The 43,316-nt window shown below is 69.8% G+C and carries 5 protein-coding genes; 4 read left to right on the plus strand and 1 reads right to left on the minus strand.

All coding sequences use genetic code 11. The features are described 5' to 3' along the window. Positions 1-510 (plus strand): hypothetical protein (locus tag D7Y11_RS16430; protein ID WP_233604948.1); only part of this gene is annotated, 510 nt, incomplete at its 5' end. A gap of 12 nt (positions 511-522) precedes the next feature. Here the strand turns inward: D7Y11_RS16430 and D7Y11_RS16435 are convergent. Further along, on the minus strand, positions 523-1,686 hold the full coding sequence (locus D7Y11_RS16435; RefSeq protein WP_120581166.1) for a hypothetical protein: 1,164 nt from the start codon (positions 1,684-1,686) through the stop codon (positions 523-525). Positions 1,687-1,864: 178 nt separating this feature from the next. Between D7Y11_RS16435 and D7Y11_RS16440 the strand changes: the two genes are divergently transcribed. The 3 genes from D7Y11_RS16440 to D7Y11_RS16450 form a co-directional block, all read left to right on the plus strand. After that, the gene (locus D7Y11_RS16440) at positions 1,865-2,698 is read left to right on the plus strand and encodes a mechanosensitive ion channel family protein (RefSeq protein WP_121752881.1); all 834 of its coding nucleotides are present in this window, start codon (positions 1,865-1,867) and stop codon (positions 2,696-2,698) included. Positions 2,699-3,062: 364 nt separating this feature from the next. Then, positions 3,063-29,273, plus strand: coding sequence for a non-ribosomal peptide synthetase (locus tag D7Y11_RS16445; protein ID WP_126934165.1), 26,211 nt, complete (start codon positions 3,063-3,065; stop codon positions 29,271-29,273). Positions 29,274-29,608: 335 nt separating this feature from the next. Beyond that, a partial coding sequence (locus D7Y11_RS16450) for a non-ribosomal peptide synthase/polyketide synthase (protein ID WP_126934166.1) occupies positions 29,609-43,316 on the plus strand: 13,708 nt, incomplete at its 3' end.

Raw genomic sequence — 43,316 nt, forward strand, 5'->3', positions numbered from 1 at the left:
CCCCCTGCACCGCCTGCCTCCAAGCCGAGCGCCCCGGCCGCGGCGTCGTGCTCGGCGAGCCGGCTGAGCCCCATCCCCAAGCCCACCGCGAAGCCCCTGCCTCCGGCCGTGGCGTCCATGCGCGAGCGCATCATCAAGGCCGCCGTCGCGTGCGACTACGCGGGCCTCCAGAAGCTGGGGGACGAGAAGGGCCCGAGCGTGCGCTTCTCCTACGACCCCGACCAGGACATGGCCACCACCTGGCGCATCCAGGAGGAGTGGAAGGACAGCCCGCAGCCGGTGCTGGCGCGGCTGGTCCACGTCCTCAACCTCCCCTTCTACCAGGAGGGCAATCTGTACTGGTGGCCCACCGCCTTCCGTGAAGGCGCCACCGACGCGGACTTCGCCCTGCTCAAGGGCATCTATCCGGACGAGATGATCACCGACATGCGCAAGGAGAAGAGCTACATCGGCATGCGCGTGGGCATCTCCTCGGACGGCGACTGGCAGGCCGCCATCCAGGGCGACTGATCCGCCCCCAGGTCAGTCGCCGGTGACGAAGCGCGCGACGGCCTCCTGGACCTCCTCGTCACCCATCATCCCCACGTGGTCCGCCTGCGTCTCCAGCCGGTCCACGTGGAGCGGCCCGGGCGGCATGGCCCGCGCCGTCAGGACCGAACCATCTCCGTCCGCGAGCACCGGATCCTCGAACGTGGGCTTCCCGTCGATGAGCCGGAACGACTTGATCAACGGATGCCCCACGCCCACCACCGCCAGCGTGCGGAAGGGCGGCGGCGGTTCATCGTGCTCGGAGAGTGAGCGCGCCAGCTGCGAGCGCGCCTCCAGCATGCGCTCCAGCCACTGGCGATACGCGGGCAGCTCCCGCACCGCCGCGTCCTGGAACACGCCCCACCCGCCGTCGACCCACGCGCCCGGACGGTAGGCATCGAACGTCACCGGCTGGCCGCTCGCGTCCACGAAGAAGTCGCTCTCCATGGGCAGGAGCTGGAACGCGGACGCGAAGGTGAAGAGCGCCTCCGGTGACAGCAGCGACCGGTTGCGTCCCACCGGCGTGCCCAGGGTGAAGTCGTCGAACATGCCCGGCGCGCCCCGGAACGGCGTGCCCAGGAACACCACGCGCTTCACGTGCCGCGCGCCCGCCCACGTGGGCTCGCCCGTGTCGTCACCGGTGCCGTAGCGCAGGCAGTGCAACGTGATCAGCCCGCCCATGCTGTGCGCCACCAGGTTCACCTTCACCCGGCCACCCCGCGCCTCCGCGAGCGAATCCAGCAGCGCGCACAGCCGGTTCGCCGTCACGCGGTTGTCCTGCCGCCAGTCGTAGTCGAAGACGACGAAGCCCGGCAGCCGCTCGCGCCCGAACTCCAGGAAGCGCTTGTAGACGTCGTAGCGAGCCACCCACGGCAGCACCGTGAAGCGCGTCACCGGCCCGTCCGCCTCGAGCGGCCCGAAGCCCGGCGTCGCCCGCTGGCCAGGAAACGGCAGCGCCAGCGACCGCTCACCGCGCGTCAGCACGTCGCCCACGGACACCCAGGCCCGCTCATGCTCGCCGTCCGCCGTCGCGAGGAACGACCCGCGGTACCCAGGGACGAAGACCGTCACCTCCTCGCCCGCGGGCGGAGGAACCGCGACGCGGGAGGCCGTGCAGGCGCTCAGGAACAGCGAGACCGCGACCGGGAGGAGGCGCATGCGCCGCAACCTCAGCCTCGCGCTCCCTCCACGCAAGGCCCAGCCATCACGACCCCGGGCGGGTCATGACTGCCCTCGTGGAAAAATATGGATTCAAGGCAACCCGGCTTGCATGCCCCGACCCGTCCCGTGCAAAAGGCACGTCGCACACCCGGTCCGGGTCAAGGGAGTTCGAACCATGGATGAAATCGTCGTTCAATTGAAGTCACTTGCCCTGACCGAAGCGCTCCCGCTGCTGCTCAAGGTCATTGGGGCGCTGTTCGTCTGGTTCATCGGGCGGACGGTCATCGCCGGCTTCCGCAAGGTGCTGGACATGGGCCTGCAGCGGCGGCAGCTGGACGCCACGCTGATCCGCTACGTCGGTTCGCTGTTCACCGGCACGCTCACGATAATGCTGATCGTCGGCATCCTGGGGCTGATGGGCGTGGAGACCACGTCCTTCGCCGCGTTGATCGCCGCCGCGGGTATCGCCATCGGCGCGGCCTGGTCCGGGCTGCTGGCCAACTTCGCCGCGGGCATCTTCCTGCTGGTGCTGCGCCCCTTCCGCGTGGGCGAAGAGATTGAAGCGGGCGGCGTCGTGGGCATCGTCCAGGAGATCGGCCTGTTCGTCACCACGCTCGACACGTCGGACAACGTGCGGATCGCCGTGGGCAACAACCAGATGTTCAGCGACAACATCATCAACTACAGCCACCACCCGTACCGCAAGATGACGGTGAAGGTGCCGCTGATGCACGGCGTGGACGTGCGGGTGCTTCAGCAGGCCCTGGTGGATCGCATGGCCACGGTGAAGGGCGTCCAGGAGAAGCCCGTGCCGCAGGTAGAGGTCGCGGAGTTCACGTTCCAGGGCCCCATCCTGGCGGTGTGCATCTTCTGCAAGCCCACCGAGTACAACGACACGCAGGCCAACGTGGGCGATGCCATCGCGGAGATCCTCCTGGCCGCGAACTACATCGTGCCCACGGCGGCCCTGCTGACCGCGCCGCCGCCGCAGCTGGCGAAGGCGGGCTGAAAACGCAGTCGGTGACGGGTGGCGAGCAGGCCGGCGTCCGGCCTGCTCCCCCTCCTGGCGGGAGGACGACCCCGCGAGCAGGTTCCCCTCTGAGCGACACCGTGAGTCCTTCCGGTGATGAGTTCGGGGATCCCGCCTCTTCCAATAAATACGCGAATTCATTCGCACTTCCGGCTGGGCGCCCCCATGACAGCTCGGTTGCCTACGGAATAGTGTGGCCAGTGCGGATTTGACCCACCCTCCGCTTCTCGCGAGAGAACGGCGCAGGGCGTCATCCCGGAATCAGCGGCAGGCCTTACTTCTCGCGAACGCCACCGCCCCGGGTGGCGCCCGCGATGGCGTCCCCGAGCGCGGAGTACATGAGATGAGCCAGGATCTGTCGAAGCGGATCGCGAACCTCTCACCGGAGAAGCGCGCAGAGCTGCTCAGGAAGATGGCCGCGCAGAAGGCCGTCGCCGGCAACTCCGTCCAAGGCCTCATCCCAGCACAGGACCGCACGCGCCCGCTGCCCCTGTCCTTCGCCCAGCAGCGCCTGTGGTTCATTGATCAGCTGCAGCCCGGCACGTCCCTCTACAACGTGCCCATGGCGGTGCGCCTGGAGGGCGCGCTCGACGTGGCCGCGCTGGAGCGCGCGCTGCGCGAAGTGGTGCGCCGACACGAAGTGCTTCGCACGACCTTCCGCGAGGACGAGTCCGGCCCCGTGCAGGTGGTGTCTCCGGAGCCGGCGCTCGCGCTGGAGCATCACGACTTCACCGGCTCGCCACCGGAAGCAGCGTGGCGCCTGGCACGTGAAGCCGCGGCCCGGCCCTTCGACCTCGCGAAGGGCCCGCTGCTGCGCGCGCTGCTGCTGACGTCCGCGCCCAAGGAGCACCTGCTCGTGGTGGTGGTGCACCACATCGTCTCCGACGGTTGGTCCATGACGCTGCTGGTGCGCGAGGTGGCGCTCCACTACGGAGCCTTCGCGCGAGGACAGGCCGTGCCCCTGCCTCCGCTGGGTGTGCAGTACGCGGACTTCGGCGTCTGGCAGCGCGAGTGGATGCAGGGCCCCCGGCTGGAGAAGCAACTCGATTACTGGAAGCGGCAGCTGGCGGGAGTGCCCTCCGCGCTGGAGCTCCCCACGGACCTGCCCCGCCCCGCGGCCCGCAGTGGCCGTGGAGCACGGCATGAGCTCCTGCTGTCGCGCGAGCTGACGGAGGCGCTCAAGGCGCTGGCGCAACAGGAGGGCGCCTCGCTCTTCATGGTGCTGCTGACGGGCTGGCAGGTGCTGCTGTCGCGCTACGCGGGGCAGGAGGACGTGACGGTGGGCTCGCCGGTGGCGGGCCGCACGCGCGGCGAGGTGGAGGGCCTCATCGGCCTGTTCGTCAACACGGTGGTGATGCGCACGCAGGTGGAGCCCTCCGCGTCCTTCCGCGCGCTGCTGCACCAGGTGCGGGAGACGGTCCTCGCGGCCCATGAGCACCAGGAGTTCCCCTTCGAGCGGCTGGTGGAGGAGCTGCGTCCGGAGCGCACCCAGGGGCGCACGCCGTTCTTCCAGGTGATGCTCACGCTCCAGGCCTCCTTCCGCGGCGCGGCGTCCGTGGAGGGCGTGAAGCTGGAGGCGATGGAGCTGGACACGCTCACGTCGAAGTTCGACCTGATGCTCCAGGTGCTGGAGACGGAAGCGGGCCTCAAGGGCTTCCTCGAATACGACACCGACCTCTTCACCGCGCCCACCCTGACGCGCATGGCGGAGCACCTGCGCGTGCTGCTGGAGGGCGCCGTCCGCCGTCCGCACGAGGCCGTCTCCCGCCTGCCGCTGCTCACCGACGCCGAGCGCCACGAGGTGCTCCTCGCCTGGCAGCCGCCCCGCCCTGCCCCGCTGCCGTGGAGCACGCAGCACGGCGCCTTCGAAGCCCAGGCGGACCTCACGCCGGACGCGGTCGCCGCCACGTTCGGGGAACAGTCGCTCACGTACGCGCAGCTGGAGGCACGGGCCTCGCGGCTGGCGCGCCACCTGCGCCGGCTGGGCGTGGGCACGGAAGTGCGGGTGGGCCTGTGCGTGGAGCGCTCGCTCGACATGCTGGTGGCGGTGCTCGCCGTGCTGAAGGCCGGGGGCACCTACGTGCCGCTGGATCCGGCGTTCCCCCCGGACCGCCTGGCGTACATGGTGGAGACGAGCGGGATGCCGGTGCTGGTGTCGCAGCGCTCGCTGGCGTCCATCCTGCCGCCGCATTCGGCGCGCGTGGTGTCGTTGGACGGGGACGCGGAGGCCATCGCGGCGGAGGACGGCACACCGCTGCGCGACGCGGTGCCACCGGAGGCCGTGGCGTACGTGCTCTTCACCTCCGGAAGCACCGGGCGTCCCAAGGGCGTGCAGGTGCCTCACGGCACGGTGGCGCGCTTCCTGGCGGCGTTGCGGGAGGCGACGGGCATGTCCTCGAAGGACGTACTGGTGGCCGTCACCACGCTGTCGTTCGACATCGCGGTGCTGGAGCTGTTCCTGCCGTTGTCGGTGGGCGGGCAGGTCGTCATCGCGTCGCGGGACATCGCCGTGGACGGTTCTCGGCTGGCGGGGCTGCTGCGGCAGTGCGGGGCGACGGTGCTCCAGGCCACTCCCAGCACCTGGCGGCTGCTCCTGGAGACGGACTGGCGGGGCCCGGAGCTGACGGCCCTCACCGGCGGCGAGGCCCTGCCGCGCGAGCTGGCCGAGTCGCTGCTCCAGCGCTGCCGCGTGCTGTGGAACGTGTACGGCCCCACGGAGACGACGGTGTGGTCCACCGCGCACGCGGTGGCGTCGGGCACGGGCAGCGTGCCGATTGGCCGGCCCATCTCCGGCACGCAGGTGTACGTGCTGGACAGCGGGTTGAACCCGGTGCCGCGCGGCGTGCCGGGCGAGTTGTTCATCGGCGGCGAGGGCGTCACCCGGGGCTACCTCCACCGGCCGGACCAGACGGCGGAGCGCTTCATCCCGGACGCGTACGGCGGCGTACCGGGCCTGCGCGTGTACCGCACGGGCGACCGCGTGCGGTGGGCCGCCCACGGCGTGCTGGAGTACCTCAACCGCGTCGACAACCAGGTGAAGCTGCGCGGCTACCGCATCGAGCTGGGAGAGATTGAAGCGGTGCTGAGCCAGGCCCCGGGCGTGCGCGACGCCGCCGTGGTGGTGCGCGGCAACGGCGCCGACGCGCGCCTCGTGGGCTACGTGGTGGCGCGGCCCGGACAGGCGCTGGAGTCCCAGGCGCTGCGCGCGCTCATGAAGGAGCGGCTGCCCGAGTACATGGTGCCGTCCGCGCTGGTCGTGCTGGACGCGATGCCCCTGACGCCCAACGGCAAGGTGGACCGCAAGGCGCTGCCCGCGCCGGACGTGTCCACGGAAGCAGCGCGCGAGTTCGTCGCGCCGCGCACGCCGATGGAGGCCCAGGTCGCGGAGCTCTACGCGTCGCTCCTCCAGGTGCCGCGGGTGGGCGCCACCGACAGCTTCTTCGAGCTGGGAGGGCACTCCCTGCTGGCCACGCGGCTGACGTCGCGGTTGCGCACGGCGTACCTGGTGGACCTGCCCCTGCAGGCGCTGTTCGAGTCCCCCACCGTGGCGGAGCTGGCGGTGCGCATCGCGGCCTCGGCGAAGGATGCGCGCTTCGCCGGTCCGCCTCCGGTGGTGCCGGTGCCGCGCACTCGGAACCTGCCCACGTCCTTCGCGCAGCAGCGCATCTGGGTGATGGAGCAGTTCGATCCAGGCTCGGCCGCGTACAACATGCCGTTCTCGCTGCGGCTGACCGGGGCGCTGAACCTGGAGGCCCTGCGCCTGGCGCTGGAGCTGGTGGTGCACCGGCACGAAGCACTGCGCACCACCTTCCAGCCGACCGAGGACGTGCCCGTGCAGGTCATCGCGCCGCCCGAGCCGCTGGTGCTGCCGGTGGTGGACCTGCGAGCCCTGTCTCCGGAGCAGCGCGAGGCGGAGGTGCTGCGCCGCACGGAGGCCGAGGTGCGGCACCCCTTCAATCTGGAATCGGGGCCGCTGCTGCGCGCGTCGGTGCTGGTGCTGGATGTGCATGAGCACCTGGTGCTGCTGACCATCCACCACGCCGTGTTCGACGGCTGGTCCATGAGCGTCCTGATGCGGGAGCTGTCGGAGGCCTATCGTGCCTTCGTCGCGGGGGCGAAGCCGGTGCTGCCGGTGCTGCCCTTCCAGTACGCGGACTTCGCGGTGTGGCAGCGCCAGTGGCTGTCGGGCGCGGAGCTGGAAAGGCAGATCGCCTGGTGGCGCCGCGAGATTGACGGCATGCCGTCCGTGCTGGAGCTGCCCACGGACCGTCCCCGGGGTCCCCGAGGGGCGCACCCTGGCGCCCTGTTGCCGGTCGCCTTCCCCCTGGAGTTGTCGCGCGCAGTGGAGGCGCTCTGCACGCGCGAGGGCCTCACGCCCTTCATGTTCCTGCTCGCCGCGCTCCAGGTGTTGATTGGCCGCTACTCCGGCCAGGACGACGTGAGCGTGGGGTCCTCCGTGGCGGGCCGCAACGACGCGGAGCTGGAGGGGCTGCTCGGGTATTTCATCAACACGCTCGTGCTCCGCACCCGGATGGGCGGCGAACCCACGGTGCGGGAGCTGCTGAGCCGGGTGCGCACCACCACGTTGGGGGTGCTCGCGAACCAGAACCTGCCGTTCGAACAGCTCCAGCCGATGCGCGACCTGCGCGGGTCGCCGTTGTTCAACGTGCTGTTCCTCATGCAGAACATCCCGGAGGTGGACCTCTCGCTCGCGGGCGTGAAGGTGCAGGTCGAGGAGCGCATGGGCGCCTCCGCGAAGTTCGACCTCACGCTCTCCCTGTCGAGGACCGAGAAGGGCTTCACGGGAGAGCTGGAATACGACACCGACCTCTTCGACAGGTCGACCGTCGTGCGGATGATGCGGCACCTGCGGCTGCTCATGGAGGGCTTCGTCGCGCATCCGGACCGCCGCCTGTCGTCGGTGCAGTTGCTCGCGGGAGAGGAGCGCCAGCAGGTGCTGGTGGAGTGGAATGCGACGCGAGCGCCGTTCCCTGAAGCGTGCATGCACTCGCTCTTTGAAGAGCAGGTGCGCCGTGCTCCGGAGGCGCTGGCTGCTGTGTTCGAGGGGACGCAGCTGACCTACGCGCAATTGGATGCGCGCGCCAATCAGCTCGCCCATGCCCTTCGCCGTCGTGGCGTGGGGCCCGAGGTCCGCGTCGCGCTCAGTGTCGAGCGCTCCCTCGATATCGCCATCGGTCTGCTTGGCATCCTGAAGGCCGGTGGTGCCTGGGTGCCCGTGGATCCGCTCCTGCCCCGTGAGCGTCTTGCCTTCATGCTGGAAGACAGCGCGGCCCAGGTGCTCGTTACCCAGCAGCCACTGGTGGACCGCTTCCCCGAAGCACTGCATGCACGCGCGCTTTGCCTGGACACCGAGCGCGAATCGCTGGCCGAGGAGCCGACGAATGCGCCCGTGACGGGCGTGACGCCCGCGAACATGGCGTACCTGCTCTACACCTCGGGCAGCACCGGTACGCCCAAGGGCACGGCGGTGGAGCACCGCAGCGTCGCCAATCTCGTCACCCACGAGGCGGTGGCCTACGGCATTGGCCCCGGCAGCCGCGTGTTGCAGTTCGCCAGCCTCAGCTTCGACCTCTCCGTGGAGGAGATTTTCACCACGCTCTGCAACGGCGCCACGCTGGTGCTCGCACCGCTGGAGAAGCTGATGCCGGGCGCACCGCTGCCCGTGCTGCTGCGTGAGCAGGAGTTGAGTGTCGTCAGCCTCACCCCAGCGGCACTGGCAGCCACGTCGTCCGAGGGGCTGCCCAAGGTGCGCACCGTCATCTCCGGCGGCGAAGCCCTGCCCGCGGACGTCGTCGCGCGTTGGGCACCAGGACGGCGCCTGCTCAATACCTACGGCCCCACCGAAGCCACCGTCATCGCCACCTTCGGTGAGGTGGTGGCGGATGGTGAAGTGCCGTCCATCGGCAAGCCGCTGGCGAACGTGCACGTCTATGTCCTGGACCCGCACGGCCAGCCGGTGCCCGTGGGCGTGCGCGGTGAGTTGCACATCGGTGGCGTCGGCGTGGCGCGAGGCTATGCGGGACGCCCGGGACTCACCGCAGAGCGCTTCGTGCCGGACGCCTTCTCCGGTGAGGAAGGGGCTCGCCTCTACCGCACGGGCGACGTGGTGCGCTGGCGGGCTGACGGACAGCTGGACTTCGTCGGCCGCATCGACGCGCAGGTGAAGGTGCGCGGCTTCCGCATCGAGCTGGGCGAAGTCGAGAACGCCCTGCGCGCAGCCCCTGCCGTGAAGGACGCCGTCGTTCTCGCCCGCGAGGATGCTCCGGGCGACAAGCGGTTGGTGGCCTATGTCGTGGGTGAGTCCCTCGACGTCACGGCCCTCCGCGCATACCTCAAGCAGCACCTGCCCGAGTACATGGTGCCCGCGGCCTTCGTCCCCCTGGAAGCGCTGCCCCTGACGTCCAACGGCAAGGTGGACCGCAAGGCTCTCCCTGCTCCGGACGTAAGCGCGCTCCGGGCTTCGCACGCCTACGAGGCCCCGGCGACACCGCTGGAGGAGAAGCTCGCGGCCCTCTGGAGCGAAGTGCTTCGCGTGCCCACTGTCGGCCGCACGGACAACTTCTTCGAGCTGGGTGGCCACTCCCTGCTCGCCACGCAGTTGGTGGCCCGAGTGCGTGCCGCGTTCGACGTGGAACTGCCCCTCCGCGCCCTCTTCGAAGCTCCCACCATCGCGACACTCGCGGAGAAGTTGCAGCGCGTCTCTACCGGTACGCGCCTGCCTCCACTCACGCGTGCTCGCACCGAAGGTCCCCAGCCTCTCTCCTTCGCGCAGCAGCGTCTCTGGTTCCTCGACCAACTGGCGCCGGACGACGCCTCCTACAACCTCCCCGTCGCGCTGCGCCTCCTGGGCCGCCTGGACATCGAGGCCCTGCGCCGCGCCTTCGAGGCGCTGGTGGCGCGGCACGAAGCGCTGCGCACCACCTTCTTTGAAGAAGAGGGCCAGCCCCTCCAGCGCATCCATGCCCCAGCCGCCTGGGCGCTCCCCGTGCAGGACCTCTCGTCCCTCGAGGAGCCCGCTCGCGAAGCGGAGACGCTGCGGCTTGCCACTCTGGAAGCCCGGCAGCCCTTCCATCTCGTCCATGGACCGCTGCTGCGCACCGCCCTCCTGCGATTGGCTGAAGAGACGCACGTCCTCCTCGTGACGATGCACCACATCGTCTCCGACGGCTGGTCCATGGGCGTCCTCGTGAAGGAGTTGGCCACGAGCTACGCCGCATTCTCCGCGGGCCGTGAGCCGTCGCTCGCACCGATGCCCGTGCAATACGCGGACTTCGCCCTCTGGCAGCGCCAGTGGCTCCAGGGCGAGACGCTGGAGTCACAGCTCAGCTACTGGAAGCGCCAGCTGACGGGTGCCCCCGCCGCACTGGAACTGCCCACGGACCGTCCTCGTCCGGCCGTGCAGTCACGTCGCGGCGCCACGGTGCCCGTGCACTTCCCTTCGCAGCTGACGGACTCGCTGCGCAGCCTCGCCCAGCGTGAAGGCGCCACCCCCTTCATGCTGCTGCTCTCCGCCTTCCAGCTGCTACTGTCGCGCTACTCCGGCCAGGACGACATCAGCGTCGGCTCCCCCATCGCTGGCCGTACTCACGCAGAGGCCGAAAGCCTCATCGGCTTCTTCGTCAACACCCTCGTCCTTCGCACGCAGGTCCAGCCTCAATCGACCTTCCGCCAGCTGCTGGCCCAGGTGAAGGCCACCACGCTCGGGGCCTACGAGCACCAGCACGTTCCCTTCGAGAAGCTGGTGGAGGTCCTCCAGCCCTCTCGTGACTTGAGCCGCAGCCCGCTCTTCCAAGTCATGCTCGTCCTGCAGAACGCACCCGCAGAAGCCCTGCGCGTGCCGGGCATGGCCTTCCAGCCCATTCCCCTGGAGGGCAACTCCTCCCGCTTCGATTTGGCCCTCACCCTCTTCGAGGTGCCTCAGGGCCTCACCGGCTTCCTCGAGTACAGCTCCGACCTCTTCGACGCATCCACCGCCCAGCGCCTCATGGGCCACTTCGGCGTCCTTCTCTCCTCTCTCGCCGCCCAGCCCGACGCTCGCGTGTCCACGCTGGAGGTGATGACGGCGGCGGAGCGGCAGCATCTCCTCGTTGAATGGAACGAGACGGACGTCGCCTTCCCGCGCGACACCTGCATCCACCACGTCGTCGCGGAGAATGCCCGCCGCGCTCCGGACGCGGTCGCCGTGCGCATGAGTGAGAGAAGCGTCAGCTACGCGGGCCTCGACGCCTGGGCCCATGGCCTTGCCGTCCAACTCCACGCGGCCGGTGTCTCCCGTGGCAGCCGCGTCGCCGTCCTCGCTGAGCGCTCTCCAGAGTTGGTGGCGGGCCTCCTCGCCGCACTCAAGGTGGGCGCCGCCTACGTCCCCGTCTCTCCGGGCGTCCCTCCGGAGCGTCTGGCTTTCATGCTGGAGGACTGCGGTGCTTCTGTCCTCCTCACCCAGCAGCACCTGCGCGACTCGCTGCCGCCCCTCTCCGCTCGCATCCTCGCGCTTGAAGTGGAGACTGCGGCAGTCCAGCAGCCGCTGCTGGAGATGCCCGTGGGCCCGGAGGACCTAGCCTACGTCATCTACACCTCCGGCAGCACCGGACGGCCCAAGGGCGTCGCTGTCCACCACCGCGCATTGATGAACCTCGTCTCCTGGCACCAGCGCACCTATTCGCTGTCTCCCCAGGACTCCACCGCTCTCACCGCCGGCGTCGCCTTCGACGCTTCCACCTGGGAGGTGTGGCCTTCCCTCGCCTCTGGCGCCAGCCTCGTCGTCCCTCCCGAAGCCGTGCGTGCGGAGCCCTCCCAGTTGCTTCAGTGGCTGGCCCGCGAAGCCATCACCACCTGCTTCATGCCCACGCCTCTGGCCGAGGCCGTGCTGCGCGAGGAGTGGCCTCGCCCCATCGCCCTGCGTGCCCTGCTGACGGGCGGAGACGCCCTGCACCACGGCCCGCCTCCTTCGGTGCCCGCTGCCCTCTTCAACCACTACGGGCCCACCGAGAGCACCGTCGTCGCCACCTTCACCCCCGTCGCTGCCTCCTCGCGCGACGACGGCACGCGGCCTCCCATCGGACGGCCCATCGCCAACACCCGCACCTACGTCCTCGACGCTCACCTCCAGCCGGTGCCCGTGGGTGTCCCTGGTGAGCTCTTCCTCGCCAGTGAAGGCCTTGCCTGGGGCTACCTGGGTCAGCCTGCGCTGAGCGCGGAGCGTTTCATCCCGCACCCCTTCTCCTCCACGCCGGGTGCCCGCCTCTACCGCACGGGTGACGTCGTGCGCTGGCGCGCCGACGGCCAGCTGGACTACCTCCAGCGGCTCGACTTCCAGGTGAAGGTGCGTGGCTTCCGCATCGAACTGGGCGAAATCGAGGCCTCTCTCCTCGCCCATCCTTCCGTGCACGAAGCCGCCGTCCTCGCTCGTGAGGACGTCCCCGGGGACAAGCGCCTCGTCGCCTATGTCGTAGGTGAGGCGCTCGATGTCTCCGTCCTCCGCGCCCACCTCAAGCAGCACCTGCCCGAGTACATGGTGCCCGCCGCCTTCGTCCCCCTGGAGGCGTTGCCTCTCAACGCCAACGGCAAGGTGGATCGCAAGGCCCTCCCCGTCCCGGACGCTTCGCCGCTCGCGGACTTCGTCGCTCCTCGCGACGCCACCGAAGAGAAGCTCGCGGGCGTCTTCGCCCAGGTGCTGCGCGTGGAGCGCGTGGGCATCCACGACGACTTCTTCGCGCTCGGAGGCCACTCCCTGCTGGCCACCCAGCTCGTCTCTCGCATCCGCGCCACCTTCGATGCGGAGCTGCCTCTGCGCTCCCTCTTCGAAGCCCCTACCGTCGCCGCCCTTGCTGAGCGCCTGCGTACCGCCACGTCCGGCTCACGCCTGCCACCGCTCACCCGCGCCACCCACGACGGCCCGCCGCCACTGTCCTTCGCCCAGCAGCGCCTGTGGCTGCTGGACCAACTCCAGCCAGGCAGCGCCGCGTACAACATCCCCGCGGCCCTTCGGCTGAAGGGCCAGGTGGACATCGAATCCCTGCGCCGTGCGTTCGAAGCGCTGGTCGCCCGGCACGAGACGCTGCGCACCACGCTCGTCCAGCATCAGGGCCAGCCCGCGCAGCACATCCACGCGCCCACTGCGTGGACGATGCCTCTGCTCGACGTGTCCTCACTGCCCGAGCCCCAGCGGGAAGAAGAGGCGCGGCGCCTCGCGAACGTGGAGGCCCTGCGGCCCTTCGACCTGGAAGCCGGTCCGCTGCTGCGCACGTCCCTGGTGCACCTGGGCGATGCGGAGCACCTGCTCCTCGTGACGATGCACCACATCGTCTCTGACGGCTGGTCCATGGGCGTCCTCGTTCGTGAGCTCACGGCGCTCTATGCGGCGTTCGACGCGGATCAGGTGCCTGCCCTCGCGCCGTTGCCCGTGCAGTACGCGGACTTCGCCGTCTGGCAGCAGGCATGGCTCCAGGGCGAAACACTGGAGGCCCAGCTCGCCTACTGGAAGGAGAAACTCGCGGGTGCTCCCGCCGCGCTGGAGCTGCCCACGGACCGTCCGCGTCCGCCCGTGCAGTCGCATCGGGGTTCGACGGTCCCCTTGCGGCTCGCACGGCCCGTGTCCGATGCGCTCAAGGTCCTGGCCCAGCGTGAAGGCGCTACCCCCTTCATGCTGCTGCTGGCCGCCTTCCAGGTGCTCCTGTCGCGCTACTCCGGACAGGACGACATCAGCGTGGGCACGCCCATCGCCGGCCGCACGCAGGCGGAGACCGAAGGCCTCATCGGCTTCTTCATCAACACGCTGGTGTTGCGCGCCCGCGTCCAGCCGGAATCCACCTTCCGCGAGCTGCTGGCCCAGGTGCGAGGCACCACACTCGCCGCCTACGAGCACCAGCATCTGCCCTTCGAGAAGCTCGTCGAAGCGGTGCAGCCCGTGCGCGACCTGAGCCGCAGCGCGCTCTTCCAGGCGATGTTCGTCTTGCAGAACGCGCCCACCGAAGCCCTGAGCGTGCCGGGACTGTCGTTCGAACAGCTCCCGCTCGAATCGGCTTCGGCGAAGTTCGACCTGACGCTGACGCTGCAGGAGTCGCCCCAGGGCTTCATGGGCGTCCTGGAGTACAGCAGCGATCTCTTCGACGCATCGACCGCCCAGCGCATGGTGGGCCACTTCGGCGTCCTGCTGGAGGCCATCGCCACCCAGCCGGGCTCGACACTCTCTCGCCTGCCGCTGCTCACCGCTCCGGAGCGACAGCAACTGCTCGTCGATTGGAACAGGACGGACGCGGAGTTCCCGCGCGACACCTGCTTCCACGAGGCCTTCACGGCCCAGGCCCTTCGCACGCCTGCGGCCCTGGCCGTCGTCTGCCTCGACCAGCAGCTCACCTTCCAGGAGCTGGACGCGCGCTCCAACCAACTGGCGCACCGGCTGGTGAAGCTGGGCGTCGGCCCCGACGTGCGCGTGGTGCTGTGCGTGGAGCGCTCCGTGGAGGCCCTCATCGGCATCCTTGGCATCCTCAAGGCCGGCGGCGCGTACGTGCCGCTCGACTCCCGCTATCCGCGCGAGTGGCTCGCCCACGTCCTCACGGATACCGGCGCGCCGGTCGTGCTCACCCAGCAGCGCTTGCGCGACGTCCTGCCGCCGCACACGGCGCACGTCGTCTGTCTTGATCCGGACGTGGCGGACTTCGACGGGGAATCCCGCGAAGCGCCCGGCGTGGCCGTGTCTTCCGAGCAACTCGCCTACGTCATCTACACGTCCGGCAGCACCGGCCGCCCCAAGGGCGTGATGATCCAGCACCGCTCCGTGATGAACCTGCGGCAGGGGCTGTCCACCACCGTGCACCAGGGCCGAAGCACGGCGGAGCGGGTCAGCGTCAACGCCCCGCTGTCCTTCGACGCCTCCGTCCAACAGCTCGTGCAGGTGCTCGACGGCCACACCCTCTGCATCGTCCCCGACGAGGCCCGCTCCGACGCCGGTGAGCTGGTGAAGCGCATCGTTCACGACGCGCTGGACGTCCTCGACTGCTCTCCCGCGCACCTGCGCCTGCTGGTGGATGAAGGCCTGTTGGAGAAGGACACCCTCCCCCGGCGCGCGCTGGTGGGCGGCGAGGCGGTGGATCCCGGCACCTGGAGCCGCCTGGCCCAGCACCCGCGTCTGCGCGCCTTCAACGTCTACGGCCCCACCGAGTGCACCGTCGACGCCACCGCCTGCGCCTTCGACGCCTCTCCCATTCCCACCATCGGCCGGCCCCTGCCCAACGTCCGTGCGTACGTGTTGGACAAGTCCCTGCGCCCGGTGCCCGTGGGCGTCGCGGGTGAGCTCTTCCTCGGCGGTGAAGGCGTGGCGCGCGGCTACCTCAACCGCCCCGACCTGACCGCGGACCGCTTCATTCCGGATGCCTTCACCTCCACGCCCGGTGCACGCCTCTACCGCACGGGCGACGTGGTGCGCTGGCGCGTGGACGGGATGCTCGACTACCTGGGCCGCGCCGACTTCCAGGTGAAGGTCCGCGGCTTCCGCATCGAGCTGGGTGAAATCGAGTCCACGCTCCTCAAGCATCCCCAGGTGCATGCCGCCGTGGTTCTGGCCCGCGAGGACATCCCCGGCGACAAGCGGCTCGTGGCCTACGTGGTGCCTGCGGAAGGCACGGACTCCGCACTGACGGCGGACGTCCTCAAGGACTGGCTCAAGCAGTTCCTGCCGGAGCACATGCGGCCCTCCACCTTCCTGGTGCTGGAGGCCCTGCCGCTCAACCCCAACGGCAAGGTGGACCGCAAGGCCCTGCCCGCGCCCCAGGGCACCGCGCTCGCCTCCACCTACGTCGCGCCGCGCACCGCCGCCGAGGAGCAGCTCGCCGCCCTCTTCACGCAGGTGCTGCGCGTGGAGCGCGTGGGCATCCACGACGACTTCTTCGCGCTCGGAGGCCACTCCCTGCTGGCCACCCAGCTCGTCTCTCGCATCCGCGCCGCCTTTCGCACGGAGCTGCCGTTGAGGGCCCTCTTCGAGGCCCCCACGGTCGCCGCGCTCGCCCAGCGCCTCCAGGTCCAGACGCCGAGTCTCCGCCTGCCCCCACTCACCCGGACGGCCGAAGAGGGTCCACGGCCGCTGTCCTTCGCCCAGCAGCGCCTCTGGTTCCTGGATCAGCTCACTCCAGGAGATGCGTCGTACAACCTCCCGACGGCGCTCCGGCTGACGGGCCAGGTGGACGTGGAGTCCTTGCGCCGCGCCTTCGAAGCGCTCGTCACCCGTCACGACTCCCTGCGCACCACCTTCCGCGAGCACCAGGGCCAGACCGTCCAGCACGTCCATGCACCCGCTACGTGGGGCTTGCCGCTCGTGGACCTGTCCGCGCTGCCCGAGGCCCAGCGGGAAGCCGAAGCCCGGCGGAAGGTCGACGAGGATGCGCACCAACCCTTCCACCTGGAAGCGGGGCCGCTGCTGCGCACCGCCCTCGTGCGGCTGGCGGCCGAGGAACACCTGCTCCTGGTGACGATGCATCACATCGTCTCCGACGGCTGGTCCATGGGCGTGCTCGTCCGGGAGCTGGTGACGTTCTACGAGGCCTTCACCCAGGGCATCGCGCCGGACCTGTCACCGCTGCCCGTGCAGTACGCGGACTTCGCGGCGTGGCAGCGCCAGTGGCTCCAGGGCGAAACGCTGGAGACCCAGCTCGCCTACTGGAAGCAGCAACTCTCGGGGGCGCCCTCCGCGCTGGAATTGCTGACGGATCATCCGCGTCCGTCCATCCAGTCGCATGAAGGCTCGGCCCTCTCCATCCAGATTCCGAGGGAGACGTCCGAAGCCCTCAAGGCGCTGGCCGGACGCGAAGGCGCCACGCCCTTCATGGTGCTGCTCGCGGCGTACCAGGTCTTCCTGTCGCGCTACGCCGGCCAGGATGACATCAGCGTGGGTTCCCCCATCGCAGGCCGCACCCAGGCGGAGACCGAGGGCCTCATCGGCTTCTTCGTCAACACGCTCGTCCTGCGCGCACGCGTGGAGCCGAAGGCGACCTTCCGCGAGCTGCTGGCCCAGGTGCGAGGCACCACGCTCGCCGCCTACGAGCACCAGCACCTGCCCTTCGAGAAGCTCGTCGAAGCCGTGCAGCCCGCGCGCGACGCGAGCCGCAGCCCGCTGTTCCAGGTGATGTTCGCGCTGCAGAACGCGCCCACGGAGGAGCTGCGCGTCCCGGGCCTCGCCTTCCGGCAGGTGGCCGCAGAGGCGCGCTCCGCCAAGTTCGACCTCACCCTGACGTTGCAGGACTCGGCGCAGGGGTTCGTCGGGTGGCTGGAGTACAGTACCGCGTTGTTCAAGCAGGGCACGGTGGAGCGGATGGCCCGCCACCTGCGCACCCTGCTGGAGGCCGTGGCCTCAAGGCCCGAGCAGTCCGTGGCCGAGCTGACGCTGCTCTCTCGCGAGGAACGCCAGCGCATCCTCGTGGACTGGAACGACACGACCGCCGCCAGTCCCACGGACGTGCCCGTCCACGTCCACTTCGCCCGGCAGGTCCAGCGCACTCCTGACGCAGTGGCCCTCGAACAGGGTGACGCCACGCTGACGTACGCGCAGCTCGAAGCCCGTGCCAACCAGCTCGCCCATCACCTGCGCGCGCTGGGCATCGTCCCGGGTGCGCGCGTCGGCGTCGCCATCGAGCGCTCGTTCGAGCTGGTGACGGCGATCCTCGCCATCCTCAAGGCGGGCGCCGCCTTCGTGCCCGTGGATCGCAATGCGCCCGTGGAGCGCATCGCCACCTTGCTGGAGGACGCGGACGTCGGCGTCGTCCTCACCCACCAGCCCTTCGCCTCCAAGCTGCCCGCTTCCGGCACTCGCGTCTGGCTGGACGCGCAGCAGGACGTCATCGCCGCACGGCCCACGCATGCGCTCGACGTCTCCGTGGAGGGAGAGTCTCTCGCCTACGTCATGTTCACCTCGGGCTCCACGGGGCGTCCCAAGGGTGTCTGCGTGCCGCACCGGGGCATCACCCGACTGGTGCTCGGCAGCACCTTCATGCGCTTCGGGCCGGATGAGGTCTGGCTCCAGTTCGCGCCCGTCGCCTTCGACGCCTCCACGCTGGAGATGTGGGGCGCGCTGTTGCATGGCGCGAAGCTCGTCCTCGCTCTGCCCCATGCGCTCTCCCTGGAGGAACTGGCCACGCAGCTTCGCCGCCACCGGGTGTCGGCGTTGTTCCTCACGACCGCGTTGTTCGAACAGATGGCCCTGCACCAGGGTGAAGCGCTCGCGGGCGTGAGTCAGCTGCTCACCGGCGGTGAGCTGATGCCCTGGGCTCGCTTGCGCGACCACCTGGCGCGGCTCCCCGATGACGCGACGCTGATGCACGCGTACGGCCCGACGGAGAACACGACCTTCTCCACCACGCTGCCGTTGCATCGGGGAGCGGTGGTGGAAGGTCCGGTGTCCATCGGCCGGCCCATCCCCAACTCCACCGCCTACGTCCTGGGTGCCCACCTGCACCCGGTGCCCGTGGGCGTCGCGGGCGAGGTGTACGTCGGTGGCCCGGGCCTCGCCTGGGGCTACCTGCACCGCCCCGACCTGACCGCGGAGCGTTTCGTCCCCCACCCCTTCTCCTCCATTCCGGGCGAGCGGCTCTACCGCACGGGCGACAAGGCCCGCTGGTTGGAAGACGGCACGCTCGACTTCCTGGGCCGCGTCGACTTCCAGGTGAAGGTGCGCGGCTTCCGCATCGAGCCAGGCGAAATCGAGACCGCCCTGCACGCGGCGCCAGGCGTCAACGAGGCGGTGGTCGTCGTCCGAGGTGTCGACACGGACAAGCGCCTCGTCGGCTACGTCACCGCGCACGACGGGCACGCCCTGGAGGTGGAAGACCTCAAGGCCCACCTGCGCCGGCACCTGCCCGAGTACATGGTGCCGTCGGCCCTCGTGGTCCTGGAGGCCCTGCCCCTCAACGTCAACGGCAAGGTGGACCGCAAGGCCCTGCCCGAGCCGGAAGACACGTCGCGCTCTGTCGGATTCGTCGCGCCGCGCACCGCCACCGAGGAGCAGCTCGCGGCCCTCTTCGCCGAAGTCCTCCGCGTGGAGCGCGTCGGCATTCACGACGACTTCTTCGCGCTCGGAGGCCACTCCCTGCTGGCCACGCAGCTCGTCTCACGCGTGCGGGCCACCTTCGCGGTGGAGTTGCCCCTGCGAGCCCTCTTCGAGGCACCGACCGTCGAGGGCCTCGCGCCGAAGCTGGACGGAGCCGGGTCCGCGACGCTCCGCGCACCGCCGCTGCGGCCCGTCGCGCGAGAAGGAGCCATTCCGCTGTCCTTCGCCCAGCAGCGCCTCTGGCTGTTGGATCAGCTCCAGCCGGGGGATGCGTCGTACAACATTCCCACGGCGCTCCGGCTGACGGGCCAGGTGGACGTGGAGTCGTTGCGCCGCGCCTTCGAGGCACTCGTTGCCCGCCACGAGTCCCTGCGCACCACGCTCTCCGCTGCGCACGAAGAGCCGTCGCAATGCATCCAGCCGCCCTCTGGCTGGGAGTTGCCCGTCATCGACCTGACGGCCCTCCCCGAATCGCAGCGTGAGGAGGAGGCCCGGCGCGCGGCGGCGACGGAGGCCCATCGTTCCTTCCGGCTCGCCACGGGCCCGCTGCTGCGCAGCACGTTGGTGCGGCTGGATGAAGCGGAGCACCTGCTGCTGGTGACGATGCATCACATCGTCTCCGACGGCTGGTCCATGGGTGTCCTCGTCCGCGAGCTGGCGGCCTTCTACGAAGCCTTCAGCGAGGGGAAGGCGCCCTCGCTCGCGCCGCTGCCGGTGCAGTACGCGGACTTCGCGATGTGGCAGCGTCAGTGGCTCCAGGGTGAAGCGCTGGACGCACAGCTGGGTTACTGGAGGCAGCAGCTCTCCGGGGCCCCCGCCGCGCTGGACCTGCCCACGGATCGCTCGCGGCCGCCCGTGCAGTCACACCGCGGTGCCACGCTGGACGTGCGCATCCCCACCCAGCTCTCCGAGTCCCTCAAGGCCCTGGCCCACCGCGAAGGCGCCACGCCCTTCATGCTGCTGCTGGCGGCCTTCCAGGTGCTCCTGTCGCGCTACTCGGCGCAGGACGACATCAGCGTGGGTTCGCCCATCGCGGGCCGCACCCAGGCGGAGACCGAAGGCCTCATCGGCTTCTTCGTCAACACCCTGGTCCTGCGCGCCCAGATGGATCCGCGCGCGACGTTCCGTGAGCTGCTGGCCCAGGTGCGAGGTACGACGCTCGCGGCCTACGACCATCAGCACCTGCCGTTCGAGAAGCTGGTGGAAGCCGTGCAGCCCACGCGCGACCTGAGCCGCAGCCCTCTGCTCCAGGCCATGTTCGTCCTGCAGAACACGCCCACCGAAACACTGCGTCTGCCGGGATTGTCCTTCCAGACCCTGCCGCTGGAGTCCCACTTCGCGAAGTTCGATCTCTCCCTCGGTCTGCGTGAAAACCGGGACGGATTCGCCGGCACGCTGGATTACGCAACGGACCTGTTCGACGCCGCGACCGTCCAGCGGATGGCCGGACACTTCGGTGTGTTGCTGGAAACCATCGCGAAGCAGCCGGACACGCGACTGGGCGACTTGCCGCTGCTCACGGACGCTGAGCGCCAGCAACTCCTCATCGAATGGAACCCGCCTGCCTCGCAGGTGCCTCGGGAGTCCAGCATCCCCGCGATGGTGGAAGCGCAGGTGCATCGCAGTCCGGATGGACTGGCCGTCATCACGCCGGAGCGGCAGCTGACGTACCGGGAGCTGGACGCGAAGGCGAACCAACTCGCGCACCGGCTGCGCGGACTGGGCGTCGGGCCCGAAGTCCGCGTCGGCCTGTGCGTCGAGCGCACCGAGGACCTCGTCATCGGCGCTCTCGGCATCCTCAAGGCCGGTGGTGCCTACGTGCCACTGGACCCCAGCTACCCGCGTGAGCGCTTGGGCTGGCTGCTGGAAGACGCCCAGGGCCCTGCACTCGTCGCGCACTCCCATCTGCTTTCCGCTCTGCCCGAGACCACCGCCACGCCGGTGTGCCTCGACTCGGACGTGGAGCTGGCGAAGCAGCCGACGACGGCTCCGGTGGTGGACATCCACGCCGGACACCTCGCCTACCTCATCTACACCTCCGGCAGCACCGGCCGCCCCAAGGGTGTCGCCATCTCCCACGGCAACGCCGTCTCCTTCCTCCACTGGGCCTTGGAGACCTTCTCGCCGGAGGAACTGAAGGGGACCCTCGCCGCGACGAGCCTCAACTTCGACCTCTCCGTCTTCGAACTCTTCGCGCCGTTGAGCAGTGGTGGTGCGGTGGTCGTGGCACGCAACGCCCTGCACCTGGCGGAACTGAGCACCGCTTCCCACGTCACCCTCGTCAACACCGTGCCCTCCGCCATGGCGCAACTGCTGCGCCTGGGTGCAATGCCGCCTTCCGTGCGCGTCATCAACCTCGCCGGTGAAGCCCTCCCGGAGACGTTGGCGAAGCAGGTCTACGCCGTGCCCACGGTTGAGAAGCTCTTCAACCTCTACGGCCCGTCCGAAGACACCACCTACTCCACCGCCTCTCTCGTCGGCCGTGACGAAGTGCCTCTCATCGGCAAGCCGCTGCCCGCGACGCGTGCCTACGTGTTGGACGCGTCTCTCCAGCCGGTGCCCGTGGGTGTCGCAGGCGAGCTGTACCTCGCCGGTGAAGGCCAGGCTCGTGGCTACCTGCTGCGCCCGGAACTCACGGCGGAGCGCTTCGTACCGGAGCCCTACGGACCTCCCGGCGGCCGCATGTACCGCACGGGCGACCGTGTCCGTTACCGCCTCGACGGGCGCCTGGAGTACCTGGGCCGCATCGACTTCCAGGTGAAGGTGCGCGGCTTCCGCATCGAGCTGGGCGAAATCGAAGCCGCGCTCCGCCGCGCCCCGGGACTCAAGGACGTTGTCGTCGTCGCCAAGGGTGAGGCCGCCGACAAGCGCCTCGTCGCCTACGTCACGCCCAAGGCCGAGGCCTCCCTGGAGGTCGAGTCCCTCAGGGCCCACCTGCGCCAGTGCCTCCCCGAGTACATGGTGCCCGCCGCCTTCGTCGTCCTTCTCTCCCTGCCCCTCAACTCCAATGGCAAGGTGGACCGCAAGGCCCTGCCGGAGCCGGAGGCGCAGCAGGCAGGCAGCACCTACGAAGCACCGCGCACGCTCACCGAGGAGCAGCTCGCGAACCTCTTCGCCGAAGTCCTCCGCATGGAGCGAGTCGGTGTGCGGGACGACTTCTTCGCCATGGGAGGCCACTCCCTGCTGGCCACCCAGCTCGTCTCGCGCGTGCGGGCCACGTTCGAGGTAGAGCTGCCGCTGCGGACCCTCTTTGAAGCCCCCACCGTTGAAGCGCTCGCACCGAAGCTCGCGGGCGCCCGGTCCGCCGCGCTCCGTGCACCGCCGCTGCAGCCTTCGCCGCGCGAAGGCGTCATTCCGCTGTCCTTCGCCCAGCAGCGACTCTGGCTGTTGGATCAACTCCAGCCGGGAGACATCTCCTACAACATCCCCACCGCCCTGCGGCTGACGGGACAGGTGGACCTGGAGTCCTTGCGCCGCGCATTCGAGGCGTTGGTGGACCGCCACGAATCGCTGCGCACCACGCTCTCCGCGGAGCACGAAGAGCCGTCGCAATGCATCCAGCCTCCCTCCGGTTGGGAGCTGCCCGTCATCGACCTGACGTCCCTCCCCGAGTCGCAGCGTGAGGAGGAGGCCCAGCGCGCTGCGGCCACGGAAGCCCTGCGTGCCTTCAACCTCACCACGGGCCCGTTGCTGCGCAGCACGCTGGTGCGGCTGGGACAGGACTCGCACCTGTTGCTGGTGACGATGCACCACATCGTTTCCGACGGCTGGTCCTTGGGCGTCCTCGTCCGGGAAGTGGCGGCTTTCTACGAAGCCTTCAGCACCGGCCGCGCTCCCGTCCTCCCGCCACTGCCCGTGCAGTACGCGGACTTCGCCATGTGGCAGCGAGGCTGGCTCCAGGGTGAGTCCCTGGACGCGCAGCTGGGCTATTGGAAGCAGCAGCTCGCGGAGGCTCCGTCCGCGCTGGACCTGCCCACGGACCACCCGCGTCCGCCCGTGCAGTCCCGCCGCGGTGCCACGCTGGACGTGCGCATCCCGTTGGAGGTCTCCCAGGCCCTGAAGGCCCTGGCCCGGGATGAAGGCGCCACGCCCTTCATGCTGCTGCTCGCGGCATGGCAACTGCTCCTGTCGCGCTACTCCACGCAGGACGACATCAGCGTCGGTACGCCCATCGCAGGCCGCACCCAGGCGGAGACCGAGGGCCTCATCGGCTTCTTCGTCAACACGCTCGTCCTGCGCGCCTACGTGCAGCCGCAGGACTCGTTCCGACAGCTGCTCTCCCAGGTGCGCGGTACGACGCTCGCGGCCTACGAGCACCAGCACCTGCCCTTCGAGAAACTGGTGGAGGTCCTCCAGCCCGCGCGAGACCTGAGCCGCAGCGCGCTCTTCCAGGCGATGTTCTCCCTGCAGAACACGCCCATGGAGACGCTCCGACTGCCTGGACTCTCCTTCCAGACCGTCCCGGTGGACACGCGGTCCTCCAAGTTCGACCTCACGCTGACGTTGCAGGAGTCGCCCCAGGGCTTCGGCGGAACATTGACGTACGCCACGGACCTCTTCGATGCGTCCACCATTCAGCGCATGGCGGGCCACCTGGGCGTGTTGCTGGAGGCCATCGCCGCCCAGCCGGACGCGACGCTCGCGAGCCTGCCGCTACTCACCGCTCCGGAGCGGCAGCGGCTCCTCGTGGATTGGAATGGCCCCAGCGCTGAGTTCCCTCGCGACCTCTGCCTCCATGACGCCTTCAGCGCCCAGGCACTCCGCACGCCTGACGCGCTGGCCGTCATCTGCCGCGAGGAACAGCTCACCTTCCGTGAGTTGGACACGCGCGCCAATCAGCTTGCGCACCGGCTGGTGAAGTTGGGCGTCGGCCCCGACGTGCGCGTCGTGCTGTGCGTGGAGCGCTCCGTGGAGGCCCTCGTCGGCATCCTCGGCACTCTCAAAGCTGGCGGCGCCTACGTCCCCATCGACCCCAGCTACCCGCGTGACTGGCTCGCCCACGTCCTCCAGGACACCGGCGCTCCCGTCGTCCTCACCCAGCAGCGCCTGCGCGACTCGCTTCCTCCGCACTCCGCGCACACCCTCTGCCTGGACTCCGACTCCGCGGACCTCTCACGTGAGCCCGCGCACGCGCCTGTGACGCATGTCACGCCGGAGCACCTCGCCTACATCATCTACACCTCCGGCAGCACCGGCCGCCCCAAGGGCGTGATGATTCAGCACCGCTCCGTGCTCAATCTTCGCGTCGCCCTTGCCGCCACCGTGCACGCGGATGCTCAGCGTGGGGAGCGCGTCAGTGTCAACGCGCCGCTCTCCTTCGACGCCTCCGTCAAGCAGCTCATCCAGGTGCTCGACGGCCACACCCTCTGCATCGTCCCAGACGAGGCCCGCGCCGACGTCGGTGAGCTGGTGAAGCGCATCGGTCACGACGCGCTGGACGTCCTCGACTGCTCTCCCGCGCACCTGCGCCTGCTGGTGGATGAAGGCCTGCTGGAGCGCAAGGCCATCCCCCACCGCGTCCTCGTGGGCGGTGAAGCCGTGGACCCCGCCACCTGGCGTCACCTGGCCCAGGCTCCGCGCCCGCGCGTCTTCAACGTCTACGGCCCCACCGAGTGCACCGTCGACGCCACCGCCTGCGCCTTCGATGCGTCTCCGACTCCCACCATCGGCAGGCCCCTGCCCAACGTCCGCGTCTATGTGCTCGACCGCACGTTGCGCCCCGTGCCCGTGGGCGTCGCCGGGGAGCTCTTCATCGGCGGTGAGGGCGTCGCGCGCGGCTACCTCAATCGCCCCGACCTGACGGCGGACCGCTTCATCCCGGATGCCTTCTCCTCCACGCCCGGTGCACGCCTCTACCGCACGGGCGACATGGTGCGCTGGCGCGCGGACGGGATGCTCGACTACCTGGGCCGTGCTGACTTCCAGGTGAAGATCCGCGGCTTCCGCATCGAGCTGGGTGAGGTCGAAGCCGCGCTCCTCAAGCATCCCCAGGTGCACGCCGCCGTGGTGCTGGCGCGCGAGGACATCCCCGGCGACAAGCGGCTCGTCGCCTACGTGGTGCCTCCGGAAGGCACGGAGTCCGCGCCCACGCCCGAGGCCCTCAAGGACTGGCTCAAGCAGCTCCTGCCCGAGCACATGCGCCCCTCCGCGCTCCTCGTGCTGGAAGCGCTGCCGCTCAACACCAACGGCAAGGTGGACCGCAAGGCCCTGCCCGCCCCCCAGAGCGGCGCACTCGCCTCCAGCTACGTCGCCCCGCGCACTCCCACCGAGGAGAAGCTCGCGTCCATCTGGGCAGGAGTCCTACGCCTGCCTCAGGTGGGCGTGACGGATTCCTTCTTCGAACTGGGCGGGCACTCACTGCTGGCTACCCAGGTCGTGTCGCGCGTGCGCGCCGGGTTCAACGTGGAGCTCCCGCTGCGTGCCCTCTTCGAGTCCCCCACCGTGGAAGCGCTCGCGGTTCGCCTCTCGGGACTCACCCGCACGAGCACTTCGCCGCTCACCCGCGTCTCGCATGACGGTCCGCTGCCGCTGTCCTTCGCCCAGCAGCGGATGTGGCTCATTGATCAGCTCGAACCGGGCAGCCCCCTCTACAACATGCCCGTCGCCGTCCGGCTGGAGGGCCACCTGCGCGCGGACATGCTCGAGCGCGCGCTGCAGGAAGTCGTGCGCCGACACGAAGCCCTGCGCACCACCTTCACCCAGGTGGCCGGAGAGCCGGTCCAGCGCATCCACTCCGACAGTCCGGTGCCCTTGGGGCTCGTGGACTTCACGGACGTGCCGGAGGCGCAGCGCGAGCCCGAGACGCGGGACCGAGTGGACGCGGAGATGCGCCGGCCCTTCGACCTGCGCACCGGTCCGCTCATCCGCACGCTGCTCTTCAAGCTTTCCGAGCGTGAGCACGTCCTCGTCGTCACGATGCATCACATCGTCTCCGACGGCTGGTCGCTGGGTGTGCTCGTGCGGGAAGTCACCGCCCTCTACGCGGCCTTCTCCGCTGGGCTGCCGTCGCCCCTGCCTGCGCTCTCCGTGCAGTACGCGGACTACGCGGACTGGCAGCGCCGCACGCTTTCGGGTGAGACGCTGCGTCAGGAGATGGCCTACTGGGAGGGGAAGCTCTCCGGTGCGCCAGCCGTGCTGGAGTTGCCCACCGATTTCCCCCGCCCGGCCGTCCGGAGCACCGCGGGTGCGACCCTCGGCTTCACCCTGTCGCGTGAGTTGACGGAAGCCCTCCGCAGCCTGGGCCACCGTGAAGGCGGTTCGCTCTTCATGGTGCTGCTCGCGGCATGGCAGGGCCTGCTGTCGCGCTACACGGGCCAGAAGGACCTCAGCGTGGGCTCGCCCATCGCGGGCCGCACGCGCGCGGAGACGGAAGGCCTCATCGGCTTCTTCGTCAACACCCTCGTCCTGCGCGCGAAGGTGGACGAAGGCCAGTCCTTCCAGGCGCTGCTCCAGCAGGTGCGCGCCACGGTGCTGGAGGCCTACGAGCACCAGGAGGTGCCCTTCGAGAAGCTGGTGGAGGTCCTGCAGCCGACGCGCAGCCTCAGCCACACGCCGCTGTTCCAGACGCTGCTCGCGCTCCAGAACGTGCCCACGGAGGACGTGCATCTGCCGGACCTCCGGCTGCGAAGGCTGGAGGCCACCCACTCGACGTCGAAGTTCGACGTGAGCGTCTTCTTCACGGAGACGTCCGAAGGGCTGCTAGGCACGCTGGAGTACAGCACCGCCCTCTTCAAGCAGAGCACCGTGGAGCGGATGGCCCGCCACCTGCGCACGCTGCTGGAGGCCGTGGCCGCGAAGCCCGAGCAGCCCATGGCCCACCTGCCGCTCCTCTCCAACGACGAGCGCCAGCGCCTCCTCGTGGAGTGGAACGACACGGGCGTCACCAGCCCGACGGAGGTTCCCGTCCACGTCCACTTCGCCCGGCATGCCCAGCGCACGCCCGACGCAGTGGCCCTGGTGCTGGGCGACGTGACACTGACGTATGGGCAACTGGACGCACGCGCGAACCAACTGGCGTGGCACCTGCGCGCCCTGGGCATCGCCCCGGGTGCGCGCGTGGGCCTCGCCGTCGAGCGTTCCTTCGACCTGGTAACGGCGCTCCTCGCCATCCTCAAGGTGGGCGCGGCCTTCGTCCCCGTGGACCGCAATGCGCCCGTGGAACGCATCGCCATGCTGATGGAGGACGCGGACGTGGGCGTGGTGGTCACGCACCAGCCCTTCGCTTCGCTCCTGCCCGCTTCCGGCACCCGCGTCTGGCTGGATGCCCAGTCCGCGGAGATCGCTTCGCGGCCCACGCATGCGCCCGACGTTGGCGTGGACGGTGAAGCCCTGGCCTACGTGATGTTCACCTCGGGCTCCACGGGCCGTCCCAAGGGCGTCTGCGTGCCCCACCGGGGCATCACCCGCCTGGTGCTCGGCAGCACCTTCATGCGCTTCGGGCCCAACGAAGTCTGGCTCCAGTTCGCACCCGTGGCCTTCGACGCTTCCACGCTCGAAATCTGGGGCGCGCTGCTGCACGGCGCGAAGCTCGTCCTCGCTCCGCCGCACTCCCTCTCCCTGGAGGAACTGGCCGCCCAGCTCCGCCACCACCGCGTGACGTCCCTGTGGCTCACCGCCGCCCTCTTCGAGCAGATGGCCCTGCACCAGGGTGAAGCGCTCGCGGGCGTGCGTCAGGTCCTCGCCGGTGGCGATGTGCTGCCTGCCGCCCGAGTGCGCGAACACCTCGCGCGTCTTTCGGACGGTGCGACGTTCATCAACGGCTACGGCCCCACGGAGAACGCCACCTTCTCCACCACCTTCTCCATGCAGCACGGCACGCGCATGGAAGGCGCCATCCCCATTGGCCGGCCGCTCTCCAACTCCACCGTCTACGTGCTCGACTCGCACCTGCACCCGGTGCCCGTAGGCGTCGCGGGTGAGGTGTACGTCGGAGGCCAGGGCCTGGCCTGGGGCTACCTGAATCGTCCCGAGCTGACCGCGGAACGCTTCGTCCCCCACCCCTTCGCCTCCACGCCGGGTGAGCGCCTCTACCGCACGGGCGACCAGGCCCGTTGGAGGGAGGACGGCACCATCGACTTCCTGGGCCGCGTCGACTTCCAGGTGAAGGTGCGTGGCTTCCGCATCGAGCTGGGCGAAGTCGAAGCAGCTCTGCGCTCCGCCGTCGGCGTCAAGGAGGCCATCGTCGTGGCTCGGGGCGCCGACGCGGACAAGCGCCTTGTCGCCTACGTCACCGCGAGCGAAGGCCACTCGCTGGAAGCGGACACCCTCAAGGTAAGCCTCAAGCAGCGGCTGCCCGAGTACATGGTGCCGTCGGCCGTCGTGGTGCTGGACGCCCTGCCCCTCAACGCCAACGGCAAGGTGGACCGCAAGGCACTGCCGGAGCCCGACGCCCACGCCGTCGAGGCCCGGGACTTCGTCGCTCCCCGCGACGCGCTTGAAATGCAGCTCGCTCGCATCTGGGAGGACGTCCTCGGCGTCCGCTCCGTCGGCGTCCGCTCCAGCTTCTTCGAACTGGGCGGCCACTCCCTTCTCGCCGTGCGCATGCTCGCGTCCATCCGTGAGCGTCTCGGCCTGAGCCTCCCTCTGTCCGTCCTCTTCCAGCAGCCCACCATCGAGCAGCTCGCGCAGGTGCTCCGCGATGACTCACAGGACTGGACGCCCCTCGTCCCGCTGGAGCGCGGAGAGCCCGGGCACCGGCCGCTCTTCCTTGTCCACCCGGGCGGCGGCAACGTCCTCGCGTACTCGGAACTGGCGCGCCGCCTGGGGCCCTCGCTGCCCGTCTACGGCCTCCAGTCGCGTGGCCTCGACGGACGGCCCGTCGCCGAATCCATCGAGGAGATGGCCACCCTCTACATCGACGCCATCCGCACGGTGCAGCCTCACGGCCCCTACCAACTGGGAGGCTGGTCTCTCGGCGGCGTCATCGCCTACGAGATGGCCCGTCGCCTGCGCGAGGCCGGTGAAGCCGTGGACCTGCTCGCCCTCATCGACGCCCACGTCCACGGCCTGACGAAGCCCGCTCAGGAAGCCACGCACCTCGACTCCGAGGCCCGCGCAAGGCTCGCCTTCGCCCATGCCACCGCCACCGCCTTCGGCCAGGAGCTCTCCGCTTCGGACGAAGCCCTGGCACAGGGCGACGACGTGATGCTGGACCACCTGCTGCAGGAAGGACTCCGGGCGCGCATCCTCGACGCGCAGTCCGGCCCAGCCCAGCTGCGTGCCCTCTTCAACGTCTTCCGGGCCAACCTCTTCGCCCACGAGAAGTACGTGCCCCAGCCGTACGACGGCACCGCCCTGCTCCTGAGCGCCAGCGAAGCCGCTGCCGATGTCCCGCGTCACCGCGGGTGGGAGCCCCTGGTGCGTGGCGGGCTGGAGGTGCACGACGTCCCCGGTGGCCACCACGCCCTGATGCAGGACCCGTACCTCGGGTCTGTCGTCGAGCGCCTGCGTGAGGTGCTCGCACGGGCCTCCGGCACCGCGCCCCGGCAGTCCACGGGGAGCTGACTCAGGGGGTTGGAGTGAAGCGAGCCAGGGAGGAGACGCTGGGAGCAGGTCTCACCCCGGAGGACATCTGACGTCCTTCCCTCCCTGGCTTCGGGGAACCAGAACAATCCCGCAAATACTCGAATTCATTCGAGTGGGTGCTTATCCGCCCTCATGACAGGGACATCTTAGGCGGAATAATCTCACTCATATGAATTTGACCCACCCTCGCGCTTCTTTGGGAAGAGCGGCGCAGGGAGTCAATCCGGCACCAGCAACACGCCCGAGTTTCGCGAGCGCCACGGCCTCCAGTGGTGCTCGTACGCAGTGGCGGCCCCCAGTGCGGAGTACACGAGATGAGCCACGAGCTGTCGAAGCGGATCGCCAACCTCTCACCGGAAAAGCGCGCCGAGTTGCTCAAGAAGGTGGCCGCGCAGAAGGCCATCGCGGGCACCTCCGCGCAGGGTCTCATCCCGGTGCAGGACCGCACGCGCCCGCTGCCGCTGTCCTTCGCGCAGCAGCGCCTCTGGTTCATTGATCAGCTTCAACCCGGCACCTCCCTCTTCAACGTGCCCATGGCGGTGCGCCTGGAGGGTGCGCTCGACGTGGCCGTGCTGGAGCGCGCGCTGCGCGAAGTCGTGCGCCGTCATGAGGTGCTTCGCACCACCTTCCGTGAGGACGTCTCCGGCCCCGTGCAGATGGTGTCCCCGGAGCCGATGCTCACCCTGGAGCGCAAGGACCTCACGGGCTCACCGCCGGAAGAAGCGTGGCGCTTGGCGCGTGAAGCCGCTGCCCAGCCCTTCGACCTCGCGAAGGGCCCGCTGCTGCGCGCGCTGCTTCTGACGTCGGCACCGGGAGAGCACCTGCTCGTCGTGGTGGTCCACCACATCGTCTCCGACGGTTGGTCCATGACGCTGCTGGTTCGCGAGGTGGCGCTGCTCTACGGCGCGCTCGCGAGAGGGCAGGCAGTGCCCCTGCCGCCACTGGGCATCCAGTACGCGGACTTCGGCGTCTGGCAGCGAGAGTGGATGCAGGGGCCCCGGCTGGAGAAGCAGCTCGATTTCTGGAAGCGGCAGCTGGCCGGAGTGCCCTCCGCGCTGGAGTTGCCCACCGACTTCCCCCGCCCCGCCACCCGCGACGGCCGAGGCGCCCGGCATGACGTGCTGCTGCCGCGCGAGCTGACGGACGCGCTCAAGGCCCTCGCCCAGCAGGAAGGCGCCTCCCTCTACATGGCGCTGCTGACGGGCTGGCAGATGCTGATGGCCCGCTACTCCGGCCAGGAGGACGTCACCGTCGGCTCCCCCATGGCCGGCCGCACGCGTGGTGAGGTGGAGAGCCTCATCGGCCTCTTCGTCAACGCCCAGGTGCTTCGCACGCGGGTGACGGACACGGCGTCCTTCCGCACACTGTTGCGTCAGGTGCGGGAGACGGTGCTCGGGGCGCAGGAGCACCAGGAGTTGCCCATCGAGCGCCTCGTGGAGGAGTTGAAGCCCGAGCGCATCCCGGGCCGTACTCCCTTCTTCCAGGTGATGCTCACCTACCAGGCCTCCTTCCGCGGCTCCGCCTCCGTTGAAGGCGTGAAGCTGGAGGCCCTGGAGCTCGACACCTTCTCCGCCAAGTTCGACCTCACCCTCCAGGTGCTGGAGACGGACGCAGGCCTCAAGGGCTACCTCGAGTACACCACCGACATCTTCACCGCCTCCACCGCCGCACGCATGGCCGAGCACCTGCGTGTGCTCCTTCAGGAGGCCGTCGCTCAGCCGGATCACCGCGTGTCGTCGCTGCAACTGCTCGCGGGAGCAGAGCGCCAGCAGATGCTGGTGGAGTGGAACGCCACGCGCGCGCCGTTCCCCGAAGCGTGCATGCATTCGCTCTTCGAGGAGCAGGTGCGCCTCGCTCCGGACGCGGTGGCCGCTGTGTTCGAGGGGACGCAACTGACGTACGCGCAGCTGGATGCGCGTGCCAATCAGCTCGCCCATGCCCTTCGCCGTCGTGGCGTGGGGCCCGAGGTCCGCGTTGCACTCAGTGTCGAGCGCTCCCTCGATGTCGTCATCGGTCTGCTTGGCATCCTGAAGGCCGGTGGTGCCTGGGTGCCGGTGGATCCGCTCCTACCTCGTGAGCGTCTGGCCTTCATGCTGGAGGACAGCGCGGCCCAGGTGCTCGTCACTCAGCAGCCGCTCGTGGACCGCTTCCCGGAGGCGTTGCACGCCCGCGCGCTCTGCTTGGACACCGAGCGCGGCGCTCTCGCCACTGAACCGACGGATGCGCCCGTAACGGGAGTGACGCCCGCGAACATGGCGTACCTCCTCTACACCTCGGGCAGCACCGGTACGCCCAAGGGCACAGCGGTGGAGCACCGCAGCGTCGCCAACCTCGTCACCCACGAGGCGGTGGCCTACGGCATTGGCCCCGGCAGCCGTGTGTTGCAGTTCGCCAGCCTCAGCTTCGACCTCTCCGTGGAGGAGATTTTCACCACGCTCTGCAACGGCGCCTCGCTGGTGCTCGCACCGCTGGAGAAGCTGATGCCGGGCGCGCCGCTGCCCGTGCTGCTGCGTGAGCAGGAGTTGAGTGTCGTCAGCCTCACCCCCGCGGCACTGGCAGCCACGTCGTCCGAGGGACTCCCCAAGGTGCGCACCGTCATCTCCGGCGGCGAAGCCCTGCCCGCGGACGTCGTCGCGCGTTGGGCACCAGGACGGCGCCTGCTCAACACCTACGGCCCCACCGAAGCCACCGTCATCGCCACCTTCGGTGAGGTGGTGGCGGATGGAGAAGTGCCGTCCATCGGCAAGCCGCTGGCGAACGTACACGTCTATGTGTTGGACCCGCACGGCCAGCCGGTGCCCGTGGGCGTGCGCGGCGAGTTGCACATTGGCGGCGTCGGCGTGGCGCGAGGCTATGCGGGACGCCCGGGCCTCACCGCCGAGCGCTTCGTGCCGGACGCCTTCTCCGGTGAGGAAGGGGCTCGTCTCTACCGCACGGGCGACGTGGTGCGCTGGCGCGCTGACGGACAGCTGGACTTCGTCGGCCGCATCGACGCCCAGGTGAAGGTGCGCGGCTTCCGCATCGAGCTGGGTGAAGTCGAGAACGCCCTGCGCGCAGCCCCCGCTGTGAAGGATGCCGTCGTTCTCGCGCGCGAGGATGCTCCAGGTGACAAACGGTTGGTGGCCTACGTCGTGGGTGAGTCCCTCGACGTCACGGCCCTCCGCGCATACCTCAAGCAGCACCTGCCCGAGTACATGGTGCCCGCCGCCTTCGTCCCTCTGGACGCGCTGCCGCTGACGTCCAACGGCAAGGTGGACCGCAAGGCGCTCCCTGCTCCGGACGTGAGCGCGCTTCGGGCTTCGCACGCCTACGAGGCCCCGGCGACGCCGCTGGAGGAGAAGCTCGCGGCCCTGTGGAGCGAAGTGCTTCGCGTGCCCACTGTCGGTCGCACGGACAACTTCTTCGAGCTGGGTGGCCACTCGCTGCTCGCCACGCAGTTGGTGGCCCGCGTGCGTGCGGCACTCGACGTGGAGTTGCCGCTTCGTGCCCTCTTCGAGGCCCCCACCATCGCCGCCCTCGCGCAGCGCCTCCAGCTCACGGCGACCGGCACGCGACTGCCGCCCCTCACCCGCATCGCGCACGAAGGCCCGCCCCCGCTGTCCTTCGCCCAGCAGCGCCTGTGGCTGTTGGATCAGCTCCAGCCTGGCAACGCCGCATACAACATCCCCGCCGCCCTCCGGCTGAAGGGCCACGTGGACGTCGAGTCCCTTCGTCGCGCCTTCGAGACCCTCGTCGCCCGGCATGAAACGCTGCGCACCACCTTTGTCGAGCACCAGGGCCAGCCCGCGCAGTGCATCCACGCGCCTTCGACGTGGACGCTCTCCCTGCTCGATGTGTCCTCGCTGCCCGAGCCTCAACGGCAGGAAGAAGCGCGTCGCCTCGCGAACCTCGAGGCCCACCGTCCCTTCGACCTGGAAGCGGGTCCGCTCCTTCGCACCTCCCTGGTGCGCCTGGGCGACGCGGAGCACCTGCTGCTGGTGACGATGCACCACATCGTCTCGGACGGCTGGTCCATGGGCGTCCTCGTCCGCGAGCTCACCGCCCTGTACGCGGCGCTCCACGCGGAGCAGGCGCCCACGCTCGCACTGCTGCCCGTGCAGTACTCGGATTTCGCCGTGTGGCAGCAGGGATGGCTCCAGGGCGAAACGCTGGAGACCCAGCTCGCCTATTGGAAGGAGAAGCTCGCGGGGGCTCCCGCCACGCTGGAGCTGCTCACGGACCGTCCGCGTCCGCCCGTGCAGTCGCACCGGGGCGCGACGGTTCCCGTGCGGCTCGCCTTGCCGCTGACCGAGGCCCTCAAGACCCTGGCCCGGCAAGAAGGCGCCACGCCTTTCATGCTGCTGCTCTCCGCCTTCCAGGTGCTCCTGTCGCGCTACTCCGGCCAGGACGACATCAGCGTGGGTTCTCCCATCGCTGGCCGCACCCAGGCCGAGACCGAAGGCCTCATCGGCTTCTTCGTCAACACGCTGGTGCTGCGCGCCCACGTGGATCCACGCGCGACCTTCCGGGAGCTGCTGGCGCAGGTGCGCGGCACGACGCTCGCGGCCTATGAGCACCAGCACCTGCCCTTCGAGAAGCTGGTGGAGGTCCTCCAGCCCGTGCGCGACCTGAGTCGCAGCGCGCTCTTCCAGGCGATGTTCACCCTGCAGAACGCGCCCATGGATGCGCTTCGCGTGCCGGGCCTGTCGTTCGAACAGCTCCCGCTCGAATCGAACTCCGCGAAGTTCGACCTGTCCCTGACGCTTCAGGACTCGCCTCAGGGCTTCATGGGCGTGCTGGAATACAGCAGCGACCTCTTCGACGCCGCCACCGTCCAGCGCATGGTGGGCCACCTGGACGTCCTGCTGGAGGCCATCGCCGAGCAGCCGGACTCGACGCTCGCGGGCCTGCCCTTGCTCACGGCTCCAGAGCGCCGGCAGCTCCTCGTGGACTGGACCAGGACGGACGCGGAGTTCCCTCGCGACACCTGCTTCCACGAGGCCTTCACGGCCCAGGCCCTTCGCACGCCTGAAGCCCTGGCCGTCGTCTGCCGCGACCAGCAGCTCACCTTCCAGGAGCTGGACGCGCGCTCCAACCAACTGGCGCACCGGCTGGTGAAGCTGGGCGTCGGCCCCGACGTGCGCGTGGTGCTGTGCGTGGAGCGCTCCGTGGAGGCCCTCGTCGGCATCCTGGGCATCCACAAAGCCGGCGGCGCCTATGTGCCCCTCGACTTCCGCTACCCGGGCGAGTGGCTCGCCCACGTCCTCACGGACACCGGCGCGCCCGTGGTGCTCACCCAGCAGCGCCTGCGCGACGTGCTTCCCCAGCACACCGCCCACGTCGTCCTCCTCGATCCGGATGCGGAGGAGCTCGCGGCCGAGTCCCGCGAAGCCCCCGGCGTGGCCGTCTCCGCCGAGCACCTGGCGTACATCATCTACACCTCTGGCAGCACCGGCCGCCCCAAGGGCGTGATGATCCAGCACCGCTCCGTGATGAACCTGCGGCAGGGGCTGGCCACCACCGTGCACCAGGGCCGAAGCACGGCGGAGCGGGTCAGCGTCAACGCCCCACTGTCCTTCGACGCCTCCGTCCAGCAGCTCGTGCAGGTGCTCGACGGCCACACCCTCTGCATCGTCCCGGAAGAGGCCCGCTCGGATGCGGGTGAGCTGGTGAAGCGCATCGGGCAGGACGCGCTGGAGGTCCTCGACTGCTCTCCCGCGCACCTGCGCATGCTGATGGATGAAGGCCTGCTGGAGAAGGACGTCCTCCCCCGGCGCGCGCTGGTGGGCGGCGAGGCGGTGGATCCCGGCACCTGGAGCCGCCTGGCCCAGCATCCGCGTCTGCGCGCCTTCAACGTCTACGGCCCCACCGAGTGCACCGTCGACGCCACCGCCTGCGCCTTCGACGCCTCTGCGTCGCCCACCATCGGTCGGCCCCTGTCCAACGTCCGTGCTTACGTGTTGGACAAGTCCCTTCGCCCGGTGCCCGTGGGCGTCGCGGGTGAGCTCTTCCTCGGCGGTGAAGGCGTGGCCCGCGGCTACCTCAACCGCCCCGACCTGACGGCGGAGCGCTTCATCCCCGATGCCTTCTCCGCCATCCCGGGCGCGCGCCTCTACCGCACGGGCGACGTGGCGCGCTGGCGCGCGGACGGGATGCTCGACTACCTGGGCCGCGCCGACTTCCAGGTGAAGGTGCGTGGCTTCCGCATCGAGCTGGGTGAAGTCGAAGCCGCGCTCCTCAAGCATCCCCAGGTGCACGCCGCCGTGGTGCTGGCGCGCGAGGACATCCCCGGCGACAAGCGGCTCGTCGCCTACGTGGTGCCCACGGAAGGCACGAACTCCGCGCCGACGACGGACGTCCTCAAGGACTGGCTCAAGCAGCTCCTGCCGGAGCACATGCGGCCCTCCACCTTCCTGGTGCTGGAGGCCCTGCCGCTCAACGCCAACGGCAAGGTGGACCGCAAGGCCCTGCCCGCGCCCCAGGGCACCGCGCAGGCTTCCACCTATGTCGCGCCGCGCACTCCCACGGAAGAGCAGCTCGCGGCCCTCTTCGCGCAGGTGCTGCGCGTGGAGCGCGTGGGCATCCACGACGACTTCTTCGCCCTGGGCGGACACTCGCTGCTGGCCACCCAGTTCGTCTCCCGCGTGCGCGCCACCTTCCGCGTGGAGTTACCGCTCCGGGCCCTCTTCGAGGCGCCCACGGTGGCCGCGCTCGCCGAAGGCCTCCGGACACGGACACCCGGCCACCACCTGCCTCCACTCATCCGGGCTTCGGCGGACAGCCCGCGACCGCTGTCCTTTGCCCAGCAGCGCCTCTGGTTCCTGGATCAGCTCACGCCGGGAGACGCGTCGTACAACCTCCCCACTGCGCTGCGGCTGACGGGCCCGGTGGACGTGGAGTCATTGCGCCGCGCCTTCGAAGCGCTCGTCACCCGTCACGACTCCCTGCGCACCACCGTGCACGAAGTCCAGGGACAGGCCACCCAGCACGTCCACGCTCCGGCCACCTGGACCTTGCCGCTCATGGACCTGTCCGCGCTGCCCGACGCGCAGCGTGAAGCCGAAGCCTGGCGCAAGCTCGAGGAGGAGGCGCACCAGCCGTTCCATCTGGAAACGGGCCCGCTGCTGCGCACCGCGCTCGTGCGGCTGGCGGCCGAAGAGCACCTGTTGCTCGTGACGATGCACCACATCATCTCCGACGGCTGGTCCATGGGCGTGCTCGTGCGCGACCTGGTCGCCTTCTATGAAGCGTTCAGCGCCGGCCAGACGCCCGCGCTCGCCCCGCTGCCCGTGCAGTACGCGGACTTCGCGGAGCGGCAGCGCCAGTGGCTCCAGGGCGAAACGCTGGAGACCCAGCTCGCCTACTGGAAGCAGCAGCTCGCGGGGGCGCCCGCCACCCTGGCGCTGCCCACGGACCATCCGCGCCCGTCCATCCAGTCACACGCGGGCACGTCCCTCGCAGTCCGCATTCCACGGGAGACGTCCGAAGCCCTCAAGGCGCTGGCCGGGCGAGAGGGGGCCACCCCCTTCATGGTGCTGCTCGCGGCCTGGCAGCTGTTCCTGGCGCGCTACTCCGGCCAGGACGACGTCAGCGTGGGCACGCCCATCGCCGGCCGGACCCAGGCGGAGACCGAGGGCCTCATCGGCTTCTTCGTCAACACGCTCGTCCTGCGCGCCCAGGTGAATCCACGCGCGACCTTCCGCGAGTTGCTCGCGCAGGTGCGCGGAACCACGCTCGCGGCGTTCGAGCATCAGCACCTGCCCTTCGAGAAGCTCGTCGAAGCCGTGCAGCCCGTGCGGGACGCGAGCCGCAGCCCGCTGTTCCAGGTGATGTTCGCGCTGCAGAACGCGCCCCTGGAAGACCTGCGCATCCCGGGCCTCACCTTCCAGCAGGTGGCCGCGGAATCGCGCTCCGCCAAGTTCGACCTCACCCTGACGTTGCAGGACTCGGCGCAGGGCTTCGTGGGCTGGTTGGAGTACAGCACCGCGTTGTTCAAGCAGGGCACGGTGGAGCGGATGGCCAGCCACCTGCGCATCCTGCTGGAGGCCGTGGCCTCAAGGCCCGAGCAGTCCGTGGCCGGGCTGTCGCTGCTCTCCCGCGAGGAGCGACAGCGCATCCTCGTGGACTGGAACGACACCACCGTCGCCAGCCCCCTGGACGTCCCGGTCCACGTCCACTTCGCGCGGCAGGCCCTCAGCACGCCCGACGCGGTGGCCCTGGTGCTGGGGGAGGCGTCGCTGACGTACGCCCAGCTCGAAGCCCGCGCCAACCAACTCGCACATCACCTGCGCGGCCTCGGCATCATGCCCGGCGCGCGCGTGGGCCTCGCCATCGAGCGCTCGTTCGAGCTGGTGACGGCGCTCCTCGCCATCCTCAAGGCTGGCGCTGCCTTCGTGCCCGTGGATCGCAATGCGCCCGTGGAGCGCATCGCCACCTTGCTGGAGGACGCGGACGTCGGCGTCGTCCTCACCCACCAGCCCTTCGCCTCCAAGCTGCCCGCTTCCGGCACTCGCGTCTGGCTGGACGCGCAGCAGGACGTCATCGCCGCACGGCCCACGCATGCGCTCGACGTCTCCGTGGAGGGAGAGTCTCTCGCCTACGTCATGTTCACCTCGGGCTCCACGGGGCGTCCCAAGGGCGTCTGCGTGCCGCACCGGGGTATCACCCGCCTGGTGCTCGGCAGCACCTTCATGCGCTTCGGGCCGGATGAAGTCTGGCTCCAGGCTGCCCCGGTTGCCTTCGACGCCTCAACGCTCGAAATCTGGGGCGCGCTGCTGCACGGTGCGAAGCTCGTCCTCGCTCCGCCCCATGCGCTCTCCCTGGAGGAACTGGCCACGCAGCTTCGCCGCCACCGGGTGTCGGTGCTGTGGCTCACCACCGCCCTCTTCGAGCAGATGGCCCTGCACCAGGGCGAAGCCTTGGCGGAGGTGCGCCAGGTCCTCACGGGCGGTGAGCTGATGCCCTGGGCGCGTCTGCGCGACCACCTGGCGCGGCTCCCCGAAGGGGCGACGCTGGTGCACGCCTACGGCCCGACGGAGAACACGACCTTCTCCACCACGCTGCCGTTGCATCGGGGGGCAGTGGTGGAAGGTCCGGTGTCCATCGGCCGGCCCATCCCCAACTCCACCGCCTACGTCCTGGATGCCCACCTGCACCCGGTGCCCGTGGGCGTCGCGGGCGAGGTGTACGTCGGTGGCCCGGGCCTCGCCTGGGGCTACCTGCACCGCCCCGACCTGACCGCGGAGCGTTTCGTCCCCCACCCCTTCTCCTCCATTCCGGGCGAGCGGCTCTACCGCACGGGCGACAAGGCCCGCTGGAGGGAGGACGGCACGCTCGACTTCCTGGGCCGCGTCGACTTCCAGGTGAAGGTGCGCGGCTTCCGCATCGAGCTGGGTGAAATCGAAGCCGCCCTGCGCGCCTTCCCGGGCGTCAACGAGGCCGTCGTCATGGCCCGGGGCTCGGACGCGGACAAGCGCCTCATCGGCTATCTCACCGCGCACGAAGGCCACACCTTGGACGTGGAGGCGCTGCGGGCCCACCTGCGGCAGCGGCTGCCGGAGTACATGGTGCCTGCCTCGCTCCTGGTCCTGGAGGACCTGCCCCTCAACGCCAACGGCAAGGTGGACCGCAAGGCCCTGCCCGAACCGGGGGACGCACCGCGCGCGGCCTCCTTCGTCGCGCCGCGCACCGCCACCGAAGAGCAGCTCGCGGCCCTCTTCGCGGAGGTGCTGCGCGTGGAGCGCGTGGGCCTCCACGACGACTTCTTCGCCCTCGGTGGCCACTCGCTGCTGGCCACCCAGCTCGTCTCGCGCGTGCGCGCCGCGTTCGGCGTGGAGCTGCCGCTGCGAGCCCTGTTCGGAGCGCCCACCGTCGAAGCCCTCGCGCCGAAGCTCGACGAGGCCCCGTCCTCCGCGCTTCGTGCTCCGCCGCTGAGGCCCGTGTCCCGCGAGGGGGCCCTGCCGCTCTCCTTCGCCCAGCAGCGCCTGTGGCTGTTGGATCAGCTCCAGCCGGGTGATTCGTCATACAACGTCCCCACCGCGCTGCGGCTGTCGGGCCGGGTGGACGTGGCGGCACTGCGAGGCGCCTTCGAGGCGCTCATCGCCCGCCACGAGTCCCTGCGCACCACGCTCGCCGCGTCCCACGAGGCGCCGTCGCAGCGAGTCCACACCTCCGTGGCGTGGGAGCTGCCCGTCGTCGACCTGAGCGCGCTGCCCCAGGAGCAGCGCGAGGAAGAAGCCTGGCGCATCGTGGCCGAGGAGGCCCGCCGTCCGTTCCAGCTCGCCACGGGACCGCTGCTGCGCGGGCTGCTGGTGCGCCTGGGAGCGGAGGAGCACGTGCTGCTGGTGACCATGCACCACGTCATCTCCGACGGCTGGTCCATGGGCGTCCTCGTGCGCGAGATGGCCGCCTTCTACGAGGCCTTCAGCACGGGCAGCACGCCGGCCCTCCCGCCGCTGCCGGTGCAGTACGCGGACTTCGCGACGTGGCAGCGCGACTGGCTCCAGGGAGAGGTCCTGGACGCGCAGCTGGCTCACTGGAAGCGGCGGTTGGCGGGTGTGCCGGCGGCGCTGGAGCTGCCCACGGACCGTCCCCGTCCGCCCGTGCAGACGCACCGGGGTGCCACGGTGGAGGTGCGGATTCCCGCCCCCCTCGTGGAGGCCCTCAAGGCCCTGGCCCAGCAGGAAGGCGCCACGCCCTTCATGGTGCTGCTGGCGGCCTACCAGGTGCTCCTGTCGCGCTACTCCGCGCAGGATGACATCAGCGTGGGTTCCCCCATCGCGGGCCGAACCCAGGCGGAGACCGAGGGCCTCATCGGCTTCTTCGTCAACACGCTCGTCCTGCGCGCCCACGTGGATCCGCGCAAGACGTTCCGGGCGCTGCTGGTCCAGGTGCGCGACACCACGCTCGCCGCCTTCGAGCACCAGCACCTGCCCTTCGAGAAGCTCGTGGAGGCCGTGCAGCCCACGCGCGACCTGAGCCGCAATCCGTTGTTCCAGGCCATGTTCGTCCTGCAGAACATGCCGGGCGAGGTGCTGCGCGTGCCGGGGCTGTCCATGCGGACGCTGCCGCTGGAGACCCGCTCCGCGAAGTTCGATCTCTCCCTGGGACTGAGGGAGGCCCCCACGGGCATCACGGGCACGCTGGAGTACGCGACGGACCTGTTCGACGCGGCGACCATCCAACGCATGGCCGGACACTTCGGCGTACTGCTGGAGGCCATCGCATCAGAGCCGAACACGAGGCTTGGCGACCTGCCCCTGCTCACCGACACGGAGCGCCAGCAGCTCCTCGTCGAGTGGAATCCGCCTGCCTCGCAGGCGCCGCGGGAGTCCAGCATCCCCGCGATGGTGGAGGCCCAGGTGCGCCGCACGCCGGATGCGCTGGCCGTCATCACGCCCGAGCGGCAGTTGACGTACCGGGAGCTGGACGCGAAGGCGAACCAGCTCGCGCACCGTCTGCGCGGACTTGGCGTCGGGCCCGAAGTCCGCGTCGGCCTGTGCGTCGAGCGCACCGAGGACCTCGTCATCGGCGCTCTCGGCATCCTCAAGGCTGGCGGCGCCTACGTGCCGCTGGACCCCAGCTACCCGCGTGAGCGCTTGGGCTGGCTGCTCGAGGACGCCCAGGGCCCTGCACTCGTCGCGCACTCCCATCTGCTCTCAGCGCTTCCGGAGACATCCGCCACGCCGGTGTGCCTCGACTCGGACGCGGAGCTGGCGAAACAGCCGACGACGGCTCCGGTGGTGTACATCCACCCCGGACACCTCGCCTACCTCATCTACACCTCCGGCAGCACAGGCCGTCCCAAGGGCGTCGCCATCTCCCATGGCAACGCCGTCTCCTTCCTCCACTGGGCCCTGACTACATTCTCGCCGGAGGAGTTGAAGGGCACCCTCGCCGCGACGAGCCTCAACTTCGACCTCTCCGTCTTCGAGCTCTTCGCGCCGCTCTCCAGTGGTGGTGCGGTGGTCGTGGCACGCAACGCCTTGCATCTGGCGGAGCTGCCCACCGCGTCCCACGTCACCCTCGTCAACACCGTGCCCTCCGCCATGGCGCAGCTGCTGCGCCTGGGCGCGGTGCCGCCTTCAGTACGTGTCATCAACCTCGCCGGTGAAGCCCTCCCGGAGACGCTGGCGAAGCAGGTCTACGCCGTCCCCACGGTGCAGAAGCTCTTCAACCTCTACGGCCCGTCCGAGGACACCACCTACTCCACCGCCTCTCTCGTCGGCCGTGACGAAGTGCCCCTCATCGGCCGCCCGCTACCCGCGACGCGCGCCTATGTGCTGGACGCCTCATTGCAGCCGGTGCCCGTGGGTGTCGCAGGTGAGCTGTACCTCGCGGGCGAGGGCCAGGCGCGCGGCTACCTGCTGCGTCCGGAACTCACTGCGGAGCGCTTCGCCCCCGAGCCCTTCGGTCCTCCGGGCGGCCGCATGTACCGCACGGGTGACCGTGTCCGTTATCGCCTCGACGGGCGCCTGGAGTACCTCGGCCGCATCGACTTCCAGGTGAAGGTGCGTGGCTTCCGCATCGAGTTGGGCGAAATCGAAGCCGCTCTCCGTCGCACTCCAGGACTCAAGGACGCCGTCGTCGTCGCGAAGGGTGAGGCCGCCGACAAGCGGCTGGTCGCCTACGTCACGCCCAAGGTGAATGCGTCGCTGGAGGTGGAAGCCCTCAAGGCCCACCTGCGGCAGGGCCTCCCTGAGTACATGGTGCCCTCCACCTTCGTGGTGATGGACGCCCTGCCCCTCAACTCCAACGGCAAGGTGGACCGCAAGGCACTGCCGGAGCCGGAGGCACCTCAGTCCGGCAACACCTACGAAGCGCCTCGCACCGAAGTCGAAGCGAAGCTGGCCTCCATCTGGGCGGAAGTCCTTCGCCTGCCCCAGGTGGGCGTGAAGGACTCCTTCTTCGAACTGGGCGGGCACTCGCTGCTGGCCACGCAAGTGGTCTCTCGCGTGCGCGCGGAGTTCAGCGTGGAGTTGCCCCTGCGCGCGCTCTTCGAGTCCCCCACCGTGGAGGCGCTCGCCGGGCGGCTGCACGGGAGCGCCACCTCCCAGGCTCCGAAGCTCACCCGCGTCTCGCATGACGGTCCGCTGCCGCTGTCCTTCGCGCAGCAGCGACTGTGGCTGTTGGATCAGCTCCAGCCCGGGGACGCGTCGTACAACATCCCCACGGCGCTCCAGCTCTCGGGACACCTGGACATCGAGGCCCTGCGCCGTGCCTTCGAGGCGCTCGTCGCCCGTCACGACGCACTGCGCACCACCTTCCACGAGCATCAGGACCAGCCCATCCAGGCGGTCCACGCGCCCAGTGGTTGGACGCTGCCGCTCGTGGACCTCTCAACCCGGCCTGAGACGCTGCGGGAAGACGAGGCGCGCAGGCTGGCCAACGAGGAAGCACGGAAGCCGTTCGACCTCGCCAGGGGACCGCTGCTGCGCACCACGTTGGTGCGGCTGACCGAGGACTCACATCTGTTGCTCGTGACGATGCATCACATCGTCTCCGACGGCTGGTCCATGGGTGTGCTCGTCCGCGAGCTCATCTCGCTGTACTCCGCGTTCCATGACGGCAAGGACCCCGGCCCCACGCCGCTGCCCGTGCAGTACGCGGACTTCGCGGCCTGGCAGCGGAACTGGCTCCAGGGCGAGGCACTGGACGCGCAGATCCACTACTGGAAGCAGCAGCTCTCCGGAGCTCCCGCCGCGCTGGAGCTGCCCACGGACCGCCCGCGACCGCCCGTGCAGTCCCACCGGGGCGCAACGGTGGACGTGCGCATCCCCTCAGAGGTCTCTCACGCGCTCAAGGCCCTGGCACAGCGGGAAGGTGCCACGCCGTTCATGACGTTGCTCGCGGCGTTCCAGGTGCTCCTGTCGCGCTACTCCGCGCAGGATGACATCAGCGTGGGTTCCCCCATCGCGGGCCGCACCCAGGCGGAGACCGAAGGCCTCATCGGCTTCTTCGTCAACACGCTCGTCTTGCGCGCCCACTTGAGCCCGCGCGCGACGTTCCGCGAGCTGTTGGCCCAGGTGCGAGGCACGACCTTCG

The sequence above is a fragment of the Corallococcus sp. AB018 genome, from assembly GCF_003986945.1.
Lineage (GTDB): Bacteria > Myxococcota > Myxococcia > Myxococcales > Myxococcaceae > Corallococcus > Corallococcus exiguus.

Bases quoted from the DNA above. Each gene is read 5' to 3' on its own strand.
- D7Y11_RS16435 (WP_120581166.1), bottom strand. From the start codon at position 1,686: ATGCGCCTCCTCCCGGTCGCGGTCTCGCTGTTCCTGAGCGCCTGCACG.
- D7Y11_RS16440 (WP_121752881.1), top strand. From the start codon at position 1,865: ATGGATGAAATCGTCGTTCAATTGAAGTCACTTGCCCTGACCGAAGCG.
- D7Y11_RS16445 (WP_126934165.1), top strand. From the start codon at position 3,063: ATGAGCCAGGATCTGTCGAAGCGGATCGCGAACCTCTCACCGGAGAAG.